Origin of the sequence: Paenibacillus protaetiae (assembly GCF_004135365.1) — a bacterium.
In the GTDB taxonomy this organism is placed as follows: domain Bacteria; phylum Bacillota; class Bacilli; order Paenibacillales; family Paenibacillaceae; genus Paenibacillus_AP; species Paenibacillus_AP protaetiae.
Map to the genome: position 1 here is coordinate 3,900,001 of NZ_CP035492.1, position 47,500 is coordinate 3,947,500.

The 47,500-nt window shown below is 53.0% G+C and carries 32 protein-coding genes, 10 tRNA genes and 1 rRNA gene (2 of these 43 running past the window's edge); 36 read left to right on the plus strand and 7 right to left on the minus strand.

The features are described from left to right. The 11 genes from ET464_RS18040 to ET464_RS18090 all read left to right on the plus strand — a co-directional run. Positions 1–2,216 (plus strand): 23S ribosomal RNA (locus ET464_RS18040); it begins 720 nt to the left of the window's first position. Positions 2,217–2,293: 77 nt separating this feature from the next. After that, positions 2,294–2,384: transfer RNA gene (locus ET464_RS18045), tRNA-Ser, on the plus strand. Between the two features lie 44 nt (positions 2,385–2,428). Beyond that, a tRNA-Glu gene (locus tag ET464_RS18050) sits at positions 2,429–2,500 on the plus strand. A 17-nt stretch (positions 2,501–2,517) separates the two neighbouring features. Next, positions 2,518–2,593, plus strand: a tRNA-Val gene (locus ET464_RS18055). A 9-nt stretch (positions 2,594–2,602) separates the two neighbouring features. Beyond that, positions 2,603–2,679 (plus strand) — tRNA-Met (locus ET464_RS18060). A 34-nt stretch (positions 2,680–2,713) separates the two neighbouring features. After that, positions 2,714–2,790, plus strand: a tRNA-Asp gene (locus tag ET464_RS18065). 22 nt (positions 2,791–2,812) lie between these two features. Then, a tRNA-Leu gene (locus tag ET464_RS18070) sits at positions 2,813–2,898 on the plus strand. Between the two features lie 17 nt (positions 2,899–2,915). Continuing rightward, positions 2,916–3,002, plus strand: a tRNA-Leu gene (locus tag ET464_RS18075). Between the two features lie 5 nt (positions 3,003–3,007). Next, positions 3,008–3,082: transfer RNA gene (locus ET464_RS18080), tRNA-Gly, on the plus strand. A 13-nt stretch (positions 3,083–3,095) separates the two neighbouring features. Beyond that, positions 3,096–3,169: transfer RNA gene (locus ET464_RS18085), tRNA-Arg, on the plus strand. A gap of 6 nt (positions 3,170–3,175) precedes the next feature. Beyond that, a tRNA-Pro gene (locus ET464_RS18090) sits at positions 3,176–3,249 on the plus strand. A gap of 114 nt (positions 3,250–3,363) precedes the next feature. Here the strand turns inward: ET464_RS18090 and ET464_RS18095 are convergent. Then, entirely contained in the window at positions 3,364–3,663 is a 300-nt protein-coding gene (locus tag ET464_RS18095) for a hypothetical protein (RefSeq protein ID WP_129443349.1), read from the minus strand. Positions 3,664–3,744: 81 nt separating this feature from the next. Then, a complete protein-coding gene (locus tag ET464_RS18100) occupies positions 3,745–4,056 on the minus strand; it encodes a nucleotidyltransferase domain-containing protein (RefSeq protein WP_129443351.1) in 312 nt (103 codons plus the stop codon). Between the two features lie 83 nt (positions 4,057–4,139). On the opposite strand from ET464_RS18100, the gene ET464_RS18105 reads away from it, so the two are divergent. From ET464_RS18105 to ET464_RS18155, 12 genes are all read left to right on the plus strand, one after another. After that, a complete protein-coding gene (locus tag ET464_RS18105; protein WP_129443354.1) occupies positions 4,140–5,852 on the plus strand; it encodes a hypothetical protein in 1,713 nt (570 codons plus the stop codon). Continuing rightward, on the plus strand, positions 5,833–6,060 hold the full coding sequence (locus tag ET464_RS19920) for a hypothetical protein (protein ID WP_165280047.1): 228 nt from the start codon (positions 5,833–5,835) through the stop codon (positions 6,058–6,060). Before ET464_RS18105 ends, ET464_RS19920 begins: the two co-directional genes overlap by 20 nt. Before the next feature lie 61 nt (positions 6,061–6,121). Then, positions 6,122–7,057, plus strand: a complete 936-nt coding sequence (locus tag ET464_RS18115; protein WP_129443356.1) for a carbohydrate ABC transporter permease — start codon at positions 6,122–6,124, stop codon at positions 7,055–7,057. Between the two features lie 16 nt (positions 7,058–7,073). Then, positions 7,074–7,916 carry a carbohydrate ABC transporter permease gene (locus ET464_RS18120; protein WP_129443358.1) on the plus strand — a complete coding sequence of 281 codons (843 nt, stop codon included), beginning with the start codon at positions 7,074–7,076 and terminating at the stop codon, positions 7,914–7,916. Between the two features lie 123 nt (positions 7,917–8,039). After that, positions 8,040–9,395: an ABC transporter substrate-binding protein gene (locus ET464_RS18125; RefSeq protein ID WP_129443360.1), complete on the plus strand. Its 1,356-nt coding sequence runs from the start codon at positions 8,040–8,042 to the stop codon at positions 9,393–9,395. 87 nt (positions 9,396–9,482) lie between these two features. Beyond that, entirely contained in the window at positions 9,483–10,268 is a 786-nt protein-coding gene (locus ET464_RS20455; protein WP_244226586.1) for a cache domain-containing protein, read from the plus strand. Further along, positions 10,265–11,293: a sensor histidine kinase gene (locus tag ET464_RS20460; RefSeq protein ID WP_244226587.1), complete on the plus strand. Its 1,029-nt coding sequence runs from the start codon at positions 10,265–10,267 to the stop codon at positions 11,291–11,293. The genes ET464_RS20455 and ET464_RS20460 overlap by 4 nt, the downstream gene beginning before the upstream one ends. Beyond that, positions 11,286–12,890, plus strand: coding sequence for a helix-turn-helix domain-containing protein (locus ET464_RS18135; RefSeq protein WP_129443362.1), 1,605 nt, complete (start codon positions 11,286–11,288; stop codon positions 12,888–12,890). Before ET464_RS20460 ends, ET464_RS18135 begins: the two co-directional genes overlap by 8 nt. 204 nt (positions 12,891–13,094) lie before the next feature. Then, positions 13,095–14,924, plus strand: a complete 1,830-nt coding sequence (locus ET464_RS18140; RefSeq protein ID WP_129443364.1) for a heparinase II/III family protein — start codon at positions 13,095–13,097, stop codon at positions 14,922–14,924. Positions 14,925–14,979: 55 nt separating this feature from the next. After that, positions 14,980–16,119: a glycoside hydrolase family 88 protein gene (locus tag ET464_RS18145; RefSeq protein ID WP_129444567.1), complete on the plus strand. Its 1,140-nt coding sequence runs from the start codon at positions 14,980–14,982 to the stop codon at positions 16,117–16,119. 66 nt (positions 16,120–16,185) lie between these two features. Further along, complete coding sequence (locus tag ET464_RS18150) at positions 16,186–18,282, plus strand: DUF2264 domain-containing protein (protein ID WP_129444568.1); 2,097 nt, start codon at positions 16,186–16,188, stop codon at positions 18,280–18,282. 183 nt (positions 18,283–18,465) lie between these two features. Further along, entirely contained in the window at positions 18,466–20,907 is a 2,442-nt protein-coding gene (locus ET464_RS18155; RefSeq protein WP_129443366.1) for a glycoside hydrolase family 31 protein, read from the plus strand. A 184-nt stretch (positions 20,908–21,091) separates the two neighbouring features. On the opposite strand, the gene ET464_RS18160 is transcribed toward ET464_RS18155, so the two are convergent. Beyond that, positions 21,092–22,015: a hypothetical protein gene (locus ET464_RS18160; protein WP_129443368.1), complete on the minus strand. Its 924-nt coding sequence runs from the start codon at positions 22,013–22,015 to the stop codon at positions 21,092–21,094. 186 nt (positions 22,016–22,201) lie between these two features. Here ET464_RS18160 and ET464_RS18165 point away from each other — a divergent pair, with 186 nt between their 5' ends. Beyond that, positions 22,202–23,179, plus strand: a complete 978-nt coding sequence (locus tag ET464_RS18165; protein ID WP_129443370.1) for an aldo/keto reductase — start codon at positions 22,202–22,204, stop codon at positions 23,177–23,179. Between the two features lie 63 nt (positions 23,180–23,242). On the opposite strand, the gene ET464_RS18170 is transcribed toward ET464_RS18165, so the two are convergent. Both ET464_RS18170 and ET464_RS18175 read right to left on the minus strand, forming a co-directional pair. Further along, positions 23,243–24,862 (minus strand): response regulator, encoded by a 1,620-nt coding sequence (locus ET464_RS18170; protein ID WP_129443372.1) that lies wholly within the window; start codon positions 24,860–24,862, stop codon positions 23,243–23,245. A 4-nt stretch (positions 24,863–24,866) separates the two neighbouring features. Next, positions 24,867–26,609, minus strand: a complete 1,743-nt coding sequence (locus tag ET464_RS18175) for a cache domain-containing sensor histidine kinase (RefSeq protein ID WP_129443374.1) — start codon at positions 26,607–26,609, stop codon at positions 24,867–24,869. A gap of 237 nt (positions 26,610–26,846) precedes the next feature. Between ET464_RS18175 and ET464_RS18180 the strand changes: the two genes are divergently transcribed. From ET464_RS18180 to ET464_RS18205, 6 genes are all read left to right on the plus strand, one after another. Then, positions 26,847–28,235 carry an extracellular solute-binding protein gene (locus tag ET464_RS18180; RefSeq protein ID WP_129443376.1) on the plus strand — a complete coding sequence of 463 codons (1,389 nt, stop codon included), beginning with the start codon at positions 26,847–26,849 and terminating at the stop codon, positions 28,233–28,235. A gap of 89 nt (positions 28,236–28,324) precedes the next feature. Next, positions 28,325–29,191: a carbohydrate ABC transporter permease gene (locus ET464_RS18185; RefSeq protein WP_244226588.1), complete on the plus strand. Its 867-nt coding sequence runs from the start codon at positions 28,325–28,327 to the stop codon at positions 29,189–29,191. Continuing rightward, a complete protein-coding gene (locus ET464_RS18190) occupies positions 29,191–30,030 on the plus strand; it encodes a carbohydrate ABC transporter permease (RefSeq protein WP_129443380.1) in 840 nt (279 codons plus the stop codon). The genes ET464_RS18185 and ET464_RS18190 overlap by 1 nt, the downstream gene beginning before the upstream one ends. Before the next feature lie 54 nt (positions 30,031–30,084). Further along, entirely contained in the window at positions 30,085–31,098 is a 1,014-nt protein-coding gene (locus ET464_RS18195) for a glycoside hydrolase family 130 protein (protein ID WP_129443382.1), read from the plus strand. Positions 31,099–31,413: 315 nt separating this feature from the next. Further along, the gene (locus ET464_RS18200) at positions 31,414–32,769 is read left to right on the plus strand and encodes a dipeptidase (protein WP_129443384.1); all 1,356 of its coding nucleotides are present in this window, start codon (positions 31,414–31,416) and stop codon (positions 32,767–32,769) included. A gap of 190 nt (positions 32,770–32,959) precedes the next feature. Further along, the gene (locus ET464_RS18205; protein ID WP_129443386.1) at positions 32,960–35,323 is read left to right on the plus strand and encodes a glycoside hydrolase family 95 protein; all 2,364 of its coding nucleotides are present in this window, start codon (positions 32,960–32,962) and stop codon (positions 35,321–35,323) included. A gap of 117 nt (positions 35,324–35,440) precedes the next feature. Here ET464_RS18205 and ald read toward each other — a convergent pair whose 3' ends face one another. Both ald and tynA read right to left on the minus strand, forming a co-directional pair. Continuing rightward, the gene (gene ald / locus ET464_RS18210) at positions 35,441–36,562 is read right to left on the minus strand and encodes an alanine dehydrogenase (protein WP_129443388.1); all 1,122 of its coding nucleotides are present in this window, start codon (positions 36,560–36,562) and stop codon (positions 35,441–35,443) included. A 219-nt stretch (positions 36,563–36,781) separates the two neighbouring features. Continuing rightward, the gene (gene tynA / locus ET464_RS18215; protein WP_129443390.1) at positions 36,782–39,073 is read right to left on the minus strand and encodes a primary-amine oxidase; all 2,292 of its coding nucleotides are present in this window, start codon (positions 39,071–39,073) and stop codon (positions 36,782–36,784) included. Positions 39,074–39,238: 165 nt separating this feature from the next. On the opposite strand from tynA, the gene ET464_RS18220 reads away from it, so the two are divergent. The 6 genes from ET464_RS18220 to ET464_RS18245 all read left to right on the plus strand — a co-directional run. Beyond that, entirely contained in the window at positions 39,239–40,054 is an 816-nt protein-coding gene (locus ET464_RS18220) for a helix-turn-helix domain-containing protein (RefSeq protein ID WP_129443392.1), read from the plus strand. A gap of 140 nt (positions 40,055–40,194) precedes the next feature. Then, positions 40,195–41,979 (plus strand): sensor histidine kinase, encoded by a 1,785-nt coding sequence (locus tag ET464_RS18225; RefSeq protein ID WP_129443394.1) that lies wholly within the window; start codon positions 40,195–40,197, stop codon positions 41,977–41,979. Positions 41,980–41,981: 2 nt separating this feature from the next. Further along, positions 41,982–43,610 (plus strand): response regulator, encoded by a 1,629-nt coding sequence (locus ET464_RS18230; protein WP_129443396.1) that lies wholly within the window; start codon positions 41,982–41,984, stop codon positions 43,608–43,610. A 125-nt stretch (positions 43,611–43,735) separates the two neighbouring features. Continuing rightward, the gene (locus tag ET464_RS18235) at positions 43,736–45,469 is read left to right on the plus strand and encodes an extracellular solute-binding protein (RefSeq protein ID WP_129443398.1); all 1,734 of its coding nucleotides are present in this window, start codon (positions 43,736–43,738) and stop codon (positions 45,467–45,469) included. A 289-nt stretch (positions 45,470–45,758) separates the two neighbouring features. Beyond that, entirely contained in the window at positions 45,759–46,652 is an 894-nt protein-coding gene (locus tag ET464_RS18240) for an ABC transporter permease (RefSeq protein ID WP_129443400.1), read from the plus strand. 21 nt (positions 46,653–46,673) lie between these two features. Then, positions 46,674–47,500, plus strand: the 5' portion of a protein-coding gene (locus tag ET464_RS18245) for a carbohydrate ABC transporter permease (RefSeq protein ID WP_129443402.1). It continues 52 nt past the right edge of the window; the window shows 827 of its 879 coding nt (coding positions 1–827); the start codon lies at positions 46,674–46,676; the stop codon falls past the right edge of the window.

Here is a 47,500-nt window from a genome sequence, read left to right on the forward strand (position 1 = left end):
CCGAAACCGTGTGATCTACCCCTGTCCAGGGTGAAGGTGCGGTAACACGCACTGGAGGCCCGAACCCACGAATGTTGAAAAATTCGGGGATGAGGTGGGGGTAGCGGAGAAATTCCAATCGAACTCGGAGATAGCTGGTTCTCCCCGAAATAGCTTTAGGGCTAGCCTCGGTATAGAGTATCATGGAGGTAGAGCACTGATTGGATGCGGGGCCCGCCAAGGGTTACCAAGTCTAGTCAAACTCCGAATGCCATAGATATGTTTACCGGGAGTCAGACAGTGAGTGCTAAGATCCATTGTCAAAAGGGAAACAGCCCAGATCATCAGCTAAGGTCCCCAAGTGTGTGTTAAGTGGGAAAGGATGTGGAGTTGCAAAGACAACCAGGATGTTGGCTTAGAAGCAGCCACCATTTAAAGAGTGCGTAATAGCTCACTGGTCGAGTGACTCTGCGCCGAAAATGTAACGGGGCTAAACACACCACCGAAGCTATGGCTTACACTTTAAGAAGTGTTAGGGGTAGGGGAGCGTTGTATATAGGTTGAAGTCAGACCGTAAGGACTGGTGGACAGTATACAAGTGAGAATGCCGGTATGAGTAACGAAAAGACAAGTGAGAATCTTGTCCGCCGAAAGCCTAAGGTTTCCTGAGGAAGGCTCGTCCGCTCAGGGTAAGTCGGGACCTAACGCGAGGCCGAAAGGCGTAGTGGAAGGACAACAGGTTGAAATTCCTGTACCACCGTAAACCGTTATGAGCAATGGGGTGACGCAGAAGGGTAGTGACGCGGACTGATGGAATAGTCCGTCCAAGCAGTGAGGCTGATGTGTAGGCAAATCCGCACATCATAAGGCTGGGCTGTGATGGGGAGGGAAATTTAGAGTACCGAAGGTCATGATCTCCGGCTGCCGAGAAAAGCCTCTAGCCAGGTGAAGGTGCCCGTACCGCAAACCGACACAGGTAGGCGAGCAGAGCATGCTAAGGCGCGCGGAGTAACTCTCGTTAAGGAACTCGGCAAAATGACCCCGTAACTTCGGGAGAAGGGGTGCCTCGGTAGGGTGAATAGCCCGAGGGGCCGCAGTGAAAAGGCCCAAGCGACTGTTTAGCAAAAACACAGGTCTGTGCGAAGCCGCAAGGCGAAGTATACGGGCTGACGCCTGCCCGGTGCTGGAAGGTTAAGGGGAGCGGTTAGGGAGCAATCCCGAAGCTGTGAACCGAAGCCCCAGTAAACGGCGGCCGTAACTATAACGGTCCTAAGGTAGCGAAATTCCTTGTCAGGTAAATTCTGACCCGCACGAATGGCGTAACGACTTGGGCGCTGTCTCAACGAGAGATCCGGTGAAATTTTAATACCTGTGAAGATGCAGGTTACCCGCGACAAGACGGAAAGACCCCATGGAGCTTTACTGCAGCTTGATATTGGACTTTGGTACGATCTGTACAGGATAGGTGGGAGCCTGGGAAGCATGAGCGCCAGCTTGTGTGGAGGCGACGTTGGGATACCACCCTGATCGTATCGGAGTTCTAACCCGCTACCGTGAATCCGGTAGGGGGACCGTGTCAGGCGGGCAGTTTGACTGGGGCGGTCGCCTCCTAAAAAGTAACGGAGGCGCCCAAAGGTTCCCTCAGAATGGTTGGAAATCATTCGGAGAGTGCAAAGGCATAAGGGAGCTTGACTGCGAGACCAACAAGTCGAGCAGGGACGAAAGTCGGGCTTAGTGATCCGGTGGTACCGCATGGAAGGGCCATCGCTCAACGGATAAAAGCTACCCTGGGGATAACAGGCTTATCTCCCCCAAGAGTCCACATCGACGGGGAGGTTTGGCACCTCGATGTCGGCTCATCGCATCCTGGGGCTGAAGTAGGTCCCAAGGGTTGGGCTGTTCGCCCATTAAAGCGGTACGCGAGCTGGGTTCAGAACGTCGTGAGACAGTTCGGTCCCTATCTGTCGTGGGCGTAGGAAATTTGAGAGGAGCTGTCCTTAGTACGAGAGGACCGGGATGGACGTACCGCTGGTGTACCAGTTGTTCCGCCAGGAGCACCGCTGGGTAGCTATGTACGGACGGGATAAGCGCTGAAAGCATCTAAGCGTGAAGCCCCCCTCAAGATGAGATTTCCCAGTATGTAAGACCCCTTGTAGACGACGAGGTGGATAGGTTCGGGGTGGAAGCGCAGCAATGCGTGCAGCTGACGAATACTAATCGGTCGAGGGCTTATCCTAATGATTACCCCGAGAATATCGGGACGGCTAAAGCGGGGAACATTGTTCATACTCAGTTTTCAGGGTGTAACCGAGTTGGAGAGATACCCAAGTGGCTCAAGGGGACCCTCTGCTAAGGGGTTAGACTGCGCAAGTGGTGCGAGGGTTCGAATCCCTCTCTCTCCGCCATTATATTACTGCTTTATGAGTTGATATTACAGCGCAATCATTGCGGCCCGTTGGTCAAGGGGTTAAGACACCTCCCTTTCACGGAGGTAACAGGGGTTCGAATCCCCTACGGGTCACTTTAATTATATATTGTGGAGGGTTAGCTCAGCTGGGAGAGCATCTGCCTTACAAGCAGAGGGTCGGGGGTTCGATCCCCTCACCCTCCACCATTTAACTGACGCGGGGTGGAGCAGCCCGGTAGCTCGTCGGGCTCATAACCCGAAGGCCGCAGGTTCAAATCCTGCCCCCGCAACCAATCTTCTAACGAAGATGCGAAGTGCTTATAAGATGGAGCTGTGGTGTAGAGGCCTAACATGCCTGCCTGTCACGCAGGAGACCGCGGGTTCGAATCCCGTCAGCTCCGCCATTTTTTTAAAAACCTCATATATGCGGTAGTGGTGGAATGGCAGACACGCTATCTTGAGGGGGTAGTGGGCGTACGCCCGTGGAGGTTCGAGTCCTCTCTACCGCACCAAAAACTTTAATATGCATGCGGTCGTGGCGGAATTGGCAGACGCGCTAGATTCAGGTTCTAGTGGTGTAACAGCCGTGGAGGTTCGAGTCCTCTCGACCGCACCATGCATGCGGACGTGGCTCAGTGGTAGAGCATCGCCTTGCCAAGGCGAGGGTCGCGAGTTCGAATCTCGTCGTCCGCTCCATGATTTATTATTTGTGCCCTTAGCTCAGCTGGATAGAGCGTTTGACTACGAATCAAAAGGTCAGGAGTTCGAATCTCTTAGGGCACGTTTTAACGGGATGTAGCTCAGCTTGGTAGAGCACCTGGTTTGGGACCAGGGGGTCGCATGTTCGAATCGTGTCATCCCGATTCGTATTAAAAATCCGTAAAAGAATGAAATTCATTCTTTTACGGATTTTTTTGTCTTTTGCGCATTTTTATTTACATGCTTATTAGCTTATTATTTAATACTTTGCCAGTCCATTATGGCGGTTTTTTAAGCTGCGGAATTATTGTAATTCCATAATAACCAGCCTCAACTTTGCTCTTGATGCCGTGCTCTTTTAAGGTATAAAGCTGCCGCAGCATTCCAAGCGTACACCATTCAACAGTTTCATCAAGCTGTTGTACATCAATCCATTGATCTGATGAGCGAATACAAGCCAACTGGTGATCCAACCGGATTATCCAACTGGCCCAATATGAATATAAGTTTTCGATTACGTAATTTAGTAACGTTTTAATTTCAATTGCATAGTTCAAGCCTTGTTCCGATTCGTACACCTTGATACCATTCTTTTTAAGGATCCGCCATGTGACCGGATTAATATCTGACCCGAAACCATTGGTATATACGTGTTTGTTCTAATAGGTTATTAAAAAAATCAATTTCTTTTTGCGGTTTTCCGAGATCGTTTCTGTGAAGATAAGCTCCATAATGTCCGTATGCGGAAACTCATTCTCGACCTCTTTATGGGCGGCTAAAATGGGGGGGATGTCGGATTTGGCAGGCGGTCTGCTAAAAATGGCAATGAAATCAATATCACTAGTACCTTCAATAAAACCGCCCAGTGCAACGGATCCATAGACATAGACGGAATCTAGCGGTAAGTTGTTTTTGTATTTCCTTGGCCGGGCGGATTGCTCCGGCGGGCGGTTAGAAATGCTCTTGAACATCTGTCAATGAATCGTATACTAAAAAAGATTGTTATAATTCGTATGAGGATAGCTGAAACCAGCAGAAAGCCAGGTGCTCGAGAATGCTCAGTTACGAAAGCAGAAGGAAAGAAGTTATTCGCCAAGCAGCGGAGGCGGCATGGCGTATGCCGCTTTTTGAAAGCGGTTTATGGGTTCATCAGGATATCCGGGACAATTTCTATTATGCTTCTTATTTATTTGCGGCAGCGGCAGATCATACGATAACTTGCAGTTTCGACCGGCAACAGGCGGCAGATCTAGCAGCCCGGGTGCTGCACGAAGTGCTAAGCTTGCAGCAGCGTGAGGCGGACAAGCCGCTGTACGGGCATTGGCCGTTATCGCTGGGCGATCAGCCGCGCAAAGCTAAACCGCATCCGTTGCCGGTGGAACTCATGGGCAGCTTGATGGCGTATTTCCGCTGGAAATATGGGGAGCGTATGGAGCCGCAGCTGGCAGCAGCTTTTGACGAAGCACTGCGCCATGTGTATCTAGGCCGTTTTTATGATGTGGAGATGAAGGAGTTCAATCATCATGAAGCGAAGTATACGGCGGCCAAACTAATATTTGGCCATTGGTTTGGCGATCAAAAGCTAATGACGGACGGGCATGCCTGCCTGCGGCAGACGATTTGCCATAACCGGGAGCATGGGATGACGGAATATGGCGCGTTGCCTTGGTTTTGGCATTGGGTACAGGCTTATACGGCAGCGCTGGAACTGGCAGCGGACATGCCGGGGACTGCAAACACTGCAAACATGCAAGGCACTAGTGATATATTAGACGATTTGAGAGAGATGCTGGACGGGCTTTGGCGGGAGAGGTCTTATTACTATTTAAAAGGAACTTGGGTGGGGCCGCATTCAAGGGCTTGGCCGCATGACATTCCGCGTGATTCAAATGTGCTAATGGATTATGTGCAGTTTGGCGGCTTTCCGCTGCCGGAATCGATGCCTCGGACGGAATACGCCGGTTTTCTGTTTTATAAAGCACCGGAAGATGCCGTACAAACGGCATTAGACCGTACAAAGCCTGTTCAAGTCAAGCGGAAAGCGAAACGCACCGGAGAAGGCTTCAAAGGGGCGCTCGCCTACAAATACGTATACATTACGGAAAACTATGCGGCAGGCGGAGTATGGGAGCGTTTCGATGAGTTCGACAACGAACAGCAGCGATGGGATTTTACGTTTCCGTTAGCAGACGGCAGTGAACATGTGAATCAGGCGTATTTTTTCCGTCCGGGAGCTAAAAATGGTATAGCGGATGCGCGTCATCAAGGCAACTCGGAAGTGCTGTTCCATCAAAATACGATTATCGCCTGGTATGAGGCTGCCGATGGCGAGGAGAAGAAACCGGTGACGGGCGTTTTGCCGCTGGCTGAATGGATATTGCACCCTGCCGCTATGTACGGCTGTGTTCAAGGCGTTTATATGGCCATTTGGTTAAACCGGGACGGCTATCAATTTGAGCGGCTGGAAGACCGCTGCGTTGTAGTTATAGAGAGCGATAGTGCATCAGCTGGAGGCGAGGTCCAACCGCTTAAACCGGCGGCAGTGGTAGTTGAAGCGATGGCTGCCGAGGATGCTGCCAAGCTTGGCATTAGCGGGCTGGAAGCATTTGTGAGGCATATGGAACGGCAAGTGCCGGATTTTCAAGATTATGCGGTCGAGCATACAACGAGCAGAGGGGATCGGCTGCAGTTAGCTATACAAGCAGATGGCGGCATTAACCGGCAAATAAACGGAGCAGCTATTGCTTTTGAGGATTACATCGTGTAGCCTTTCGGCAAGCGGCAAGCGGCAAGCGGCAAGCGGCAAGCGGCAAGCGGCAAGCGGCAAGCGGCAAGCGGCAAGCGGCAAGCGGCAAGCGGCAAGCGGCAAGCGGCAAGCGGCAAGCGGCAAGCGGCAAGCGGCAAGCGGCAAGCGGCATTGCCCCAGAAAAGTCAAAATGAGCGTGAATATGATCAAAATACCGTCAAAGCGCTGACGGTATTTTTTTTATAATGAAAACATCCTTTTACCATGATGACTAAAACGAGGTGTTACTCATGAATCAGCACTCTCCGGCGCTGGCAGGCGAACCTGCGGTGCCGCAAAAGAAGAGCTCTTTGCAAAAAGGAGAAACGCTGGCAGGTTTTTTATTCGTCAGTCCGATGTTAATCGGGGTGTTTATTCTGGTCCTGCTGCCGATCGTGGCAACGTTTGTGCTCAGCTTTGCGGATTGGAACTTCGTGCAGGGCTGGAACGGCATCAAATGGATTGGCTTCGGTAACTTCGAGAAGCTGCTGGATGATGATCTGTTTATGAAGTCGGTCCGGAACAATCTTATTTTTTTGCTGACGGTGCCGGTTTATATGATCATTTCCATGGTGCTGGCCGTACTCATCAACAAATATGTGTACTGGAAAAGCTACTTTAAAGTCGCTTACTTTATGCCGTACATTTCCAGCATTGTTGCCGTTGCCGTTGTATGGCAGGTCATGTTCCAGCCATCTTATGGCCCGATCAACGAGTTTTTGAAAGCGGTTGGTGTAGATAATCCGCCCAAATGGATCGCCGACCCGCATTTTGCATTAATTTCGATTATGATGATCAGCGTTTGGATTTCGATCGGCTTCAATATGATTATTTATATTGCCGGGCTGCAGTCGATCCCAAGAGATTTGTACGAAGCGGCGGATATCGACGGTGCCAGCCCGTGGGTCAAGTTTATCCGCATTACGTTCCCGCTGCTGTCTCCAACGTCGTTTTTCCTGCTGGTGACGGGTATTATCTCTACCTTTAAAGTGTTTGATATTATTGCGGTCATGACACAGGGCGGTCCAATCGGATCCACAAGCTTGATGGTATGGCATTTGTACGATCAGGCGTTTGTCAATTTGAAGGTCGGGTATGCGTCGTCCATTTCTGCCGTGCTGTTTCTATTCGTCATGGCGATTACGTTAGTGCAATGGGTTGTTCAAAGAAAATGGGTCAATTACTAAACGGAGGAGTGCCATCATGGAAAATACAGCTGTAAAACGGGAATGGGGCAAGGTTATCGTTACAGCGGTTATGTTTGTCGTCAGCCTGCTGTTCCTGCTCCCTTTTTTGTGGATGCTGACCACCTCCTTTAAGATTGAAAAGGATGTGTTTGTTTATCCGATTCAGTGGATCCCTAAGCATTGGCATGCCGCGGAAAATTATAAGGAAGTGTGGATGGGCAAATATCCGTTTTATTTGTATTATTGGAATTCTATCAAAGTAAGCGTTGTGACAACGGCAATCTCGTGCATCGTCTCCAGCCTGGCGGCGTACGGCTTCTCCAAAGTCCAGTTCAAGGCGAGCAAATGGCTGTTTATGATTGTATTGGCTACTTACATGGTGCCGGGACAAGCAACGCTTATTCCGCAATTCATTTTGTACCGCAACATCGGCTTGTTCGACAGCCATCTCGGGCTGATCATTATCGGCAGCTTCAGCGTGCTTGGCACGTTTATGCTCCGGCAGTTTTTTATGGGCGTCCATCAGGATTATATTGAATCTGCTAAAATAGACGGCGCGGGGCATGGGCGGATTTTCTGGTCGATTGGCCTGCCGCTCGTACGGCCGGCTGTTGCGACCTATGCCATTCTGCGCTTCATCTGGACATGGAACGACTACCAGAACCCGCTTATTTTCCTCCGGTCCGACAAGCTGTTTACGATCCAGCTGGCGATGCAGAAGTTTACTTCCTTAAGCGGCGAGTTTTATTCGCTTATTATGGCGGCTGCCGTATCGGCGATTGTGCCGCTGCTCGTTATTTTTATTATCGGCCAAAAAAGCGTTATTGAAGGCATCGCGCTCGGCGGCGTTAAAGGATAATGGAAGCGTCTTCAAAAAGTCAAAATAATTCCGAATAAGTAAATATAGTTTCATGAGCTTCCGAATCCCGCCCGATATAATGTGAACTAATCCCAGCGATATATAATTAGGAGGGGCTTACGCATGAAAAGAAAATGGATACCCGGCGTCTTGGCCGGAGCATTGATGATTGGCCTGCTGGCCGGCTGCAGCAGCTCGAGCGATTCGGACAAAGGCGGCTCCGGCAAAGGGATTAATCTCCGTTTGTACACGTACGGCACCGAGGAAGCATACAACTGGAAAGCTACAATTGCAGCCTATGAAGAGAATCATCCGGGCATCACCGTTGAAGTGGTCAACTTGAGCGAAAAAGGCGATACGGCCGAAGCTTCTAAAAAGCTGGATTTGGCAGCCGCTTCATCCGAGCAGATGGATATACTCATGTTCAGCGACCCGGCCGGTTATGCGCAGCGCGTATCGCTTGGCATGGCGGAGCCGCTCGACGCTTACATCGCGAAGGACAATTTTAAAGAAGAAGAAGACTATAAGGTAGATTCCCATATCGACGGCAAAGTATATGCGCTGCCGGGCAAATTTAATCCATGGTATGTGCTGCTGAACAAAGACCAATTGGATGAAGCAGGCTTACCGGTTCCAACGGACTGGACGTGGGATGATTTTGCCGACTATGCGAAAAAGCTGACGAAAGGCGAAGGCGCAAACAAACGGTACGGCACCTACTTCCATGGGCCGCAGGGCGGCGGCTGGATGGAGTATTTGAAGCTGATGATGCTCAATCAGCCGCATGGCGCCGACTTCCTGAAGCCGGACGGCTCCTCTAACCTCGATGACCCGAACTTCAAGAAAACGCTGGAGCTACGAGTCAAGATGGAGAAGGAAGACCAGTCCTCCGTCCCTTATTCGGACATTATTTCGCAAAAGCTGAGCTACCGGACGCAGTTTTTTAACCAGTCGGCCAGCATGATCGTCATCGGCAGCTGGATGAACACGGAAATTGGCGGTACGGAAAGCGTGCCGGTTAACTTCCATGTGGCAGTCGCGCCATATCCAAAAAACAACCCGGGCGACGAAATCGGGTATACGTCCGTAACGACGGATTATGTAGCCGTATCCGCAAGCTCCAAGCATAAACAGGAAGCGTATGATTTTGTACGCTGGTATACGACGGAAGGCCAAGTGGTCCAAGGCAAAAACATTCCGGCCTGGAACGGCGTGAAGTCGGAGGATGTAACGAAAATTATCGATACGATATTGAGCGGCACCAAAAACCCGGAACTGGTAGACAAAGAATCGCTTGTGAATACGCTTCTCATTTCCAAAGCATCCGAGCTTGTTCCTCCGGCATCGTATCAAGCGGAAATTTTCAAAGCGGTTAACGAAGAGTACGAGAAGCTTATTCTCGGCAATCAGGATATCGATACGACCGTAGCCAACAGCCAAAAACGAGCGCAGGAAATTATTGATTCCAACAAGAAATAACGCTTTCAAAATATGATATAATGAAACCCGATAAGGGGCGCTCTGGGACGCCCCTTTTTTTTCTATTGCAGGGGGGACAACAAGAAGATGCTTTTTCGAATCAAGGGGTTTCCATCGATCCGGCATAAGCTTTTTTTGACGGCTATTTTGTGCATTTTGCTTCCTTCTGCGATTACTTTGCTGACGTATAACTCTCTGACGCAGGAAGCGGTTAAACGCCAGGCGATTTCCAACGCCCAGGATTCGCTCCAGCTTGTGCATGGCTCGGTCACCAATCTGCTTAAAAGCATGCTGAACATCGCGAATTACATGCAAGTCAATTCGGATATGAACGCTTATTTTAAAATTATTGCTTCCGGCAATGATACTTCCTCCGATCCTTACACCAAATTTATGAATGAAACCCGCATTTTGCAGCAGCTGGAAAGCTTGACGGTCATCGGCGACAAAAGTTATGTGGCGGTGCTTCTTGCAAACGGCAAATCGTTCACCAACTACTCGACAAGCGACTACAACCCGCTGCAGCTGATGCAGGAGCCTTGGTTCGACAACGTAAACAGCTTACGCGGCTTCCAGTCCTATTGGGTAGCGACCACCCCGACGGTAATCAGCTTTGAAAAAATAAACAATCCGTATCAAATTTCCGTTGTCCGTACGCTTCGCCTCGACAATAAACATATTTACGGTTATATCGTCATTACCGTTATGGAAAATCAAATCAATCATATTTTCAACCGCCTGACCGCCGGACAGGATGTTGTGCTGGTCGATGCGGACGGAAATATTTTGTCCAGCAGCGATTCCAGCCGAATCGGGCATAAGCTGGAGTATCCGCTGCAGGGGGGAATGGCGAATCCCATGCCAGCATTGTGAAAGTAAAGGGCAAATCATATCTGGTCGCGGAACAGACGATTCCGTTCAACAACTGGCGGCTTGTCTCGGTTCAGCCCTATAAGGAAGCTATTGTTAATATAAGCGCGATATTCAACAAAGTATTCAGTTTTCAAATCATATCGTTTTTTGTATTTATGCTGCTGCTTGTTGGGCTGCTGCGTACGTTTACCAATCCGCTTGTCCGTCTGGGCAAGGTGACGGCGGCTGTGCAGCGCGGCAATCTGGATATCCGATCCGGCATCCGCGGAAGGGATGAGATCGGACGGCTGGGCTTTTTGTTCGACCAGATGCTGGACCGGGTTAGGAATATGATTGCCGAAGTATCGGAGACGCAGGCGCGCAAGCGCAAGGCGGAGCTGCGGATGCTGCAGGCGCAAATCAACCCGCATTTTTTGTTTAACGTGCTGAATTCCATCCGGATGAAGGTGATGCGCGGCGGCGACAAGGACAGCGCCAAAATGATCGGGTCGCTTTCCAAGCTGCTGCGGATGACGATCAGCAGCGACAAGGACGAAATTCATTTTCATGAAGAGATTGAACTCATTACGCATTATGTAGAGCTGATGAATCTTCGCCAGAAGGAAGAGGTCAGGCTGCAGCTGGATATTTCCTCCGAAGCGTTTCTCTTTAAGGTGCCGCGGTTATTCCTGCAGCCGGTTGTGGAGAACGCGCTGATTCACGGGTTAAGCCAAAGCCGGGGGACTCTAACGATTCGGGCAGCCATGAAGGAGCGGGGGCTGGAGCTGACCGTCGAGGACGACGGCAACGGCATGGATGCCGGGCAGCTGGAGAAGCTGCGGCGCAGCATTCGTTTCCATGCCAATCAGGCGATTTATTTAGATGAGCAGCGTAAAGGCTTCTCAGGCATCGGGCTGCAAAATGTCGTCGAACGGATGAAAATCGTCTACGGCGAGGAATTCCGGATGGAAGTGTATAGCGAAGCGGGGCAAAGGACGCTTGTTCTCATGTGTATTCCATTCAAGGAGGGGAACCGCCATGTATAACGTGATGCTGGCAGATGACGATTATCCGGTTATTGAGCTGCTGTCGGAAGCGATTGACTGGGAGCGGCTGGGCTACCGGCTGATGGGCGTTCATGAGAACGGTCTCAGCGCCTGGGAACAGGCGGAAAATGAGCTGCCCGATCTGCTTGTGACGGATATCGGCATGCCAAAGATGGATGGGCTGGAGCTGGCCGCACGTATCCGCAGACGGAAAGCGAACGTGCGGATCGTCATTTTGTCCTGCCATAGTGAATTTCAGCTGGCTCAACAGGCGATGCGGCTTAATGTGCAGGAATACTATTTGAAGGAAACGCTTGATCCGGATGATTTGTCGAGTCTGCTCGCCCGCCTGAAAACAAGCCTGGATGAAGAGCGGCAGATGAACTGGGAGCAAACACGGCTGAAGCTGCTTGAACATGAAACGAAAGGGCTGCGCAAGGAGCAGGCGATCCGCGGGTTTATTCAGCAGCCGCTGCTGTCCCCGGACAAATGGCGGCAGGAAGCGGAAAGCTATGGCCTCCTGCTGGACGGGGAGGAATGTTTGCCGGTTATTGGCTTTATGGATGATTACCGTCTCGTCAAGCACCGGTTTGCTTCCGATCAGACGCTTCATTTTGCCGTGAGCAATGTGATGGACGAAGTGCTGGAGACGGTGACGCCTCGTGCACTGCATGCCGGCTATGATGTGAAGCGGTCGCTGCTGCTGTTCAGCTACAAGCCAAGCCTGAAAATCAATCCGGTGGAGCAGGTGAAAGCAGCGCTGAAGCAGGTGCAGCAAACGATGCAAAAGGTGCTGAAAATAAAAATGTCGTTCCTGATCGGAACCGGATCGGATTCGCCGGAAAAGCTGAAGCAGCATTTGATGGGACTGCTGAACAGCGAGGACCAGCGGTTTTACTTGCGCGAGGAGGAAGTCGCGAAGCTCCGGTGCGGCTGCATATCGGAGCAGGCGGATCTGTTCGCTTATTACGATGAAGCGAACCAGCAGCTGCGCGCGATATGGGCGGGCAAGCGGGAGCAGGAGGCATCCGCGGCTGCCGAACGGTGGATGCAGCATATTGAGCAGCAGAAGTACCCGCCGGAGATGGTCAAGGATTGGGTGCTGAAGCTGCTTCTGGATATTAAGCTGAAGCTGCATTCGCTGCAGCATGTGCGCCCCAGCTACACGGCCGATACGCTGCACAAGGAAATTGTAGAGATTGATTCATTGGCGCAGCTTCGCAGCTGGCTGTCCGGCCATCTGCGGTCGATCGCTTCCGCACAGGCGGAAGGCGTTTCGGCCAGCCGCAGAACGGAAATCGCGGAAGCATGCAAATTCGTTTCGCTTCATATCGGCAGGCGGATCGGACTGGAAGAAGTGGCAGAGCATCTGCACTTGAACGCCAGTTATTTCAGCCGGCTGTTTAAAAAAGAGCTGGGCATTACGTTTATTGAATATGTTACCCGGATGAAGATGGAACGGGCCAAGGAGCTGCTGGACCAGACCTCCCATACGGTCGGCGAAATATGCGAGCTGCTTGGCTACGACAATCAAAGCTATTTTATTAAGACGTTTAAAGCGCATACAGGGGCTACGCCTCTAGAATATAGAGGATAAAAAACGCAGCTTGTCAAAATGGCGGCATCATACGGCAAGATTGAGTTATGCGCAGACTTATCCGGCTATTTACAATGAAATGGAGCGGGATGAATAGGGAGCCAGGCAACAAATCGGCAAGCTCGAAGTGAACGAGGGCCCGGAGCTTGCAAAGAGAGGGAGCGCAATTCCATGCAGGCTGGCCGTATACGGGAGGGTATAGTGATGTATAGCAGTTCCGAAATTCGGGAGGCGGTCAGGCAGCTGGAGCCGGTAAACGAACGGCTGTATTACCCGGAAGGCGGCCGACTATTCTGGCAAAAGGTGCTGGAATCGGACGATTACACGGCGGTTGCCGGCGAAATCCGGTCGGAAGGGGAGCGGCTGCTTGCCGAGCCGATTCCGGCATTAAGCTACAAGCTGTTTATGCGCTTTGAAGAGCAGGGCAGCCGGCTTGAATATGAAAGCGTATACTTCGAGCGCAGAAGGCGGCTGAATACGTTTGTGCTGCTGTCGCTGCTGGAGCCGGAGGAAACGGTGTACGCGGAGCAGCGTGACGAAATCATCTGGGCGGTCTGCAACGAATATACATGGTGCCTGCCGGCGCATGTGCGCAGCACGCAGGTTACGGGAGCAATCGACTTATTTGCGGCGGAAACAGCGTTTACGCTGGCCGAAATGCTTGTGCTGCTTGGCGGGCGGCTGCCAGCCATGCTGCGCGTTCGGATTCGGGAGGAGCTGGAGCGGCGGCTGTTCCGTCCGTATTTGGAAGGCGGACCTTTCAGCTGGGAACGGGCGGACCACAATTGGGCGGCGGTATGCGCGGGTTCCGTTGGGGCGGCGGCGCTGCTTGTTATGGAGGAGCAGGAACGGCTTGCTGACGTGCTGGAGAAGGCGCTGGGCAGCATGGGCAGCTATTTGAGCGGCTTTGGCGAGGACGGAGCATGCCTTGAAGGAATCGGCTACTGGAATTATGGATTCGGGTATTATGTTTATTTTGCCGATTTGCTGAAGCAGCGTACGTCGGGACGGCTGAATCTGTTCGCGGGGGACAAAATCCGGCAAATCGCGTTATTTCAGCAAAAATGTTATTTGGGCGGAGATATGACCGCCAATTTCTCGGATTCGCTGGCGCGGACACAAGTCCAGCTTGGCTTATCGCATTATTTATCGCGGATTTATCCGGATATCGACGTGCCGCCGTTGCAGGTTAGAGCGGCATTTACGGACGATCATTGCAGCCGCTGGGCGCCGGCTTTCCGCAATATGATCTGGTATGACCAGCATAAGCAGGCGGCGGAATGGCGGGCGGCGGATTATGTGCTGCCCGATGCGCAGTGGGTCGTATCGAGGCATCAAACCGCCTGCGGCAGCTTTGGTTTTGCCGCTAAGGGCGGTCACAACGGAGAGCCGCACAACCATAACGATGTCGGACATTTTATCGTATATGCCGACGGATATGCGCTGCTGCATGATTTGGGCTCGGGCGAATATACGGCGGATTATTTTGGCGCGGGGCGTTATGCGATTGACTGCAACGGTTCGCAAAGCCACTCGGTTCCCATTGTGGACGGAAGGCGGCAAGCGGCAGGGGCGGAATATGCCGCCCGCGGAACAGAAGCCGAACTGGCGGAACACGCGGTCAGCTTTCGGGCGGATCTCGCAGGTGCATACGAGCCGGGCGCGGTGAATTCGCTTGTCCGCAGCCTGATTTGGCACAAACAAGAGCTGCCGGTGCTTACGCTGGCGGATGAATATGCGTTTAACCGCAAGCCGGTGCAAGTAGTTGAACGATTCGTAACGCCGTATCCGCCGCATATCGGCGAAGATGCCGTATGGGTGAAACCTCCGGGAGCGAAACATGCGCTTCGTATCCGGTATGATGAGCAGGCGGTTGTTGCTTCGGCCGGAAGCCATACGTACAGCAATCATTTTGGCGTGAATACGCCTTGGTATACGATTGATTTTACGCTTGTTCAGCCGGCGCTGCAGGCGAGGGTGGAACTTAGCTTCGAGCTGGCGCTTCAAATTCAAGATGCGGGGAGCGGGATGTAAGATGGCGGAAACTGCAAAGACGGCAGACAGCGCAAAAACGTCTGAAACTGCAAAGATGGCGGGCAGCGCCGGGAAACCGGAATGGCTGGAGCAGGCCTGGCAACGGACGGTAAGCAAAACGATGCGGAGCAGCGCGCGGATTGGCGGCGGCTTTCCTCATGCGAGCGTAAACGGCCGTTACGTGCTGGAAGCTCCGCATTGGTGGACAGCCGGCTTCTGGCCGGGGCTGCTGTGGCTGGTGTACGAGGAAAGCGGCAGGGAAGAGCTGCGGGAGCTGGCGGAAATATGCGAGAATCGGCTGGACGAGGTATTGCATGAATATAGCCGGACGGACCATGATCTTGGTTTTATGTGGACGCTGACAAGTGTAGCCTCCTATAAGCTGACGCAGTCGGAGAAGTCGCGCCGGCGGGCGCTGCAGGCTGCGAATTATTTGGCGGCGCGGTTTAATTTGAAAGGCCGCTTCATCCGCGCCTGGAATCCTTGGCAGGAAGGGGAAGACAATTCCGGCATCGCAATTATCGACTGCTGCATGAATATGCCGCTATTGTATTGGGCTGCCGGGACAAGCGGCGACCCGCGTTACCGGCATATCGCCGAAGCGCATATGGAGACGGTGCTTGCGCATTTTATTCGGCCGGACGGTTCGGTTTATCATATTGTGAAGTTTGATCCGGTAACCGGCGAATGCACAGACCGCCTCGGCGGGCAAGGGTACGCGCCGGAGTCGGCCTGGTCGCGGGGCACGGCTTGGGCGCTGTACGGGCTGGCGCTGACCAGCCATCATACGGGGGACCGGCGTTACCTGGATGCGGCTAAACGCGTCGCCCATTATTTTATAACGCAGCTGCCGGACGATTACGTGCCGTATTGGGATTTTCGCACGCCGCCCGAAGTGGCGAAGTACCGTGATTCATCGGCTGGCGCCTGCGCGGCAAGCGGTTTGCTGCTGCTGGCGGAGCTGGCGGGAGAGCTGGAAGCGGGCGTATACCGCAGGGCGGGAGAGCGCATGCTGGAGTCGCTGTATAAGCATTACGGCGCATGGGACGACCCGGAGGAGGAAGGCTTGATTTTGCACGGCACAAGCCATTATCCCGAAGGAAAACATATTGATGTGCCGCTAATTTACGGCGATTATTTTTTTGCAGAAGGGCTGGCGCGGCTGCGCGGCGGACACCGCATCTTTTGGGAGTAAGGACAGCAAGGGGGACATCAGGCCATGATGTCCCTATTTCTTATGCCGGCGGAGGGGATGGATGAGATGAACGGAAAGTACGGGTACAGGGATGCGGTATTAACGGATAATCCGCTGCGGACCAAACGGGACTTGCAGCAGGCATTCGAAGCGCTGACAGCGCCGTTGCGGCCATTTTATACACCGGGAGGCGCAAGGCTTGCGGTTGGGGCAGCCGGGGCAGGCTTCGAGCCGGCCGTGGCCGGGATGGAAGGCTTCTCCCGAATATGGTGGGGGATGGTGCCGCTGCTAGCAGGCGGCGGGGAGTCGCCGCTATGGGAGTTATGCCTGCAGGGGCTGGCCAATGGAACGGATCCGGCTCATGAGGAATATTGGGGCGATGCGGCCGATTATGACCAGCGGCTTGTGGAAATGGCGGCGATCGGCTTTGGGCTCGCACTTGTGCCGGAGCGCATACAGGAACCGTTAACAGCCGAGCAACGGGGGCATGTGTTCCGCTGGCTCAATCAAATAAACGGGCGCCGCGTGTACGACTGCAACTGGCTGTTTTTCCGCGTGATCGTAAACATCGGCTTTCGGGCGGCGGGGTTGCCCTTTGACCGGGAAGGAATGGAAGCCGATTTGCGGCGGATTGATGATTTTTATGTGGAGGACGGCTGGTATACCGACGGCAAGGGAGGGCACAGCGATTATTACGTTCCGTTTGCGCTTCATTTTTACGGGCTGTTGTACGCGAAGCTGATGGGGGAAGAGGATCCGGCGCGCTCCCGCCTGTACCGCGACAGAGCAAGCCGGTTTGCAGAGCCGTTTATGTATTGGTTTGCCGATGACGGCGCTGCCCTGCCGTATGGCCGAAGCTTGACGTACCGGTTCGCGCAGTCGGCGTTCTGGAGTGCGGCGGCCTATGCCGGGGTGGAAGGCTTGGAGCCCGGCGTGCTGAAAGGAATCGTGCTGCGTCATTTGCGCTGGTGGCTGCGGCAGCCGATCCGGGATGCCAGCGGGCTGCTGACAGTTGGCTACACTTATCCGAATCTTGTTATGGCGGAAAACTACAACTCGCCCGGTTCGCCGTATTGGGCGCTCAAAGCGTTTTTGCCGCTTGCTTTTTCGGACGATCATCCGTTCTGGCAGGCGGAGGAACTGCCGCTTCCTGCACTTAACGCATTATCGGTGCAGCGTCCGGCGCATCTGGTGCTTTGCCGGGAGCAAGGGCTGCCGGAAGGACAAGGGCATGCGGCGGCTTTTCAAGCGGGTCATGCGTCGACCAACGAGCACACCCATACCGCGGCGAAATATGAAAAGTTTGCGTATTCCACGCAGTTTGGATTCAGCGTGCCGCGCGGAGATTGGGGATTGTCCCAAGGCGCGTACGATTCGATGCTGGCGCTGAGCGAAAGCGGCGATTCCATATTCCGTGTCCGGCGGAAAAATGAACAGACCGCCATTCAAGGCAATGTGCTTTATGCAAGATGGAAGCCTTGGCCCGATGTGGAGGTGCAGACCTGGATCGCAGCCGGGCTGCCCTGGCATATCCGGCTGCACCGGATTTGCACGGGCCGCAGGCTGGAAGCTGCCGAAGGCGGCTTTGCCGTGCGGGCTGAGCCGGGCATGGCTGCAGATGTTGACAGCGGCCATGTCCCATGGATCGCGGCAGCCGCCAGCAGCGGCGGCGGCACCTCCGCGATCCGGAGCCTGCTGGGCTACGAAACAGCGGAGCTGGTATATCCGCAGGCCAATACCAATGTGCTGCATCCGCGCACGGCAGTGCCTACGCTTCGCGCTGCGCTTGAACCGGGCGTGCATTGGCTGGCGACAGCCATATTCGGCAGCGCAAAAGGAAGAGGCGCATATGCCGCCGGCGAGTTCAGCAGTGCCGCCGCCGCCGCGAAAGCGGAAAGCGGAGCAAATGCAGCAGTAGCGCAGAGCGCTGCCGGTGCGGGAGCAGAAACCGGAGCCGGAGCCCGGGCAGAAGCTGGAGCGCAGCATAATGCAGCTGCTGCCGAAGCGCTGTGGGTTTCACCTTGCGAAGCATTGGACGTATCGATCCATGATGACGAAATTGTAATCATAAGCAGCGAAGGAGAAAAGATCCTTATTCCGCTCAAGCAACTGCAGGCTGGGCAGCACGGCTTTTATCGTAATATCGGACATAACCTTCCGTAATAACGCACATCGCCAGCGGAGCGGCTTTCCTTGATAATAGAATAGAACCGTATTGGCGTTTATTTGCCGCCAGTTACCGATAAGTTCACCTTAATAATGGAACCATATCGATAAGAAACGGGAAACAAGGCCAGCATCAGAAGAACGATTGGCCTTGTTTCTCCTTATGAAGGAGCTGCTACTATGCTGAATAGTGAAACCATTCATCCAGACAACCATACGTCCCAGCGTGCCGAAGGAGATCGTCCGCTTGGTCCGGTCAAAGCGGTAACCGAACGCGGCGATGGCGCTGTCCGGCTTCAATATGCGCAAGGCTCGGTTGACATTGCATTCTACAGCGATGATCTTGTGCAAGTAACGCTGCTTGGAAACGGCGAACCGGAAGCGGGCATCGGTACGGGCGAGGTCGAGCTGCCGGCTGTCCAGAAAGCGGCGCATGCGGCAGACGGCCAAAACTTGATAATCCGTGCAGGCAAACAAACGGTTGAGGTGGATCTGCTTACTTCTGCAATCCGTTTCGTATCCGCAGACGGCACCGTTGCTGCGCGTCAAATTGGCCTTGCGTGGAACGATAAGTGGAAGGCTACGGCCTATTTTGCCAAGTCGGACAAATCGCGTTTTTACGGCCTTGGCGAAAAAGCCGGATTTTTAAACAAAGCCGGCGAGCGTTACGAAATGTGGAATACGGACGTTTACTCCCCGCACGTGCAGGATATTGACGCGCTGTATCAATCAATCCCGTTTGTATTGCATGCTGACGGCGATACGTATACAGGCGTTTTCCTGGACAATCCGGGCCGCACGTTTGTAGATATGCGTTCGTTTGGCGATATGTTCAGCTTCGGCTGTGCAACGGGCGCGCTTCGTTATTATGTCATTTCCGGCCCGGATATGAAATCGGTAGTCAGCCGTTATACGGCGCTGACCGGCCGGATGAACATGCCGCCGATGTGGTCGCTAGGCTTCCATCAATCGCGTTACAGCTATATGGACCAGGAAGAGGTGCTGACGCTTGCGCGCACGTTCCGCGAGAAAGGCATTCCGCTGGATGCGATATATCTCGATATTCACTATATGGAAAGCTACCGCGTCTTCACATTCGATAAAGTCCGTTTCCCAGACCCTGCGGCTATGATCGCCGAGCTGAAGGAAATGGGCGTACGCATCGTGCCGATTGTAGACCCGGGCGTGAAAAAGACGGCCGTTGACGAAGTTTACCGCGAAGGCATTGAAAACGACTACTTCTGCAAATATATCGAGGGCAACCTGTTTGCCGGCAAAGTATGGCCGGGCGAAAGCGTCTTCCCGGACTTCTCGGATCCAAAGGCAGCCGAGTGGTGGGGCAGCCTGCATGCTTTTTATACCGAAATGGGCATCTCGGGCATTTGGAACGATATGAACGAACCGTCGGTATTCGACAGCGAATCGAAAACGATGGACGCGGAAGTGATGCACAATAACGGCGGCGTGCCAAAAACACACGGCGAAGTGCATAACCTGTACGGCTTGTGGATGTCCAAAGCGACCTACCAAGGGCTGGAGCGCCTGCTAGGCGGAGAGCGTCCGTTTGTACTGACACGCGCCGGATATGCCGGCATTCAAAAATATGCGACTGTCTGGACGGGCGATAACCGCAGCTATTGGGAGCATCTGGCGCAGTCCATTCCGATGATTATGAATCTTGGCTTGTCGGGCGTAGCGTTCTCGGGCGCCGATGTCGGCGGCTTCGCATCGCACACCAGCGCGGAGCTGCTGGCGCGCTGGACACAGGCGGGAGCTTTGCTTCCTTACTTCCGCAACCACAGCGAGCTTGGTTCGCTCCGTCAGGAGCCGTGGGCATTTGGTGAAACGGTGGAAAATATTTGCCGCACCTACATTAACCTCAGGTACCGCTTTATGCCGACGATTTACAGCCTGTTCCATGAAGCAAGCACAACAGGACTACCGCTTGTCCGTCCGCTTGTGCTCGAATACCCGACGGATCCGAATGTGGCGAACATGAACGATCAGTTCCTGCTTGGTACGGACATCCTGGTAGCGCCAATCTTGAAGCCGGGTGTATTTAACCGTTCGGTTTATTTGCCGGAAGGCGAGTGGTTCGATTACTGGACAGGCGAACGCTTGGAAGGCGGACGTTATGTGCTGGCGGATGCGCCGCTGGATACGATGCCGATGTATATGCGCGCAGGTTCCGTAGTCGTGCAGCAGACGGCTGCAGTAAGCCATACGGCGGAATCGGCAGCTGCCGCGCGTCATCTGGACGTGTATGTGCCGGCAGCCGGCAGCCTTGTCACGAATACGCTTCGCCATTATGAAGATGACGGCTTAACGACGGAATACCGCAGCGGCCGTTACGATCAGCTGGAGCTGACGCTGAAGGCTGAAGGCGCAAATGTAGAGCTGACGACGAAGGCCATCCATCAAGGCTTTGCTGACCGTTTGGCAGGACCGGTAACAGTGACGGTTCATGGCTTGGGCGAAGGCGCAGCGAGCGTGCTTGCTTGGGCGGCTGACGGCAAAGCTGTTGAGTCGAAGCAAGCAGGAACCGCTGCAGACGGCAGCGCGACGCTTGAATTTGCACAATGGCCGGCACGCATTACATGGACGGCTGGAGCAAAAGCTTAAGCGAAATATGAATGACCGCTCCCGGAAAGATTGTTGAATTCCGCGAGAGACGGTATAGAAGGCATAAATCAGAAGGAGCACCTGCAGCAGTGCGGCGAGATGATCGCACGGCTGCTGCAGGTGCTCCTTTTGGTTGTGGCGGAAACAGCCGCATCCAAGCTATTTGGCGCGGCTGCCGCTTCCGTTAAGCTAGGCTTGCTTCTCCGGCTTGTTTCTCGTTGGAACCGGGGCTGCCTGCATGCGGCTGATGCTTCGTGAAACGGTGTCCGCCGGCAGCCGGCTTCGTGCCGTTCACGATAGCTGACGCCAGCTTCTCCAGCTGAGCGGCATGTTTGTCATATTCGCTTTGCGTGATTTTGCCGCTGCTAAGCTGCTTGTCCAGCTGCGCGGTCACCTCTGCCGTCAGCGCCTGAACGACGGAATCGGCCGCGATGCCTTTGCTGCCCGCGATAGCCGCAACCGATTTGCCGGCCTTTAAATCGGCTGTCAGCTCATCTGAAGTTATGCCCAGCGCATCTGCGATCGCTGACGTATTAAATTGCGGCTTGAATCGGAAAGCTTTTTCGGAGAAGGGGCCTTTGCCGCCGTCTTCGGGTTTGGGGGTTGCCGCATCCAGCAGTTGGTCGGCAATCGCTCCTGCATCCCATGACGGCTTATCCGGTTTAGCTGACGTGGAAGAACCGTTGGCTGCCCCGGACGCGGCATCATTAGATTCGGAAGGCTTGTGTGCTTCCAGCCATGCAACAAGCTTGGCTTTGGCCGTATCGCGCGTAATGCCTTGCTCTTCGGCAATCGCTGCAAGCGATTTGCCGGCTTTACGGCCTTCCTTCAGGGCATCCGCCGAAATGCCAAGCGCATCCGCAAGCTGTTCAGATGATTCAAGGCGCTTGCCGCCGGCATTCCAGTGCGCGCCTGTCACTCGCCCGTGTTTGACAAGGCCGGCGGCATGTTCGCCTTTTGCATGTACAGGCTGGCTGGATGCGCTCGCCGCCGCGGTTGCCACTGAATGGCTGCCGGCAGCCGTCCCGCCGCCGATGGCGATTGCCAGTGCCACGACGGCCCAGCTTTTCGCATGCTTTTTTCGTACAGATGGGGATAAAGACTTCATGTTTTTTACCACCTCCGGTTTTGGAATGGTTTGCTTTACAAGGAGACTGTACATAAGCGGCCACCTTTAATGTACCTTTGCGATATGAACGGATCATGAACAAAGCATAACGAAAATGGAATATTTTGTGGACGCGCGTTATAATAAACCTGCCGGAAATATAGAAGAAAGCAGGTGCACTTATTGATGGAGTATGTGAAGCTTGGACGTACGGGACTTGAAGTTTCCCGGATTTGCCTTGGCTGTATGAGCTATGGCGATCCTGCACGCGGTAATCACGAATGGACATTAAATGAGGAGCAAAGCAGACCGTTTATTAAACGGGCGCTTGAGCTGGGCATCAACTTTTTTGATACGGCAAATGTATATTCAGACGGCACAAGCGAAGAGATCGTGGGCCGGGCGTTAAAAGATATGACAACGCGGGACGAGGTTGTAATTGCGACGAAAGTTCATGGCGTTATGCGCCAGGGGCCAAACGGCGGCGGATTGTCGCGCAAGGCGATTATGAGCGAAATCGACCACAGCTTGAGAAGGCTGGGCACCGATTATGTGGATCTGTATCAAATTCACCGGTGGGACCCCCGTACACCGATTGAAGAAACGATGGAAGCGCTCCATGATGTGGTCAAAGCCGGCAAAGCCCGCTATATCGGCGCTTCTTCCATGTATGCATGGCAGTTTCAAAAAGCGCAGTTTGCAGCTGAGCGTAACGGCTGGACCCAATTTGTTTCGATGCAGGATTATTACAATCTGCTGTACCGGGAGGAAGAGCGGGAGATGCTGCCGCTGTGCAAAGAAGACGGCATCGGCGTCATTCCGTGGAGCCCGCTCGCCCGCGGCAAGCTGACCCGCGATTGGGAGGATACAAGCGCCCGCTCGGAGACGGACCAGCTGTACAAACGGCTGTATTCCGCATCCGATGAAGCGGACCGCCAAGTGGTGCAGCGCGTAGCTGAAATTGCCGCGAAGCGGGAGCTGCCGCGCGCGCAGGTTGCGCTGGCTTGGCTGCTGCACAAGCAGCCGGTGACGGCGCCGATCGTAGGCGCAACGAAGCTGCGCCATCTGGAGGATGCGGCAGCGGCTGTTGCCGTGAAGCTGACGCCGGAAGAAATCGCAAGCCTGGAAGAGCCATATGTGCCGCATGTTGTAATGGGGCATTAACGGTTTAAGGCGAAAGGGGCTGTGCCATCGTCTGCAAGGATGACGGCACAGCCCTTTCATTTTTCAGCTGCCGGCCCGCGCTTTTAGCTCTTTGTATTCCTTGGGCGAGCAGCTGACGAATCTTTTGAACATTTGCGAGAAATATTTGTAGTCGCTGTAGCCGACCTTTTCGGCAACCGAATAGGTTTTGGCGCCCGGTTCGGCAAGCAGCGCTTTCGCTTTCTCAATCCGGTAGCGGTTCAGCCACTCCACGAAATTTAAACCCATCTCTTCCTTGAAGATGCGGCTTAAGTAATTTGGCGTTACATAGACGACGGCGGCTACGTCGGCAAGGCTTACTGCCCGGTCATAATTTTCCTCCATGTAACGAAGCGCGGTTTTGATAACCCCTTTGAATTTCTCGTTTTTGTTTTCCTGCACAAGCCCCGACAGCCGTCCGAGAAGATGATTCATCCAATTGCGCAGGTCTTCCAGCGTATCGAAACGCTCCATCTCCCGGTAAGGATTAAAGTCTGTCCCGATGATGCTGCTGACATCAACGCTCATCTCTTCAATGCCGCTGACCGACATGAGCAGCAGCCTGCCGCAAATGCTTCTGATCCGGGCCGCATCTGTCTGTCCGGCAGCAAAACGGTTGAAAATTTGATCAATGGCGTTCTGAAGCTCTGCCGTATTTATCGTTTTGAGGCAGCCGATAATGACCTTCTCCTCTTCGGAAGGGTACAGCACATGGTGCGGTGCAGGTGAAACCGCAAGGTCATGATAACGGATCAGGCTGGCTTTGCCTTTATGAATTTTGGCTTTAAGCGCGGAGAACGCTTCGGCGTAAGCGATGTTTAGGTCGGAAATCCGGCTGCATATGCCGCTGATTCCAATAGAAACGGAAAGCTTCAAATAGGTTCTGACCGCCTGCTGAATATCCTCGCAAATGCGGGCAATGAAATCCTCGTTCAGCCTGTTGCCGTTCATAAGCCCGATCAAATGATCGAACTCACTGTAGCAAACGAGGCCGGATGCATGAGACAACAACACTTCCTCGGCAATATTCATAACGGAGAAGCGGATTAATTCCCGTTTGCTTTCCGGCAAGTCTTCCGTCATGAGGGCAAAATCGTCGATATCGACAGCAAGCAAAATATGTTGCGGCCCGTCCAGCGGAATTTTCAGAAGCGCTGCCTTGTCCATAATAGATGCCGGATTGGAGAAACCGCCCTGCAATATGCGATTGATAAAATCGGATTTGATCGCTTGATAGTTTTCATTCAGCACCATATTTAATGATTGCTGATTCCGCTTATCCGCCTCCGCCCGCTTGATGTCTTCGCTTATTTTAAGAAGCAGCTCAATCAGCTCCTCTGCGCCAACCGGCTTAAGCAGGTAATCCTGCACGCCGATGGACAATGCTTCTTTCGCAAAGCTGAAGTCTTCGTAACCGCTCAGAATAACAATGCGCGCGGCGGGCAGCTCATTTTTTAATCGCCGTGCTAATTCCAGCCCATCCATCAGCGGCATGCGAATGTCGGTGACTACGATATGCGGCTTTAATTGAAGCGCCTTCTCCAAAGCTTCTGCGCCGTCCGCCGCTTCGCCGGCCACTTCAATCCCGTATTGCTCCCACTCGATGGACGTTCGAATACCTTTGCGAATATTGGGCTCATCGTCAACGATCAGCAGCTTGATCATGCTTTTATCCTCCTATATGAAACGGTTGTCTGACGATAACGGTCATGCCGCTGCCGGGAGAGGTCTGGAACGAAAGCCCATATTCCTGGCCGCAAATCAGATGAATCCGGTCGTTCACATTTTTAATGCCGAACCCGCGGTTGCCGTCTTTGATCTGCTGAAGCAGGGCAGTAATCTCCGCTTCATCCGCGCCTGCCCCATCGTCGGTAATCCGGTAAACGAGCTCTTCGCCCTCACGGCTGATCGTGATTCGAACGGTGCCGTGTTTTCCTTTTTTTTCAATGCCGTGATGGATGGCGTTTTCCACTAAAGGCTGAAGAACAAGCTTTACCGTTTTGCAGGCCATCGCTTCCGGCTCCGCTTGAATTTCGAAGCGGATGCTGTCCTCAAACCGTTTCTCCTGAATGAGAATATATGACTTCAAATGCTCGACTTCGCTGGCGACTGTTGTTTGCTCATTGCCGCTGTTTAAGCTTAACCGGAACAGTTTGGACAGCGCTTGAACGAGCTTCGAGCTTTCATAAGCTTTTTCCATTCGGGCCATCCAATAGATCGTATCAAGCGTGTTGTATAAAAAATGAGGATTGATCTGGGCTTGCAAAGCTTTCAGCTCGGCTTCTTTCTGTTTGAGCTGCCCGGCGTATACCTCATTGATAAGCTCGCCAAGCCGTCTTGACATTCGGTTGAAGCTTCGGCTGATCATTGCGATTTCGTCGTTGCCTTTGACGGGAAGCACCACGCTGAAATTTTCACTCTCCAGCGCTTTCATGGAGCGCCTGACCCGGTTAAGCGGGCTGAGCACTTTGTAGGAAAACAAAATAATCATAAGCAGGCATAATATAAAGCTCCCCAGAACGGCATATACCGTGACGTTCCGGATCATCTTCGTATCGCTGGACAGCTCGTTCATCGGCACCAAGTTTACCAGCTTCCAGCCCGGCCGGGATAGATTATAGTAGGTTTCGATATAGGGGTTTCCGTCCAGGCTTGCTTTAAAGTAGCCGCTGTTTTGTTGATAGAGCCTTCTATCATCGTATTTGCTGTCCAGCGTAGTGCCGATCCGGGATTTATCCAGCGAAGAGATAATTTGCTTATGCTCGTCGATAATGAAGTAATCGCTGCTGCCGCTGAGCAGCTTATCCCGGTAAATATCCGATATTTCCTGTTCATCCACATTGATTTTAATAAGGGCGAGGTCCGCTGAGATTTTATCGATATTTTTCAAAACCTTGATGTACGAAATCACTTTAAGGGGGGTATGGTTGTACTGCATAATCTCATCGGCAATCCATATGCCTTCGCCGCGCAAAGCAAACATTTGCTTCTGCAGCTCCGGGGTAATGGTATTTGTGCTGCTTGCCGAATCGAACTCCAGGCCGTTCATCCCTTTTACATAGATGGAGTAAATGTTGGTATGGAAAACAGCAAAGCTGTTTAACGCATTTTGGGCGGACAGCAGATAGTTGCGGGACCCCGCCACCTGGCTGTAGGAGAGCATGAAATATTTCATAAACTCCTTGTTTTGCCACAAGCTCAATGCGGAGTTGCTCATGTCGCTCAAGAAAAAGTTAATGTTTTCGCCGATTTGCTGAACTGTCTTGAGATTGGAGAGGCTCACCTTCTTCTCAATGATCCGGGTCGATTGAATATACGAGAATCCGCTTACAAAAATAAGGGGAATTAGTACAATGAGCAAAGAGAAGATCATAAATTTGTTTTGCAGGCTGAAAAACCATCTCTTAATCATAGAACCTCCAGGAAGTAGGATAGCTTCATCTAAAGATGTTGTCTGCTGGCTTTGAATCTTAATATAAACGCCTCATTTTCGTTTGGCAAAGGGATTTTGGATATAATGGCGTTTCCGGATAAATCGCAGACATTTTTATAATATCGTCACCTGTCGGCTGGCAAGAACGCTATGTACAATAAGAGCGTGCACAGGATAAACCGGTTAAAAATACAAGCAATTAACAGGAGGAAGTCAATGAAATCAAGACGTTGGAAAACAGCGGGTATATCGGTTGCGGCACTTACTTTGGGGATGTCTCTGATCGCAGGCTGCGGAGGGAACAATACAGACAACAGTTCCTCGCCTGCGGCAAACGGCGGCCAATCGGAAGCCGGCAATTCGTCAGAATCAAAAGCGCCAGCCAAAGAGCCGGTCAAGATTAAGTTCATGAACTTGTGGGCGAAGGACAGCACGGAGAACGTAGCAGTGACGGTACGCGCCCAGCTGGCAAAGTTTCAGCAAGAGAATCCGGACATTATCGTAGAAGAGGAATCCATCGGCGATCAGAATGCTTATTATACGAAATTGAAAACGCTGGCAGCCTCCAACGATCTTCCGGATATTTTCATCAGCAAAGGTTCGGAGCTGGCTATGTTCTCGCAAAATGAAACGACCGCTTCACTGGATGATTTGCTGAATGCGGACCCGGCCTGGAAGGACGGCTTCCTGCCAACCGCCTTTAACGACCTTAGCAGCGGGGGCCATACGTACGGCATCCCGTTCTCGATGCTGGCCACTTCGGTTGTTTATTACAATAAGCAGCTGTTTGCCGACGCCGGCATCGCCTCGTTCCCGAAAACATGGGCGGAGCTGCAGGATGCGGTTGATAAACTGAAAGCAAAAGGGGTTACCCCGATTGCGCTTGGCAATAAGGAGCAATGGGTCGCGGAGTCTTGTATTTTAAGCGCGCTTGGCGACCGGTTTACAGGTACGGACTGGTTTAACAGCATCATCAACAAATCCGGCGCGAAGTTTACGGACCCTGATTTCGTAAAAGGGTTGGCGGCGCTTCAAGATTTGGCGAAGCAAGGCGCGTTTAATGCCGACCTGAACAGCATCAACAATGACCAGCAAAAAACGCTTTATTTTAACGGCAAAGCAGCCATGTTTATGGAGGGCAGCTGGGCAATCGGCGCTGTAGCATCCGCTCCTAAAGAAGTGGCGGACAATACGGAAGTCGCGGTGCTTCCGGCGGTCGAAGGCGGCAAAGGCAACGCGCTTGCAACCTCGGGCGGAGCAGGGTCCGGCTATGCGGTTGGCATTAAAGGCTTCGAAGACAAAAAAGACGCGATCGCCAAAGTGCTTAAAGCGATCAGCGGCGAAGATTTCGCGAAGAGCCTCGCAGAGAAAGGCGAGCCGGTTGCATTCAAGGTAGCGGACTATGACAAGAGCAAAGTAAGCCCGCTTGCTGTTAAATATGCGGAGTTGTCCTCGCAGCTGCAATTTACGCCGATCTACGATTCTTACTTGAGCCCGGCGCTGATTAGCGTATTAAATGCCGATTTGCAAGCGCTGCTGATTAACGCGATATCTCCTGATGACTTGGCCAAGAAAGTTCAAGCGGAATACGAGAAAGCCAGCTAACGCGGCTACAACACGGGGCGCCGTTCGAAGATACAGCTCCGAACGGCGCTTTAAATAAGGAGTACCTAGCCATGAGCAGAAGCCCTTCTATGAAAATATCCAGAGTCGGACTGTTTGGCCTTCTGGCTCCGAGTATTGCAATCTATACGTTTATTATGATAGTCCCGCTTATTTTGTCCTTGTATTACAGCTTAACCGACTGGACGGGCGGGCCGGTCAAAAATTTTATCGGCCTTGATAATTATAAGCTGCTGGTGAAAGACAGCTTGTTCTGGCATTCCTTCAAAAACAATATTATCATTCTGGCGCTTACGCTTGTCATTCAAATGGGCCTTGCTTTCCTGCTGACGACGTTATTTATGTCCAAGGCATTGCGGCTGAAGGAATTTCACCGGACGGTCATTTTCTTCCCGGTCGTGTTATCGGCGGTTGTCGTCGGCTTCGTCTGGCAGATGATATACAGCCATGACTATGGCGTTTTGAATGCCCTCCTGAAGGCAGTTGGCCTCGATTCGTTGATCCGTCCTTGGCTGGACGATCCCAAAATTGTCATTTATGCTGTCACGCTGCCGCTGATTTGGCAGTATCTTGGAGTGCCCCTGATGATCTTTATATCGGCTGTTCAAGGCATTTCCAAAGATATTTATGAAACAAGCGAGCTGGACGGGTGTACGGGATTTAAGAAAGCGGTCTATATTACGTTTCCTTTAATCTACGACACGATCAAGGTGGTCATGATGCTCAGCATCTCCTCGAATATGCTTGTGTTCAGCCATATTTATGTAATGACAGGCGGAGGGCCGGGAACCAGTTCTATGGTGCTGGCGCAATACGCCTACAAAACTTCATTTGGCAGCATGCAGCTTGGTTACGGGAGTGCGGTTACGATCGGCATGTTTATATTAAGCTTTGGCATCATCCTGCTGTTCAAGCGGCTGGCGGAGGTGAAAAACTGATGTCCACCCGGTTGATGTTCGGCAGAGCGGGTCATTTTCTATTCAATGCTGTGATGGTCATTTTCTCGCTTGCCTGCGTGTTTCCGATTATTTGGATCATTTATTCCTCGCTGAAGACCAAAGACGAGTTTATGCTGAATTCGGTTTCGCTGCCTCATCAGCTTCAGTTCCACAACTATTATAAGGCGTTTGTGGAAGGCAAAATGTATCAGTATTTCATCAGCAGCACCTTAAACAGCGTGGTGACCGTTATCGTTGTGGTTGTGTTGTCCTTCTGCACCGCATATGCGCTGTCCAGATTCCGCTTCAAAGGCAGAAACATGATTTATACGTATTTTATCATCGGCATGCTTATTCCGGTTTATGGGCTGATCGTGCCGCTGTTCCTGCAGTTCAAGCAGCTTGGCATGTATGACCATTTTTATACGCTGCTTCTGCCTTATATCGCGATCCGGCTGCCGCTGCCGATTTTTCTATTGGAGAGCTTTATCCGTACTGTTCCTGCGGAGCTGGATGAGGCGGCCCATATGGACGGCGCTTCCACTTTCTACACCATGACCCGGATATTGCTGCCGATTTGCCGGCCGGCTATCGCAACGGTAATTATATTGTCTTTCCTGGATACATGGAACGAGTTCCCGTTTTCACTTGTACTGGTCAGCCATGATTCCTTCAAGACGCTGCCTGTCGGACTGACCAATTTCTATGGTCAATACACGTCGGATTATACAACCTTAATGGCTGCGATGGTATTGTCAATCCTGCCGGTTCTGGCGGTATATCTGGCGTTCTACAAAAATATTATGCAAGGCATGACCGCCGGAGCGGTGAAAGGGTGAGCCGGCGGCCGGCCGGTTTGCCGGATTGCAGCCTATAGACAAGGAGAGAAAGCAATGAAACTGACAAGACATGAGCATAACCCGATCGTCGTGCCGGGAGGAGCGGAATGGCGGCGAGCGGCTGTATTTAATCCGGGTGTGATCCGGGTTGGCGAGAAGTTTTATATGTACGAGCGGGCTGCGGCTTCGCTCCGCCCGTTCCAGACAAGCATCGGGCTGCTCGAAAGCGAAGATGGCGTAAACTTCAGCCCCGTGATGGATCGGCCGGTGTTTACTGCGGATATGCTTGGGTTCCCCGGCGGCAGTGTGGAAGATGCGCGTGTTGTTCAGATCGACGGCTTGTTTTATATGTGTTATGCGCTTCAGCCGTACAGCTTTGATTGCTGGCCGACAGGCACCGGCCTTCCAGCCTATTATCCGGAGCATTATCCGGAGTGGGCGGATAACAAGGTAGAGCCGATGATTACACGCTCGGGTATTGCCGTGTCCGAAGACGGCATTCATTTCAAGCAGCTTGGCTATACAACGCCGGCTGAGATTGATGACCGGGACAATGCCTTGTTCCCGGAGAAGATCGGCGGAAGGTTCGCTATTCTCCGTCGGCCCATGCAGTATGTCGGGGAAAGGTACGGGACGAACACGCCAGGCATATGGCTCAGCTATTCCCATGATTTGTTAGAGTGGACGGAACCTGAGCTGGTGGCGGTTGCGGAGAACATTGAGTGGGAAGGAACCAAGATTGGCGCAGCTGCTACCCCGATCAAGACAGACCGGGGCTGGCTGGTGCTTTATCATGGCGTGGATGCCCAGTCGGTCTACCGCGTAGGAGCATTGCTGCTTGATCTGGATAACCCTGCAAAGGTCATTGGAAGAACGCGGGAGCCGATCATGGAGCCGGAAACCTATTACGAACGTTTTGGGCTGGTTCTGCCTAACGTCGTGTTCCCGACAGCGAATCTCGTTATAGATGGAACGGTGTATATTTATTACGGATGCTGCGATACCTGTATCGGGCTTGCTACTGTGCCGCTGGAAGAGCTGCTTGCTTCGTTGGCTTACGCAAGTTAAGCCCGTTTATTAGGCGGGTCAGATGCTAGGAACTGCATGATGTATGAGCTTGCTTATGCGGCGGGCTTAATGGGATAAGCAATCCAGGATGCGTATGCCTTATTGCGAATAAGCTTTTCACAAAGCTGTTCGGAGAGGATATGTATCCTGGATTGTTTTTTTGCATCCACCATGAAGCAGGAGCAGATTATCGCTTTTTTTATTCTTTTAACATGGCACTACGCCAGCGCGTTTCCGCTTTCCCGCCCTCTTTTCGCAAATGGGCCAAAAAGGTGTAAAATAGCTGTATACATAGCAAGGAGGTTAGGATAACCGATGAGTTACGAAACTTATTTTCAAAATAACCGCGAGAAGCATCTCGCAGAACTGAAGGAATGGCTTGCCATTCCAAGCATCTCGGCGTTGTCCGAGCATAAGCCGGATATGGTGAAAGCGGCCCAATGGCTCGTGGACAAAATCAAGCAAGCAGGCCTCGAGCATGTGGAACTGCATGAAACGAAAGGGCATCCGATCATTACGGCGGATTACCTTCACGCCCCGGGCAAGCCGACGGTTTTGGTTTACGGCCACTATGACGTGCAGCCTGTTGATCCGCTGAATCTGTGGGTGACGCCGCCGTTTGAGCCGGACATCCGCGACGGCAAACTGTACGCACGCGGTTCGACAGACGACAAAGGCCAGCTGTTCCTTCACATTAAAGCGCTGGAAGCGATTATAAAGGAAGAAGGCACTTTGCCGGTTAACATCAAGCTGTGCGTCGAAGGCGAAGAGGAAATTTCCAGCGCGAACCTTCCGGGTTTCCTGGAAGCCAACAAGGAGAAGCTTGCAGCCGATGCCATTCTTATTTCGGATACGTCGCTGCTGGAGAAAGGCAAGCCGGCGATCAGCACCGGACTTCGCGGCTTATGCGCGCTGGAGCTGCACGTGGACACCGCCAATACGGACCTGCACTCCGGCACTTACGGCGGCGGCGTGCCTAACGCATTGCATGCGATTGTTTCACTGCTTGCTTCGCTGCATGATGACAAGGGCCGCGTAACCGTGGAAGGATTTTACGATGGGGTGCCGGACATCTCTCCGCTCATGAAGGAAGAGTTCCAGAAGCTGAACCTGAATGAAGAGCAGCTGCGTGAAAGCCTTGGCCTCGAGCAGCTGTACGGCGAAGAAGGATTTACGTTTGTGGAGCGGACGGGCGCGCGCCCGACACTGGAGCTGAACGGCGTGTACGGCGGTTTTCAGGGCGAAGGCTCAAAGACGGTTATTCCGAAGGAAGCCCATGCCAAAATCACCTGCCGCCTCGTTGGCAACCAAGATCCTGCAGCCGTGCTGGAAAATATTAAGCGGCACCTGCACAGCCACATTCAGCCGGGCGCAAAGCTGACGATCAAAGACGGCGAGAAAGCCCGCGCCTTCAATATCGACCCGTCACACCGGATGCTGCAGCTGGCTGCGGACGCTTATGAGGATGTGTACGGCGTACGCGCGCTGTTTACGAAAGACGGCGGCTCGATTCCGATTGTAGAAACATTTTCCCGTGTGCTGGGAGCGCCGGCTGTGCTGATGGGCTTTGGCCTGCCGGACGAAAATCTGCATGCGCCCAATGAACATTTCAACCTGGAAAACTTCGACAAAGGGCTGCTGACGATCGTTTCGTACCTGAAACGAATTTAATGGCACCGAGCCGGGTCAACAAGCCGGCAAGCACATACGAGCAACCAAGCTTTGCGCATTCGCTGCGCAAAGCTTTTTTTTCTTCTAGTTCCCCCGTATGAAAAAAACAGAAAGTATTGCCCGAATGGAAGCGCTGTCGTACGATGGAAGCAGTTATAAGCATCTACTTTCCATAGGGGGACGAAATCGGATGAAGCTTCATTATAAGAAACCTGCCCAGGTCTGGACAGAAGCGCTGCCAATCGGCAATGGAAGGCTCGGCGCCATGGTGTTTGGAGGTGCAAAGACGGAGCTGGTCCAGCTTAACGACGATACGTTGTGGTCCGGTTATCCGCGCGATTGCAATAATCCGCAAGCGAAAGAGTGGCTGCCGGTGGTTCGGAAGCTGGTAGCGGAAGGGAACTATAAGGAAGCGAACGAAGCGGCCAAAAACATGCTGGGCGACAATGTGCAATCTTATATGCCGCTGGGCGATCTGCATGTGCAGCTGGAGCATGGGGAGGCGATCGGCCGTTACACAAGGGAGCTTGTGCTGGAGGAAGCGGCGGCCAAGGTGGAATATGAAGCGGGCGGCACGGTATACCGCCGGGAGACATTTGTTTCGTTCCCGCATCAAGTTGTCGTGATGCACTTGACGGCGGACAAGCCGGGCAAGCTTTCCTTCCATGCGAAGCTGGACAGCATCCTGCGCCACGAAACCTATGGCGAAGGCGGCCGGTTCATCATGAGAGGGCTTGCGCCGGAGCAGGTGCTGCCGAATTATATCGACGCGGCGGATTCGGTTGTCTACGGCGATGCCGGCAATACGGACGGCATGTCGTTCGAAGGGCGGCTTGCCGTTAAAACAAGCGGCGGGTCCATCGACTGCGACAGCAGAGGCATTCATGTGAACGGTGCGACAAGCGCAACCCTTTATGTAAGCGCGGCGACAAGCTTTAACGGGTTCGACCGGAATCCCGGCCGGGACGGCAAAGCGCCCGGACCTATTGCGGAAGCGGCGCTGGCGGAAGCGATGGCGCTTCCGTACGAGTCGCTTCGTGCTGCGCATACGGAAGATTTCGGAGCGCTGTTTAATCGGGTCAGCATCCGGCTGGGCGAACCGCTTGCTCCGGAGGAGCTTTCCACGGAGGAGCGGATTGCAGAATACGGAGCTAAAGATCCCGGACTGGTAGAACTTCTTTATCAATACGGCCGTTATTTGCTTATATCGAGCTCGCGTCCCGGCACACAGCCTGCCAACTTGCAGGGCATATGGAACAAGGAGCTTCGCGCTCCTTGGAACAGCAACTGGACGTTGAACATTAATGCAGAAATGAACTATTGGCCGGCGGAGACCGCCAATTTGGCGGAATGCCATGAGCCGTTGCTTGATTTGATTGGCAGCTTGTCCGTGAACGGCCGGGCGACGGCCGAAACGAATTACGGCGCGCGCGGCTGGACGACGCACCATAACGCCGACATTTGGGCGTATACTGCCCCGGCTGGCAGCGATCCGGTATGGGCGATGTGGCCGATGGGCGGCGTATGGCTGTCGCAGCATTTGTGGGAGCGGTTCGCGTTTGGCCGCGATCAGGAATATTTGCGCGGGCAGGCCTATCCGATTATGAAGGAAGCGGCGCTGTTTTGCCTGGATTGGCTGTTTGAAGATGGACAAGGCCGGCTTATTACATCACCGTCCACGTCGCCGGAGCATAAATTCCGCTTGGAGGACGGCAGCCTCGTAGCGGTAGGCGCCGCATCAACGATGGATTTGTCGCTGATTTGGGACTTGTTCACGAACTGCATCGAGGCGGCTGAAACGCTGGATATCGATGCAGAATTCCGCGGAGAGCTGCAGGCAGCATTAAACAAGATGCTGCCAATGCAAATCGGCCAATACGGCCAGCTGCAGGAGTGGTCCGTCGATTTTGAGGACGAGGATGTGCATCATCGCCACGTTTCCCATTTGTTTGGCGTCTATCCGGGGCGCCAGCTGACGAAAGCAGGTACGCCGGAGCTGTTTGAAGCGGCTCGGAAATCGCTGGAGCGCCGCGGGGACGACGGCACCGGTTGGAGCTTGGGATGGAAGGTTGGCTTGTGGGCCAGATTTGGCGACGGCAACCGTTCGCTGGGGCTGCTCGGCAATCTGCTGCGTTTGGTGAAGGAAGACGATCCATCGTACCATCATGGCGGCGGTGTGTATCCGAACTTGTTCGACGCCCATCCGCCGTTCCAAATCGACGGCAACTTTGCCGCCACGGCGGGCATCAACGAAGCGCTGCTGCAGTCGCATCAAGGCTTCCTTGATTTGCTGCCGTCTTTGCCGGACAGCTGGCCGGAAGGTCATATTACCGGCTTAAGAGCACGCGGCGGCTTTGAAGTGAGCTTGTTCTGGAGCGGGGGCCGCCTCGCGAAGGCGGAGTTGGTATCGCTGAACGGCGAGCCTTGCCGGTTCCGCGCATCGCTAAGCCCGGTTTCGCTCCAGCAGGAGGAACAAGCCATACCGCTTGTACAAGACAGCGGGCTGTACCGGTTTGCAACCGAAGCAGGACAACGGTATACGATACTTTTTTAATTTCATGCCCCTAAGCCGCCCAGCCCGTTGACCGCCGGGTGCTGCTCTTGACCGAGCGGCACCCGGCGCCAATACGGCTGTTGGCGGCTTTTTTTTACGGCTGCCCGTTCCTGAATTCTACAGCAGCGCAAGCGCCTGCTCCACAGGCATGTACGGATAGCCAAGATCTTTGGCGACTGCTTCGTAAGTGACATACCCTGCGGCTGTATTGGTGCCGCTGCGCAAAGCGGGGCTTGCGGATAACGCTTCGCGTGCGCCGAGCCTCGCAAGCTGCAGAGCATAGGGCAATGTGGCGTTGGTCAAGCCAAGCGTAGAGGTGCGCGGTACGGCGCCCGGCATGTTGGCTACGGCATAATGGACCACGCCATGTTTGACATAAGTGGGATTGTCGTGGGTTGTCGTATGATCAATGGTCTCCACGATGCCGCCTTGATCGACAGCTACATCCACGATGACGGAGCCCGGCCGCATCGCGCGAACCATAGGTTCGGTCACCAGCTTGGGCGCTTTGGCGCCTGGAATAAGCACCGCTCCGATAAGCAGATCCGCTTCGGCGGAGGCTTCGGCAATTGAAGCGGGAGAGGAAGCAAGCGTATGGATGTCCCGGCCAAACATATCTTCAAGCTGGCGCAGCCGTGCCAGATTGGAATCGATAATGGTTACGTCAGCGCCCATCCCGACTGCGATTTTAGCCGCATTTGTGCCAACGACACCGCCGCCGATAATGACGGTCTTTCCGCGCGTCACACCGGGAATACCCGACAGCAATATGCCTTTGCCGCCGTTATGCTTCTCCAGCAGCTGAGCGCCAACTTGCACGGCCATCCGTCCTGCAACCTCGCTCATAGGCGTCAGCAGAGGAAGCGAGCCGCCGTCCAATACGGTCTCATAAGCAATCGCGGTAACGCCGGATTGGACAAGCGCCTTGGTCAGCTCCGGTTCGGCCGCAAGATGCAAATAAGTGAACAGCAGCAGGCCGTTCCGGAACAGGCTGTATTCGCTGGCAATCGGCTCTTTCACTTTCATAATCATATCCGCAGCCGCCCATACCTCTCCGGCTTGCTCCAGCAAAGCCGCACCCGCAGCTTTATATTCCGCATCGGCAAAGCCGCTGCCGGCGCCTGCTCCTGCTTCTACATATACGGTATGCCCGTTCAGCACCATTGATTTTGCTCCGGCAGGCGTTAAAGCTACCCGGTTTTCATTGTTTTTGATTTCTTTTGGAACTCCGATTTTCATAGCTGGCCACCTCTCCGTCCGTTGGCGGTCCAATCCGGACCTTCTTGTAATATCATATTCAGCCGCATGGCTTCTTTCAGTGGGGCAATCGTCTATTTTACAGCGTTGACAATGGAAAGGGCGCTAATACTTGCGCCTGGCGAATTGAAGGAAAAGAGCAGCATGGCTGCGGCAAAATGAAAAACCCGCCCTGTTATAGAGGCGGGCGGGTTGCAGCTGTTACGGTTCGAGATCAAGTGTTGGCGTCTGGTCGAAGAAGTTCCACGGCTTCAGCATCGTATATACCCATTCGGTTGGCATAATCGGCCATTCCTCCGCGCGGGCGACATGGGTCGTGCCGGTTGTCATCCATACGACATCGTCCGTATTGACGATCGAATCGTTATTGGATGTGAATTGGCCGAGGCCGGTGTCCTTGTCGGAACGGTTCGGATATTTGCCTTCCGGGTACCGTTCATTCGGATCGTAGCGGGTTACCCACAGCTGCTTGTCCATAAAGTTAACGCGGTTGAACAGCCATTCATCCTCCGCAAAGTTGGCGCCTTTTGCAATCGGGTGTGTACCTCCTGCATACGGAATGATTTGGTAAGAGACCGGGTTGCCGACTTTGTTTTCCTTATTCGTATTGGCCAGCAGACGGATCGTGGAAGGATCAAACTTTTGCGCGGCGTCTTTTTCATTCGTCACGATTTTTTGCTCAGTCGTCATGACGCTTGTGCGCGGGCCGCCTTCCGTATTGTCGGCCACAATCGGATTGATCTCCATCAATGAGTTCTGCTCGCCGTCCACGTCCATGTCGAGGCGGAAGTTGTAAATATGCTGATGCGTCGTGCCCACGATATTATGGTCGATCAGCGTCCCGTATTTCGTGTCGTCGGCAGCCGTATCGTCATGCATCGTACTGGACACAACACCTTTAACCGCTTCAATGCCCGTCGCGCCGGCGTTAATTTTGATCGTGCCGTTCTGGTCGAATATCCAATCAAATATATAATCGTAATTGCCGACGGTGCTGATCCAGCGGATAACCAGCTCGCGGCGCTCGCGGCTTACATTATCCTGGCCCATCTCCTGATGCTTGTATTCCGGACCGCTATATTGCTCGAATACGGCAATCGCGTTTGGAATCGTCATCGGCGCGCCTGTATAATCGGCTATCGTTGCATCCATTAATACCGCATTGTCCGGAACGTCGGTGCCGCGCTGCATCGGCGAAGTAAGAGTGCCCATGCCGTATTCGCCCGAATCAAGGTACGCCTTGAAGTACCAGCCCACATCGGGATCGCCGTAAGGCACAATCATGCCGCCAAGCGAACCTTCATACATAATTTTGCGCTTTGTGCCATGGTCGTTATAAGTAACGGTGGATAAAACGGGGCCGACACGCGAGTCGAGCCGGACGTGCAAATCCCAGTTTTGCCAATGGATCGTATGGCCGCCTGTAATCGTATAGTTGGTGCCTTCCGGCTCCGAAATTTCGAGCGGTTTGGATGAAACCTTATTAGGCTGGTCGCTGCCGTCAAATGGCCTTGGCGCCATTGGAATCGGCACAACGCCGTCGTCTTCGATTTTAATAACTTTCTTCTGTTCCAGATCGACGACTGCTACCAGATTTTCGATCGGGTGCGCCCAATAATTGCCGTCGCCGGTGTTCAGGTAGGCTACAACTTTCAGCAGCCGCAAGTCCTGCTTCAATTCATCTTTCCCGTCAAAATAACCAACCGTGAGCGGTGTCGAGACCACCTGCTTCACGTCGCTGATGCCTCTTTTCTTTAACGCCTCCGCATATTCGGGGCTTGCTTCAATGGCTGACTGTACCGTTGCGAAGTCGTCCAGCAGCACCATGCCATGCGCGCCTTCCACAACATGCCAGCCCGTTACTTTCTTGGCGACGAGATCGGCTTCCCCTTCAATCACCTGCTTGCCGTTCAAGATGACGAACTGGGCGCTGCGGTTCGCAGTCGGTTCCTGCCCGGTATAAACGAAATTCCAAACCTCTGATTTGGGCGGTGTCTTAAGCGAAATTTCAGTAAAACGGAAATTGTCCTCGTATTTGCCCGCTGCTTTAATAATCGAAACAGTTTCGGTGATTTCATCCTGCGTCAGCGGATTAAGCGGATGAGGCTGGCTTTCCACCTGGAAAGTCTGGTCCAGTCCCGACTGGAAGATGTCGTTAACAAAATGATGCGACACATATGCCTGGCCGTTTTTCATAATAACGGGACCTTCCAGCTGTATGCTTTTACCGTTCAGCAGCGCGTCCGCCGAGTTAGGTTTTACTTTTACCGTAGTGCCGTTTTTGGTAATCGTAATCGTACCGGAAAAAGCGTCCCATTTCACCGCAGCGCCAAATTGCTCCAGCGTGGCGCGCAGCGGAACAAAGTCCTCCGAGCCGCCATGGGCATAGGCGACAGGATGAGCCAGCGGTACAAAGGAGCCGCTTCCGAACGCAATGGTGACAGCCGTTCCGAGGGCGGCTGTTTTTGCTGCAATTGATTTTTTAATTGGCATCCGTATTTCCTCCCCAATGCTTTATATATGTCAATAATAATGACATTGAAATGGGGTGTATTGTAAAAAACGGAACTATATCGTTGATTTGTGTTATGTTATCTTACATAATAATAGAAACATAAAATCGGCATTTGATAATCTATTCGAAACGGGGCTGCAGCTATGCAGGAACATTGGGGAAACGCCGCAGACGGTTATCGCGGCATTCAGTTCGGATTTGAATGGAACACTTTATTGTACATAGAGAAGAAAGTGCTGTACGGCGAAGAGCCGGTGTTGTATTACCAGTTTCGGACCAGGAAGGACGGGGACGGATTAAGGGTGGTGCCGGACGGCTGCGTCGACCTGCTGTTCTGCTGTGATCCGGCCCGCCCGTTTGCTATGGTTTGCGGCAGTGTGCTCGCCGGGCAGCGGATAACGTTTTTGAACGATACCGATTATTTTGGCGTGCGGCTGACGCCTGCTCTCAGCATGCAAATTCCGGGGCTTCCGTTAAAAGAACTGGTCGAGGTGCAGGCGCCCATCGAACAAGTATGGGCTTCTTATGCGCATGCAAGCGAACAAATCGCCGCATGCCGCGGGCTGAATGAGCGCATCCGCTATTTTGAACGGCTGGGCAGGAACATGTTGTCCGCACAGGAAGACATGACCGGCTTAGTAACGTACTGCTTGCATGCAGTGCATGCCTCCAAAGGGCTTGTGCCGGTTCAGGAGCTGTCGGCGTATACCGGTTATTCGGAACGTTACGTCCGCACGAAGTTTGAGAACGCATTAGGCATGCCGCCCAAAATGTACAACCGCATTATCCGGTTTCAGCATGCGCTGCGCTCGATGATGGCGGACGGCGTGCTGCTGATGGATGTGGCGGACAGCCACGGTTACTATGACCAGGCGCATTTTGCCAAAGAGTTTAAAACCTTTACCGGAATGACGCCCCGGCAGCTGCAGCAGGAACGCGCCGGCGGCGTTGGCCGTTAACCGGAGCGCGCCGTTCCCCATATTTTAATGAAGTTTCTGCATGATTGCGCCGGCAAAATTACAATTGTGAACGCTTCCATAAAGAGGTTATAATAGGGCAAATCTCGTTATGCAAACTGTTCACAGGGGGCTTAGCCGCAATGCCCAAAATAACGCTGTTTACGAAAATCGCCGCGCTGCTGCTTATGATGCTGCTGCCGATTATCGGCCTCTATTATTACTCCAACAAAATCAGCACGCATGTGCTCGATTCGGAGCTGAACCGCTCGAACACCGACCAGCTTAGCTTTTTCCAGGAGCAAGTGGATACGACCATCAACGTGATGGGCTTATGGCCCAATCTGCTTGTGCAAGACCCCGATATATCGGCGCTCCGCGATTACTTCGAGCCGATGAAAGAGCTGGACTTGAACACCATTTCCCTAATTAAACGCATTCAGACGAAGCTGAGCATCCAACAAAGTTCCTCCGACTGGAAAAGCACGCTGTCCATTTATTCCCCGCAGCTTAGCCGCGTCATCACCGTGGAAGATGCAAGAGCTTATGACAATACTCAGCTGCAGGGCCGGATGAAATACGGCTGGCAGGTTACGCCGCATGGCGACGCCGACGGATATACGTTTTCGCTTATGACATCGCTTCCATACAATTCTTTTGAATATGGACTCATGCTGGAGGTCCGTTTCGACAGTGCCAATATTACCGATATGCTTAATAAATTTAAGCAGGACGGCCGGCGGGACCCTTTTTATTACAGCAAGGAGTACGGGGCGATCTATAACAGCACCTCCGATAAACCGTTTGCCTCGGAGCTTGCCGCCATATTGGCGCGCGGCGGCTTTCTGAAGCCGGCAGGCAGCCGGCTTGTAGAGCTGCACGGCAAACGGTACATGGTCAATACCGTATTATCCGAAACGACCGGCTGGTATTTGATTGACTACATGCCTTTATCGGATGTGCTTGGACCGGTGTATCAAACCAATTATTTGTTTTATACGATTGTCGGCCTGCTGCTGCTTATGTGCTGCGTCATGGCTTATTTGCTGTACGGTCAGGTGCAGGTGCCGATCAAGCAGCTCGTCGTCAGCTTTCAAAAGCTGAAAAACGGCGACTATGCCGTCAGGCTGAAGCCAAAAGGAAAAGGGAAAACGGAGTTCAACTTCTTGTTTGCCCGTTTTAATTTAATGGTGGAGCAAATTCAGGAGCTGTTCGAGAAAGTATACCTGGAGCAAATCCATGTGCGCGAAGCGAAGCTGAAGCAGCTGCAGTCGCAAATCAATCCGCATTTTTTCTATAACTGCTTTTCATTTATTTCGAGCATGGCGAAGCTGCAAAACTATCAATCGGTTGTGGCGATGAGCCAGGCGTTGTCCAGCTATTACCGGTATACGACCCGGCAGGAGAAAGAATTCGTGCCGCTAACCGAAGAGCTTCAATTCGCCGGCAACTATTTGCGTATCCAGCATATGCGGATGAACCGCCTCGGTTATACGGTCGAAGTGCCGGATCGGATGCTGCATCTGCCCGTACCGCCGCTTGTCATTCAGCCGCTAGTCGAAAATGCAGTGCTGCACGGCATTGAGCCTTACCCGGAAGCGGGGCAAATTCGCATCGCCGGCTATTATGACGGCACGGAGGCGGTTATTGAAGTGGAGGAAGACGGAATCGGTCTTCCTTCCGAAAAAATGCTGGCGATTCAATACCGTTTGTCGCGTCCGAAGGAGGATGAGCTTGGGTACGGATTATGGAACATCCAGCAGCGGATGCAGCTCCGGTTTGGCGAAAACGCCGGCCTGGAGCTGGCTGCATCCCCGCTTGGCGGGCTGCGTATCCGGCTGAGATGGAAGCCGGCGGAAGCTTCAAGCGGCCCTGCGCCGGGCAGCACCTCTGCCTCCGGTACCCAATCCCTGGAAGAAGGAGCTTGACGATGATAGATGTGCTGCTGGTCGATGACGAAACCTATGTGACGGAAAGCCTGGAAGCGACGATCCCTTGGGCGGAGCTTGGCGTAAGCCGCGTATACCGCGCCGATTCCGGCAAGGCTGCACTTCGGATATTGGAAGAGCATGAGGTGGATATCGTTGTGACGGACATCCGCATGCCGGCTATGACCGGCCTGGAACTAATCGAAACGATTGCGGAAAGGTGGCCGGATATCCGCTGCATGCTGCTTACCGGCTATTCTGACTTTGAATACGCCAAGCGGGCGCTGCAGCTGCATGCCGCCGATTATATTTTGAAGCCGGTCGACGACGGGGAATTTATAACCAGTCTGCTAACTATCATTGAAGAGCTGAAGCTGGAATGGGAGCAGGCTGACAGCTATCATCGGCTGTTGTACAACATGAAGTCGGACCTGGGCATGCTTCGCGGCAGTTTGCTGGAGGACTTGCTGCTTGGCCGGCAGCTGTCGCCAAAGCTGCTGGCGGAGAAGCTGGCCTTTTATGAAATTCCGTTCCGGCTGGATGAGCCGGCTGTACTGCTGCTGATCCATTACGGCAATCCCTATGGCAAGTCCGACCGGAACAGCATGGAGCTGATGAACTATGCGGTGCTGAATATCGCGGAGGAAACGTTGTCGCCGCATATGCGTGTCTGGCATGGGGCCGCGCCGCATAATTGCCTGGTCATTGCCGCCCAGCTTGTTCGCAATCGGCCGGATTACGGGGGAGAGGCGCAGCATCGGCGCCAAATGCTGGAGCGGGCAGCCGCAGAGCTGCGGGAGCAGGCGTTAGCTTATTTGAAAGCAGATTTGTCGCTTATCGTCTCAGGCTGGTTCCGGTTTCCGGACCAGGTTGCGGAGGCGTACCGCAAAAGCGTCAGCGCTTATTATGCCAGTGCCGGAGAGACCGCGGGCAAGGTGCTGTTTCTGGAAGACCGGCGTTTGCTTCCGGAAGCCAAGCTGAACTTTACCGAGTCGATGTACAAACCGCCAACGCTTATCCATCTGCTGGAATCGAAGCAATGGGAAGCTTCCGGCGGCAAAATCAGAGATATATTTCTGGCGCTTCGCCGGACCGGATATACAAGGGAACATTTGCAAGAAGTTTTTTTATATGTGACGAATGCTTTTATGTACTGTGCGCATAAGCAAGGCCAGTTCATTTATGAACTCGACCATTCCGGCATGGATATGCTGTTTGACTCATCGGCGGTGCAGTCGCTGGACCGGCTGGAAAGCTGGTCGGAGACGATGCTGCAGCGGCTGCGGACGGAGCTGTCGGCCAGCGACAAATATGCCAAAAGCCATCTCGTCAATCAGGTGCAGGAGATTGTGGCGGCAACGCTCGGCCAGGACGCCTCCGTCAAGACGGTTGCGGACAAAGTGTTCCTGCACCCGGTCTACTTGTCCAAAGTGTACAAGGCGGAAACAGGAGAGAGTTTAAGCGACTATATGATCCGGCTGCGCATGGAGAAGGCCCATTATCTGTTAAAGCATTCCGGCAAAAAAATATATGAAATTACTGCTGAGCTCGGCTATCAGAACCCGCAATATTTCAGCAAATTATTCCGCAAATATTATGGAATGACGCCGCACGAGTTCCGCGGCCACTAAAAAAGGCAAACAAGTTGCAAAAGGTGCAGAAATGTTCTCTTAATGTCATAGGCCTTGTATTCCCCTCAGCCTATAATGAAGCTGCAACCATTCCAACATCAATTTTTGAAGGGGGAAGCACTACTATGTTCAGCGCTTTCAAGAGGCAGCTGCTGCTCACACTCAGCCTTGTATGCATCGTGTCAACAATGGCGGCATGCTCAAGCAGCAATAATAACAACGCAGGCACCAGCACCAGTAATCCGAGTCCGGACGCGTCGGCTTCACCGCCGGCTTCGGCCGCTGCGGGCGATGATTCGCAAACAAGCGCCCTTAAAGACAAATACGATCCGCCGGTCACGATTACGACGGCTTGGGGCGTAGATCCGGCGATACAGTTCAAAAACGGCGAAACGATCGAGAACAATGTGGCGACCAAATGGGCGCACGACCAGTTCGGTATTGATATCAAGTCGCTTTGGTCCGTGACCGATACCAACAATGCATTTGCGACGAAACTTCGCCTGGCGATGTCCTCGGGGCAAAAGATGCCGGATGTGCTTGTCGTCGGGAATGGCGATTCGCAGCTGGTATCCGATCTGATCGAATCGGGCAACTTCCGCGATGTAGGCTCGCTGTTTGACCAGTATGCCAACGATACGTGGAAGCAAGCGATGGAGATCGATCCGACCGTGTGGAATCCGGTCATTCGGGACGGGAAGAAGATGGCTATTCCGATTTTGGATTACGCCTACAATAATGATTATGTATTGTGGATCCGCCAGGACTGGCTCGACAAGCTGGGCATGAAAGCGCCTTCGACGCTGGATGAGCTGGATCAGGTCATGGAGGCGTTCAAAAACCAGAACCCCGACGGCTTGGCGCCGGATAAAGTGACGCCGCTCAGCATCGGCTTCAAAACGTCGATGAACACATGGATGGGCGACCCGTCATGGGTGTTTGGCGCATACGGCACCATTCCGCAGCAGTGGAACAAGGCGGCAGACGGCACGCTTGAATACGGCTCCATTAATCCGGGCATGAAGCAAGGGCTTGCCAAGCTGAACGAATGGTATACGAAAGGTTATATTCCGAAGGAAGCGGCATTATGGGATGAGAACAAAACCGCCGAACCGGCTGTGGCGGGGACAGCGGGCATTATCCCGGGGCCTTACTGGATGAGCGGCTGGCCGCTTGTCGATACGGTCAAAAACGTGCCAAGCGCAGTATGGAAGCCGATCTCGCTGCCAACCGGTCCCGACGGCAAAGCCGGACGCCACGGAACGGCATTTTCAAACGGGTATATTTTGATCAATAAAGACATGGCGCATCCGGAAGCGCTGTTCACGTACCAGAACTACATGTTTGACAATATCGCCAATCCGCAGCCGGGCAGCCAATATGATGTAGGGATCTTTAAAGGGTATGACTATGATCTGGATGCCAGCGGCAATCCGGTTTATCTCGATCAAGTGCCGGGCGGGGCTGTTAACGTCATGCGTTATTTCCTCGTACGCGACGCGGCCCGTATTCCGGACGCGCAAATGAAGGCGCTGATGGATCTGGCCAACGGCAAGGCGCCGGAAACCCGCATGGAAAAGGATCTGGTCAACAACTACGGCAAAGAAACGCCAGCTGCAGCGAAAGTTGTGATGTCGCAGGTGGACGCCGCTTATATGAACATGTTTACCGGTCCTTCAACGGAAACGATGAAGACGAAGCTGGATTATTTGAACAAGATCGAAAACCAGGCGTTTAACGAAATTATATACGGCCAGAAACCGGTCGATACGTTTGATTCCTTTGCGGCTGCTTGGAAAAAATCAGGCGGCGACCAAATTACGAAGGAAGTGAACGAATGGTACAACTCCGTTAAATAAACGGATACCGGCGGTGACGGGCGGTTCGCACGGAAGTACTGCTGTGCCGATCAGCCAGCCGCGTGCACGGATTAACGCCCGGACACGGCAAGCTGCGATGCGGTACTGATTGGAGTATAGTTAGCATCCGGCCGGCCGCGCCAAGTTGTGCCGGACCGGGCTGCGCCTTGCATGAACGTAAAGCCTGCATGCTGACTCTCTGCGCTGTCTATGCACGGCAATGGAGGTTGGTATGCAGGCTTATATAATGAGGTTATTCTCAATTCAAGCGTGCAGGAGGAGTCGCGATATGAGGCAGCTAAAGCGATTTTGGCCGCTGCATTTAATGGTGTTGCCTTCGCTTGTGTTTCTTCTATTATTCAGTTACTTGCCGATGGCCGGGGCTGTCATGGCGTTTCAGGATTATAAGCCTGCGCTTGGCTTTACAGGGTCGGCATGGGTTGGTTTCGACAACTTCCGTTTATTGTTCGAGCGGGAGGACAGCCTTCAGGTCATTTGGAATACGCTGCTGATCGCCGTTATGAAAATTATATTCAATTTGCTGGTGCCGTTTGCGTTTGCGATTTTTTTAAACGAAATTCGCAAACAGCTGTTCAAACGGTTTGTGCAAACCTTGGTCTATTTGCCCCACTTTTTGTCCTGGGTCATTCTTGGCGGCATTCTGATCGATATTTTATCGACGGACGGCGGGCTAGTAAACCGGGCGTTAGGCTGGTTCGGCATCGGTCCGGTTTTTTTTCTCGGTGACGGCAGCTGGTTCCGGTTCACAGTTATCGTATCGGATATTTGGAAGGAATTCGGCTACGGTACGATCGTATTTCTGGCTGCACTCGCGAACATTAACCCTTCGCTTTATGAAGCGGCGGAAGTGGACGGCGCAAGCCGCTGGAAGCAGACGCTGAACATTACTGTTCCGTCCCTGATGCCGATAGCGATTGTGGTCGGCACGCTGGCGTTAGGCAACATCCTGAATGCCGGCTTCGATCAAATCTTCAATCTGTATAACCCGCTTGTGCTTGAGAAAGGGGATATAATTGATACTTTCGTATACCGCACAGGGATTGTGAGCGGCGACATGGGGCTTGGTACGGCGGTCGGGCTGTTCAAATCCGTCATCAGCATGATTCTGATTGTTATTTCGTACAGGCTTGCCTATAAGCTGGCGAACTACCGGATTTTCTAAGAAGGAAGGGAGGGAGAGCGGATGTATCATAAAACCGTTTCGTACCGGACTTTTTCCGTATTTAATTATGTGCTGATGATGCTGGTCGCGCTCTTATGCATATTGCCGCTGGTCCATGTGCTTGCCGTCTCATTAAGCGCCAAGTCGGCTGCGGACGGCAATCTGGTTTCCTTGTGGCCGGTTCATTTTACAACCGAAGCTTATCAGAAAACGATTAACAACCCGGCGTTTATCCGGTCCATCGGCATTTCGGTGCTGCGAACCGTTTCCGGCACGGCGCTTACGCTGCTGCTTGCTTTTTTGGCCGCCTACCCGTTGTCGAGGGAAAATGCACAGTTTAAAGGCCGCAACGTTTATGCTTGGATTTTTATATTTGCGATGGTGTTTAACGGCGGGCTAGTCCCCTTTTATATTATGATTCAAAAGCTGCATCTGATGGGGACGTTCGCGGCGCTTGTATTGCCCGGTGCAGTGAACATCTATTTGACCATCTTAATGATGAACTTTTTCCGCGGCATTCCGAGAGAGCTGGAGGAAGCTTCGCTTATCGACGGAGCGGGCAGCTTTCGCACATTGTTTTCGGTTTTTTTGCCGGTATCGAAACCTGCGATCGCTACACTGAGCTTATTCAGCATCGTATTTCATTGGAACTCCTGGTTTGACGGGCTTCTTTACATGAATCAGCCAAGCCAGTATCCGCTGGCGACGTTTCTGCAGACAGTCATTATCCAGCAGGACATGACAACGTTAAGCCTTGATCCGAAGACGATGGAGCTGATCTCGCAAAAGACCGTGAACGCCGCTCAAATTTTTATCGGTGCGCTGCCGGTGCTTTTGATATATCCGTT

Bases quoted from the DNA above. Each gene is read 5' to 3' on its own strand.
- ET464_RS18165 (WP_129443370.1), top strand. From the start codon at position 22,202: ATGGAGTATGTGAAGCTTGGACGTACGGGACTTGAAGTTTCCCGGATT.
- ET464_RS18155 (WP_129443366.1), top strand. From the start codon at position 18,466: ATGCTGAATAGTGAAACCATTCATCCAGACAACCATACGTCCCAGCGT.
- tynA (WP_129443390.1), bottom strand. From the start codon at position 39,073: ATGCCAATTAAAAAATCAATTGCAGCAAAAACAGCCGCCCTCGGAACG.
- ET464_RS18120 (WP_129443358.1), top strand. From the start codon at position 7,074: ATGGAAAATACAGCTGTAAAACGGGAATGGGGCAAGGTTATCGTTACA.
- ET464_RS18170 (WP_129443372.1), bottom strand. From the start codon at position 24,862: ATGATCAAGCTGCTGATCGTTGACGATGAGCCCAATATTCGCAAAGGT.
- ET464_RS18140 (WP_129443364.1), top strand. From the start codon at position 13,095: ATGTATAGCAGTTCCGAAATTCGGGAGGCGGTCAGGCAGCTGGAGCCG.
- ET464_RS18175 (WP_129443374.1), bottom strand. From the start codon at position 26,609: ATGATTAAGAGATGGTTTTTCAGCCTGCAAAACAAATTTATGATCTTC.
- ald (WP_129443388.1), bottom strand. From the start codon at position 36,562: ATGAAAATCGGAGTTCCAAAAGAAATCAAAAACAATGAAAACCGGGTA.
- ET464_RS18135 (WP_129443362.1), top strand. From the start codon at position 11,286: ATGTATAACGTGATGCTGGCAGATGACGATTATCCGGTTATTGAGCTG.
- ET464_RS18190 (WP_129443380.1), top strand. From the start codon at position 29,191: ATGTCCACCCGGTTGATGTTCGGCAGAGCGGGTCATTTTCTATTCAAT.
- ET464_RS18205 (WP_129443386.1), top strand. From the start codon at position 32,960: ATGAAGCTTCATTATAAGAAACCTGCCCAGGTCTGGACAGAAGCGCTG.
- ET464_RS18200 (WP_129443384.1), top strand. From the start codon at position 31,414: ATGAGTTACGAAACTTATTTTCAAAATAACCGCGAGAAGCATCTCGCA.
- ET464_RS18235 (WP_129443398.1), top strand. From the start codon at position 43,736: ATGTTCAGCGCTTTCAAGAGGCAGCTGCTGCTCACACTCAGCCTTGTA.
- ET464_RS18100 (WP_129443351.1), bottom strand. From the start codon at position 4,056: ATGTTCAAGAGCATTTCTAACCGCCCGCCGGAGCAATCCGCCCGGCCA.
- ET464_RS18115 (WP_129443356.1), top strand. From the start codon at position 6,122: ATGAATCAGCACTCTCCGGCGCTGGCAGGCGAACCTGCGGTGCCGCAA.
- ET464_RS18105 (WP_129443354.1), top strand. From the start codon at position 4,140: ATGCTCAGTTACGAAAGCAGAAGGAAAGAAGTTATTCGCCAAGCAGCG.
- ET464_RS18180 (WP_129443376.1), top strand. From the start codon at position 26,847: ATGAAATCAAGACGTTGGAAAACAGCGGGTATATCGGTTGCGGCACTT.
- ET464_RS18240 (WP_129443400.1), top strand. From the start codon at position 45,759: ATGAGGCAGCTAAAGCGATTTTGGCCGCTGCATTTAATGGTGTTGCCT.
- ET464_RS18230 (WP_129443396.1), top strand. From the start codon at position 41,982: ATGATAGATGTGCTGCTGGTCGATGACGAAACCTATGTGACGGAAAGC.
- ET464_RS18195 (WP_129443382.1), top strand. From the start codon at position 30,085: ATGAAACTGACAAGACATGAGCATAACCCGATCGTCGTGCCGGGAGGA.
- ET464_RS18145 (WP_129444567.1), top strand. From the start codon at position 14,980: ATGGCGGGCAGCGCCGGGAAACCGGAATGGCTGGAGCAGGCCTGGCAA.
- ET464_RS20455 (WP_244226586.1), top strand. From the start codon at position 9,483: ATGCTTTTTCGAATCAAGGGGTTTCCATCGATCCGGCATAAGCTTTTT.
- ET464_RS18220 (WP_129443392.1), top strand. From the start codon at position 39,239: ATGCAGGAACATTGGGGAAACGCCGCAGACGGTTATCGCGGCATTCAG.
- ET464_RS18150 (WP_129444568.1), top strand. From the start codon at position 16,186: ATGAACGGAAAGTACGGGTACAGGGATGCGGTATTAACGGATAATCCG.
- ET464_RS18185 (WP_244226588.1), top strand. From the start codon at position 28,325: ATGAAAATATCCAGAGTCGGACTGTTTGGCCTTCTGGCTCCGAGTATT.
- ET464_RS18125 (WP_129443360.1), top strand. From the start codon at position 8,040: ATGAAAAGAAAATGGATACCCGGCGTCTTGGCCGGAGCATTGATGATT.
- ET464_RS18225 (WP_129443394.1), top strand. From the start codon at position 40,195: ATGCCCAAAATAACGCTGTTTACGAAAATCGCCGCGCTGCTGCTTATG.
- ET464_RS18160 (WP_129443368.1), bottom strand. From the start codon at position 22,015: ATGAAGTCTTTATCCCCATCTGTACGAAAAAAGCATGCGAAAAGCTGG.